General features: G+C 60.8%; 51 protein-coding genes and 3 tRNA genes (2 of these 54 cut by a window edge). 19 read left to right on the top strand and 35 right to left on the bottom strand.

Features of this window, described 5'->3' with window-relative positions:
* The 3 genes from BSF79_RS09585 to BSF79_RS09575 all read left to right on the top strand — a co-directional run.
* Window positions 1-61, top strand: a tRNA-Gly gene (locus BSF79_RS09585); it begins 14 nt to the left of the window's first position.
* Window positions 62-273: 212 nt separating this feature from the next.
* Window positions 274-1,233, top strand: a complete 960-nt coding sequence (locus tag BSF79_RS09580; protein ID WP_090269714.1) for a DNA cytosine methyltransferase — start codon at window positions 274-276, stop codon at window positions 1,231-1,233.
* Window positions 1,234-1,299: 66 nt separating this feature from the next.
* Window positions 1,300-2,211: a NaeI family type II restriction endonuclease gene (locus tag BSF79_RS09575; RefSeq protein WP_090269665.1), complete on the top strand. Its 912-nt coding sequence runs from the start codon at window positions 1,300-1,302 to the stop codon at window positions 2,209-2,211.
* A 119-nt stretch (window positions 2,212-2,330) separates the two neighbouring features.
* Here the strand turns inward: BSF79_RS09575 and BSF79_RS09570 are convergent, their stop codons facing one another.
* The 3 genes from BSF79_RS09570 to BSF79_RS09560 form a co-directional block, all read right to left on the bottom strand.
* Entirely contained in the window at window positions 2,331-4,298 is a 1,968-nt protein-coding gene (locus tag BSF79_RS09570; protein WP_090269664.1) for an acetoacetate--CoA ligase, read from the bottom strand.
* Between the two features lie 115 nt (window positions 4,299-4,413).
* A complete protein-coding gene (locus BSF79_RS09565; RefSeq protein WP_090269663.1) occupies window positions 4,414-7,527 on the bottom strand; it encodes an efflux RND transporter permease subunit in 3,114 nt (1,037 codons plus the stop codon).
* A 42-nt stretch (window positions 7,528-7,569) separates the two neighbouring features.
* Window positions 7,570-8,712: an efflux RND transporter periplasmic adaptor subunit gene (locus BSF79_RS09560; protein WP_090269713.1), complete on the bottom strand. Its 1,143-nt coding sequence runs from the start codon at window positions 8,710-8,712 to the stop codon at window positions 7,570-7,572.
* A gap of 134 nt (window positions 8,713-8,846) precedes the next feature.
* Here BSF79_RS09560 and BSF79_RS09555 point away from each other — a divergent pair, with 134 nt between their 5' ends.
* Complete coding sequence (locus BSF79_RS09555) at window positions 8,847-9,542, top strand: TetR/AcrR family transcriptional regulator (RefSeq protein ID WP_090269662.1); 696 nt, start codon at window positions 8,847-8,849, stop codon at window positions 9,540-9,542.
* Window positions 9,543-9,706: 164 nt separating this feature from the next.
* On the opposite strand, the gene BSF79_RS09550 is transcribed toward BSF79_RS09555, so the two are convergent.
* A tRNA-His gene (locus tag BSF79_RS09550) sits at window positions 9,707-9,783 on the bottom strand.
* A 44-nt stretch (window positions 9,784-9,827) separates the two neighbouring features.
* Window positions 9,828-10,310 carry a GNAT family N-acetyltransferase gene (locus BSF79_RS09545; protein ID WP_090269661.1) on the bottom strand — a complete coding sequence of 161 codons (483 nt, stop codon included), beginning with the start codon at window positions 10,308-10,310 and terminating at the stop codon, window positions 9,828-9,830.
* 76 nt (window positions 10,311-10,386) lie between these two features.
* Between BSF79_RS09545 and BSF79_RS09540 the strand changes: the two genes are divergently transcribed.
* Window positions 10,387-10,575, top strand: a complete 189-nt coding sequence (locus BSF79_RS09540) for a DUF6324 family protein (protein WP_090269660.1) — start codon at window positions 10,387-10,389, stop codon at window positions 10,573-10,575.
* Here BSF79_RS09540 and BSF79_RS09535 read toward each other — a convergent pair.
* The 3 genes from BSF79_RS09535 to BSF79_RS09525 all read right to left on the bottom strand — a co-directional run bounded on the left by BSF79_RS09535 (window position 10,572) and on the right by BSF79_RS09525 (window position 13,523).
* Complete coding sequence (locus BSF79_RS09535; RefSeq protein ID WP_090269659.1) at window positions 10,572-11,003, bottom strand: MmcB family DNA repair protein; 432 nt, start codon at window positions 11,001-11,003, stop codon at window positions 10,572-10,574. The genes BSF79_RS09540 and BSF79_RS09535 overlap by 4 nt on opposite strands.
* A gap of 718 nt (window positions 11,004-11,721) precedes the next feature.
* Complete coding sequence (locus tag BSF79_RS09530) at window positions 11,722-12,189, bottom strand: hypothetical protein (protein ID WP_090269658.1); 468 nt, start codon at window positions 12,187-12,189, stop codon at window positions 11,722-11,724.
* Between the two features lie 668 nt (window positions 12,190-12,857).
* Entirely contained in the window at window positions 12,858-13,523 is a 666-nt protein-coding gene (locus tag BSF79_RS09525; protein WP_090269657.1) for a recombinase family protein, read from the bottom strand.
* 575 nt (window positions 13,524-14,098) lie between these two features.
* Here BSF79_RS09525 and BSF79_RS09520 point away from each other — a divergent pair.
* Entirely contained in the window at window positions 14,099-15,208 is a 1,110-nt protein-coding gene (locus BSF79_RS09520) for a hypothetical protein (protein ID WP_090269656.1), read from the top strand.
* 10 nt (window positions 15,209-15,218) lie between these two features.
* On the opposite strand, the gene BSF79_RS09515 is transcribed toward BSF79_RS09520, so the two are convergent.
* The 11 genes from BSF79_RS09515 to BSF79_RS09470 all read right to left on the bottom strand — a co-directional run bounded on the left by BSF79_RS09515 (window position 15,219) and on the right by BSF79_RS09470 (window position 26,190).
* Window positions 15,219-15,716: a hypothetical protein gene (locus BSF79_RS09515; RefSeq protein WP_090269655.1), complete on the bottom strand. Its 498-nt coding sequence runs from the start codon at window positions 15,714-15,716 to the stop codon at window positions 15,219-15,221.
* Window positions 15,717-16,146: 430 nt separating this feature from the next.
* A complete protein-coding gene (locus BSF79_RS09510) occupies window positions 16,147-19,374 on the bottom strand; it encodes a hypothetical protein (RefSeq protein WP_139246415.1) in 3,228 nt (1,075 codons plus the stop codon).
* Between the two features lie 231 nt (window positions 19,375-19,605).
* The gene (locus BSF79_RS09505) at window positions 19,606-19,914 is read right to left on the bottom strand and encodes a hypothetical protein (RefSeq protein WP_090269653.1); all 309 of its coding nucleotides are present in this window, start codon (window positions 19,912-19,914) and stop codon (window positions 19,606-19,608) included.
* Window positions 19,911-20,330 (bottom strand): hypothetical protein, encoded by a 420-nt coding sequence (locus tag BSF79_RS09500; protein WP_139246414.1) that lies wholly within the window; start codon window positions 20,328-20,330, stop codon window positions 19,911-19,913. Before BSF79_RS09500 ends, BSF79_RS09505 begins: the two co-directional genes overlap by 4 nt.
* A gap of 240 nt (window positions 20,331-20,570) precedes the next feature.
* A complete protein-coding gene (locus BSF79_RS09495; protein ID WP_090269651.1) occupies window positions 20,571-20,906 on the bottom strand; it encodes a DUF2793 domain-containing protein in 336 nt (111 codons plus the stop codon).
* A gap of 294 nt (window positions 20,907-21,200) precedes the next feature.
* The gene (locus BSF79_RS09490) at window positions 21,201-21,593 is read right to left on the bottom strand and encodes a hypothetical protein (RefSeq protein ID WP_175545296.1); all 393 of its coding nucleotides are present in this window, start codon (window positions 21,591-21,593) and stop codon (window positions 21,201-21,203) included.
* 119 nt (window positions 21,594-21,712) lie between these two features.
* Window positions 21,713-22,207: a hypothetical protein gene (locus BSF79_RS09485; RefSeq protein ID WP_139246413.1), complete on the bottom strand. Its 495-nt coding sequence runs from the start codon at window positions 22,205-22,207 to the stop codon at window positions 21,713-21,715.
* Window positions 22,197-22,463 (bottom strand): hypothetical protein, encoded by a 267-nt coding sequence (locus BSF79_RS19455; RefSeq protein WP_139246412.1) that lies wholly within the window; start codon window positions 22,461-22,463, stop codon window positions 22,197-22,199. Before BSF79_RS19455 ends, BSF79_RS09485 begins: the two co-directional genes overlap by 11 nt.
* 161 nt (window positions 22,464-22,624) lie before the next feature.
* Window positions 22,625-24,205, bottom strand: a complete 1,581-nt coding sequence (locus tag BSF79_RS09480) for a DUF6538 domain-containing protein (RefSeq protein WP_139246411.1) — start codon at window positions 24,203-24,205, stop codon at window positions 22,625-22,627.
* A gap of 117 nt (window positions 24,206-24,322) precedes the next feature.
* Window positions 24,323-24,408, bottom strand: a tRNA-Leu gene (locus BSF79_RS09475).
* Between the two features lie 156 nt (window positions 24,409-24,564).
* Window positions 24,565-26,190, bottom strand: coding sequence for a peptidoglycan-binding domain-containing protein (locus BSF79_RS09470; RefSeq protein WP_090269647.1), 1,626 nt, complete (start codon window positions 26,188-26,190; stop codon window positions 24,565-24,567).
* A 121-nt stretch (window positions 26,191-26,311) separates the two neighbouring features.
* On the opposite strand from BSF79_RS09470, the gene lipB reads away from it, so the two are divergent.
* From lipB to BSF79_RS09450, 4 genes are all read left to right on the top strand, one after another.
* Window positions 26,312-26,968, top strand: a complete 657-nt coding sequence (gene lipB, locus BSF79_RS09465) for a lipoyl(octanoyl) transferase LipB (protein ID WP_090269646.1) — start codon at window positions 26,312-26,314, stop codon at window positions 26,966-26,968.
* A 100-nt stretch (window positions 26,969-27,068) separates the two neighbouring features.
* The gene (locus tag BSF79_RS09460) at window positions 27,069-27,485 is read left to right on the top strand and encodes a c-type cytochrome (RefSeq protein WP_090269645.1); all 417 of its coding nucleotides are present in this window, start codon (window positions 27,069-27,071) and stop codon (window positions 27,483-27,485) included.
* A gap of 175 nt (window positions 27,486-27,660) precedes the next feature.
* Window positions 27,661-29,334 carry a cytochrome c oxidase subunit I gene (ctaD, locus tag BSF79_RS09455; protein ID WP_090269644.1) on the top strand — a complete coding sequence of 558 codons (1,674 nt, stop codon included), beginning with the start codon at window positions 27,661-27,663 and terminating at the stop codon, window positions 29,332-29,334.
* Window positions 29,335-29,478: 144 nt separating this feature from the next.
* On the top strand, window positions 29,479-29,991 hold the full coding sequence (locus BSF79_RS09450; protein WP_090269643.1) for a DUF2244 domain-containing protein: 513 nt from the start codon (window positions 29,479-29,481) through the stop codon (window positions 29,989-29,991).
* 76 nt (window positions 29,992-30,067) lie between these two features.
* Here BSF79_RS09450 and BSF79_RS09445 read toward each other — a convergent pair whose 3' ends face one another.
* Window positions 30,068-30,526 (bottom strand): GatB/YqeY domain-containing protein, encoded by a 459-nt coding sequence (locus BSF79_RS09445; RefSeq protein WP_090269642.1) that lies wholly within the window; start codon window positions 30,524-30,526, stop codon window positions 30,068-30,070.
* A 196-nt stretch (window positions 30,527-30,722) separates the two neighbouring features.
* On the opposite strand from BSF79_RS09445, the gene carA reads away from it, so the two are divergent.
* Together carA and BSF79_RS09435 are read left to right on the top strand one after the other, a co-directional pair.
* Window positions 30,723-31,886: a glutamine-hydrolyzing carbamoyl-phosphate synthase small subunit gene (gene carA / locus BSF79_RS09440; RefSeq protein ID WP_090269641.1), complete on the top strand. Its 1,164-nt coding sequence runs from the start codon at window positions 30,723-30,725 to the stop codon at window positions 31,884-31,886.
* 81 nt (window positions 31,887-31,967) lie between these two features.
* Window positions 31,968-33,884, top strand: a complete 1,917-nt coding sequence (locus tag BSF79_RS09435) for a glycosyltransferase (RefSeq protein WP_245776365.1) — start codon at window positions 31,968-31,970, stop codon at window positions 33,882-33,884.
* Here BSF79_RS09435 and BSF79_RS09430 read toward each other — a convergent pair.
* Window positions 33,825-34,478 (bottom strand): GntR family transcriptional regulator, encoded by a 654-nt coding sequence (locus BSF79_RS09430; RefSeq protein WP_090269640.1) that lies wholly within the window; start codon window positions 34,476-34,478, stop codon window positions 33,825-33,827. The two genes, BSF79_RS09435 and BSF79_RS09430, sit on opposite strands and share 60 nt — an antisense overlap.
* 105 nt (window positions 34,479-34,583) lie before the next feature.
* Here BSF79_RS09430 and BSF79_RS09425 point away from each other — a divergent pair, with 105 nt between their 5' ends.
* The 3 genes from BSF79_RS09425 to BSF79_RS09415 all read left to right on the top strand — a co-directional run bounded on the left by BSF79_RS09425 (window position 34,584) and on the right by BSF79_RS09415 (window position 36,806).
* Window positions 34,584-35,228, top strand: a complete 645-nt coding sequence (locus BSF79_RS09425; protein ID WP_090269639.1) for a pyrimidine 5'-nucleotidase — start codon at window positions 34,584-34,586, stop codon at window positions 35,226-35,228.
* 91 nt (window positions 35,229-35,319) lie between these two features.
* Entirely contained in the window at window positions 35,320-35,538 is a 219-nt protein-coding gene (locus tag BSF79_RS09420; protein WP_090269638.1) for a hypothetical protein, read from the top strand.
* A gap of 62 nt (window positions 35,539-35,600) precedes the next feature.
* A complete protein-coding gene (locus BSF79_RS09415; protein ID WP_090269637.1) occupies window positions 35,601-36,806 on the top strand; it encodes a UbiH/UbiF family hydroxylase in 1,206 nt (401 codons plus the stop codon).
* Between the two features lie 72 nt (window positions 36,807-36,878).
* On the opposite strand, the gene BSF79_RS09410 is transcribed toward BSF79_RS09415, so the two are convergent.
* Window positions 36,879-38,006 carry an aminotransferase class V-fold PLP-dependent enzyme gene (locus BSF79_RS09410; protein WP_090269711.1) on the bottom strand — a complete coding sequence of 376 codons (1,128 nt, stop codon included), beginning with the start codon at window positions 38,004-38,006 and terminating at the stop codon, window positions 36,879-36,881.
* Between the two features lie 212 nt (window positions 38,007-38,218).
* Between BSF79_RS09410 and BSF79_RS09405 the strand changes: the two genes are divergently transcribed.
* Window positions 38,219-39,322: a Hint domain-containing protein gene (locus tag BSF79_RS09405; protein WP_090269636.1), complete on the top strand. Its 1,104-nt coding sequence runs from the start codon at window positions 38,219-38,221 to the stop codon at window positions 39,320-39,322.
* Between the two features lie 27 nt (window positions 39,323-39,349).
* Here the strand turns inward: BSF79_RS09405 and BSF79_RS09400 are convergent, their stop codons facing one another.
* Both BSF79_RS09400 and BSF79_RS09395 read right to left on the bottom strand, forming a co-directional pair.
* On the bottom strand, window positions 39,350-39,805 hold the full coding sequence (locus BSF79_RS09400; protein ID WP_090269635.1) for an Lrp/AsnC family transcriptional regulator: 456 nt from the start codon (window positions 39,803-39,805) through the stop codon (window positions 39,350-39,352).
* Window positions 39,802-40,257 (bottom strand): Lrp/AsnC family transcriptional regulator, encoded by a 456-nt coding sequence (locus BSF79_RS09395; RefSeq protein ID WP_090269634.1) that lies wholly within the window; start codon window positions 40,255-40,257, stop codon window positions 39,802-39,804. Before BSF79_RS09395 ends, BSF79_RS09400 begins: the two co-directional genes overlap by 4 nt.
* Before the next feature lie 132 nt (window positions 40,258-40,389).
* Here BSF79_RS09395 and ilvC point away from each other — a divergent pair, with 132 nt between their 5' ends.
* Both ilvC and BSF79_RS09385 read left to right on the top strand, forming a co-directional pair.
* Window positions 40,390-41,412: a ketol-acid reductoisomerase gene (gene ilvC / locus BSF79_RS09390; RefSeq protein ID WP_090269633.1), complete on the top strand. Its 1,023-nt coding sequence runs from the start codon at window positions 40,390-40,392 to the stop codon at window positions 41,410-41,412.
* Between the two features lie 125 nt (window positions 41,413-41,537).
* Window positions 41,538-42,413, top strand: a complete 876-nt coding sequence (locus tag BSF79_RS09385; RefSeq protein WP_090269710.1) for a DMT family transporter — start codon at window positions 41,538-41,540, stop codon at window positions 42,411-42,413.
* On the opposite strand, the gene folP is transcribed toward BSF79_RS09385, so the two are convergent.
* From folP to BSF79_RS09350, 7 genes are all read right to left on the bottom strand, one after another.
* Window positions 42,403-43,419: a dihydropteroate synthase gene (gene folP / locus BSF79_RS09380; protein ID WP_090269632.1), complete on the bottom strand. Its 1,017-nt coding sequence runs from the start codon at window positions 43,417-43,419 to the stop codon at window positions 42,403-42,405. The two genes, BSF79_RS09385 and folP, sit on opposite strands and share 11 nt — an antisense overlap.
* A gap of 38 nt (window positions 43,420-43,457) precedes the next feature.
* Window positions 43,458-44,378 carry a dihydroneopterin aldolase gene (locus BSF79_RS09375; RefSeq protein WP_090269631.1) on the bottom strand — a complete coding sequence of 307 codons (921 nt, stop codon included), beginning with the start codon at window positions 44,376-44,378 and terminating at the stop codon, window positions 43,458-43,460.
* 103 nt (window positions 44,379-44,481) lie between these two features.
* Complete coding sequence (locus tag BSF79_RS09370; protein WP_425443235.1) at window positions 44,482-45,102, bottom strand: cell wall hydrolase; 621 nt, start codon at window positions 45,100-45,102, stop codon at window positions 44,482-44,484.
* 172 nt (window positions 45,103-45,274) lie between these two features.
* The gene (locus tag BSF79_RS09365; RefSeq protein ID WP_090269630.1) at window positions 45,275-47,830 is read right to left on the bottom strand and encodes a putative PEP-binding protein; all 2,556 of its coding nucleotides are present in this window, start codon (window positions 47,828-47,830) and stop codon (window positions 45,275-45,277) included.
* Window positions 47,831-47,938: 108 nt separating this feature from the next.
* Entirely contained in the window at window positions 47,939-50,191 is a 2,253-nt protein-coding gene (gene glyS / locus BSF79_RS09360) for a glycine--tRNA ligase subunit beta (RefSeq protein ID WP_090269629.1), read from the bottom strand.
* A 1-nt stretch (window position 50,192) separates the two neighbouring features.
* Window positions 50,193-50,717 carry a DUF6446 family protein gene (locus tag BSF79_RS09355; RefSeq protein ID WP_090269628.1) on the bottom strand — a complete coding sequence of 175 codons (525 nt, stop codon included), beginning with the start codon at window positions 50,715-50,717 and terminating at the stop codon, window positions 50,193-50,195.
* Window positions 50,717-51,649 carry a glycine--tRNA ligase subunit alpha gene (locus BSF79_RS09350; RefSeq protein WP_090269627.1) on the bottom strand — a complete coding sequence of 311 codons (933 nt, stop codon included), beginning with the start codon at window positions 51,647-51,649 and terminating at the stop codon, window positions 50,717-50,719. Before BSF79_RS09350 ends, BSF79_RS09355 begins: the two co-directional genes overlap by 1 nt.
* A 164-nt stretch (window positions 51,650-51,813) precedes the next feature.
* On the opposite strand from BSF79_RS09350, the gene BSF79_RS09345 reads away from it, so the two are divergent.
* Complete coding sequence (locus BSF79_RS09345; RefSeq protein ID WP_090269626.1) at window positions 51,814-53,562, top strand: trypsin-like peptidase domain-containing protein; 1,749 nt, start codon at window positions 51,814-51,816, stop codon at window positions 53,560-53,562.
* A gap of 13 nt (window positions 53,563-53,575) precedes the next feature.
* Here the strand turns inward: BSF79_RS09345 and BSF79_RS09340 are convergent, their stop codons facing one another.
* The 4 genes from BSF79_RS09340 to folE2 all read right to left on the bottom strand — a co-directional run.
* The gene (locus BSF79_RS09340; RefSeq protein ID WP_090269625.1) at window positions 53,576-55,024 is read right to left on the bottom strand and encodes a TrkH family potassium uptake protein; all 1,449 of its coding nucleotides are present in this window, start codon (window positions 55,022-55,024) and stop codon (window positions 53,576-53,578) included.
* Window positions 55,025-55,204: 180 nt separating this feature from the next.
* Window positions 55,205-55,432: a hypothetical protein gene (locus BSF79_RS09335; RefSeq protein WP_090269624.1), complete on the bottom strand. Its 228-nt coding sequence runs from the start codon at window positions 55,430-55,432 to the stop codon at window positions 55,205-55,207.
* Window positions 55,433-55,569: 137 nt separating this feature from the next.
* On the bottom strand, window positions 55,570-56,067 hold the full coding sequence (locus BSF79_RS20220; protein WP_090269623.1) for a hypothetical protein: 498 nt from the start codon (window positions 56,065-56,067) through the stop codon (window positions 55,570-55,572).
* A 240-nt stretch (window positions 56,068-56,307) separates the two neighbouring features.
* A protein-coding gene (folE2, locus tag BSF79_RS09325; RefSeq protein WP_090269622.1) for a GTP cyclohydrolase FolE2 crosses the window boundary here: on the bottom strand, window positions 56,308-56,527 show its 3' portion. It continues 881 nt past the right edge of the window; only the last 220 of its 1,101 coding nucleotides appear in the window; its start codon lies off the right edge, out of view — the gene reads right to left on this strand; it ends in the stop codon at window positions 56,308-56,310.

Genomic DNA, 56,527 nt, shown 5'->3' with positions numbered 1-56,527 from the left:
GGGGTAGAGCATAACCTTGCCAAGGTTAGGGTCGGGCGTTCGAATCGCCTCGCCCGCTCCAATTGGTTCCTGCATACCCAGCAGGTTAGACAAGGCCGCCTTCGGGCGGCCTTTGTGTTTTTGGGGTTTCGCACAGCAGATTGGCGCGTGGGCAGCCTTGCTCGAAATCGCCTTTGCGAGTAAGAACAAATTAAGAACACTCGTGCAATATCGAGTCGGCGGTTGATCTGGACCACCGCAACGGGTTGTATGTGCAAAAATGGGGCGGGCAACATGCTGACATCTGTAGAACTTTGCGCTGGTGCGGGCGGCCAAGCCCTTGGCTTGGAAAAAGCCGGATTCGCCCATACCGCGCTGGTCGAGATTGACAAGCATTGCTGCAACACGCTGCGCCACAACCGCCCGGAGTGGAATGTTCTTGAGGAAGATGTGCGGCTTTTTAAAGAGCGGGCTGCGGAGTACAAAGGGATGGACCTTTTGGCAGGCGGCCTGCCCTGCCCGCCGTTTTCCGTGGCCGGAAAGCAGCTTGGGGAACAGGACGAACGCAACCTGTTCGATGACGCCATTCACATCGTCGATGCGGCCCGCCCACGCGCCGTGATGATCGAAAACGTGCGTGGGTTTCTGGATGCGGTGTTCCACGACTATCGCGAGCGGCTGAAGACACAGCTGGACAAACTGGGATACAAGACCGATTGGCGGCTGTTGAACGCCTCGGATTTCGGGGTGCCGCAGCTCAGACCGCGTGTTGTGATCGTGGCGGTGCAAAAAGAGCGGGCGGATTTCTTCGATTGGCCAGAGCCAAACCCGCACAATCCCCCGACCGTTGGCGAAACCCTGCGCGATCTTATGAGCGCAGGCGGTTGGCATGGCGCGGACGAGTGGGCCGCGAAGGCCGATGAGATTGCGCCGACGATTGTGGGCGGATCGAAGAAGCACGGCGGCCCCGACCTTGGCCCCACCCGCGCCCGTGCGGCCTGGGCCACGCTGGGCGTCGAAGGGCGGACCATTGCGCCTGAGGCGCCTGATGCCTTCCACAGTGGCATGCCGCGCCTGACGGTGCCGATGGTGGCCCGCATACAGGGGTTCCCGGACGACTGGCACTTTACCGGGGCAAAGACCAACGCCTATCGTCAGGTTGGCAATGCGTTCCCGCCCCCGGTGGCGCAGGCGGTTTCGACGCAGATTTCAAAGGCGTTGCGCAAACGCGTGCTGCGGGCCGTCAGCGCCTGAACTTTCCAAACCTGCCTTGGCATGACAGGGTGCTGAGACATATGGAGTGCGTGGAGCCGTCCGCCTTTGAAAAAGACCATTCCAGAGAGCATCGTTGTCACCGGGCACCGCGACCACGATTTGCTGACAGCAATTGCAGACGAGATTAAGCAGCGCGCAGGCGGTGACGCGGCGCTGGCCGCCAAATTTTCAACGATGCTGCGCCAGTGCGTTGACGATGTGATCATGACGCCCAAAACCGGGCGCCGATCATATGACGAGCTGGAAAAGACCGAAAAGACCTATATCGGGACGCGGGTCGAGATCGAGCTGCGCGCCATGCTGCGCCTGCCCAAGGGCAAGCTGGACACCGTCATTCTTGAACACGACGTCGATATCAAGAACACGATGGGCAGCAACTGGATGATCCCGACCGAGGCCATTGACCACCCCTGTATTCTGGTGGCCGCCGACGAGGTGCGGGCCAGCTGTTTTCTTGGCCTGTTCGTCGCGCGCCCGGAATATCTGACGCATGGTCAGAACAAGGACGCGAAGAAAAGCGTTTCGGCGCTTGGATTTGCGCACATACTTTGGCTTCTGAACGACCACCCCTATCCGCCGAATTTCTGGCGCACCGTGTCGCCCGATGTGATTGAGCGGATATTCGCGGGGGCCTCGGGCAATCAGCGCATGGCCAACCTGTTTCGTGACGTGCAGCAGGAGCCGATCACGCGCGACGTGGTGGAGGCCGTGGCGCAGCAGCAAGACTTCATGCGGCGCATCCGGTCAGATAACGGCAGGGGCACGCGCGACCTTCTGGCCCGCGAGGGTATTCTGCTTCTGTCGGGTCACTACGACGCGCCGCTGATTGCCGCACTGGGTCTGCCGCCGTGTTCAGGCAGCGAGTTTGTATCCTTTCGGCCCGCGTCGGAGGCAGAGGTGGAAATCGCCGCGCAGCACGGCATCGCGCTGGACTGGACGCCGTCATCTGCCGATTAGGCGCCGATGCGGGTGGCGTATCGCCGACCAACGGCAGGGAACGGGCCATCGGAACAGCCGTGGGTGCGCCCCCCGCCGGGGAGGGGGCGAGAGGACCCCCCTCGCCCGCTTTGTCAGCGTCAGTCGGTGCCCAGATAGCGCCGGGCGAATGCGTCGTACCAGTCCAGACAACCGGGGTTTGACATGGCGTCAGCCGTGGCAACCTTGGCCATCGGCTGCCCCAGCAGGCGCTTTTTGATCGGCACTTCCAGCTTTTTACCGGTGAGCGTGTAGGGGATGTCGGGCGCGGTTTCGATCATATCGGGCACATGGCGCGGCGAAACCCGTGCTTTGAGCCCCGAAATGATGCTTTGGCGCAGCGTGTCGTCCAACACTTCGCCCTCGGCCAGTTTGAGGAAAAGGATCATGCAGGACGGTTTGCCCAGATATTCCAGATCCACCACCAGACTGTCTGCGACCTGGGGGAAATCCTCGACCACGCGGTAGATATCGGCCGTGCCCATCCGCACGCCGTGGCGGTTGATCGTGGCATCCGAGCGGCCATAGATGATCGCGCCGCCGTGCGGGGTGATCTTGACCCAATCGCCGTGACGCCAGACGCCGGGATAGGTGTCGAAATAGCTGGAATGCAGACGCTCGCCGTCATCATCACCCCACAGGTAAAGCGGCATCGAGGGCATGGGCACGGTGCACACCAGCTCTCCGACTTCATCCTCGACGGGGTTTCCCGCCTCGTCAAAGGCCAGAACGCTGGCGCCCAGAGCGCGGCACTGCATTTCGCCGACATGGACCGGCAGCATCGGGTTGCCTGCCAGAAAGGCGCCGGCAAAATCGGTGCCGCCCGCGATGGGCGCCAGCCACAGATCGTCGCGCACATTGGTATGCACCCACGCGTAGGCCTCAGGCGGGAGGGGGGACCCGGTTGCGCCCAACATCCGCAGGCGGCTTAGGTCAGCCTCGTCGCGCGGCACGACACCTGCCTTCATGCAGCCGGTGAACCACGCCGCGCCCGAGCCAAAGGAGGTCACCTCGGCCGCCTCGATGAAGCGCCACAGGCGGCCCGCGTCGGGGTAGCTTGGGTTGCCTTCGGCCAGCGCGATGGTCGAGCCCAGAAGCAGGCCCGCGACCTGAGCGTTCCACATGATCCAGCCGGTCGAGGTGAACCAGCTGAACACATCCTCGGAGGTGAGGTTGCAATGCAGCCCCTGAAGCTTGAGGTGCTCGACAATGATACCGCCGTGACCGTGCACGATCGGTTTGGGGCTGCCGGTGGTGCCAGAGGAATAGACCACCCAGAGCGGGTGTTCGAACGGCACATCGACCGGCGCAAACGCCGCATCGCCGGTCAGCAGCGGTGCCCAGTCGTGGCGGAGGATCTGCCCCGGATCAACGCCATCCGCGGCGTCCATGGTGATCCAGTGTTCCAGCGTGTCCATCCCTTGCAACAGCGCCTGCACCTCGGCGCTGCGGTCGCGCCAGACACCGCCGAAATCACTGCCAGAGGCCGTGAAGACCGCTTTGGGGGCGATCTGTCGGAAGCGTTCGAGCACGGTTGGGGCGCCCATGTCAGGGGCGCAGAGCGACCAGATCGCGCCGACGCTGGCCACGGCGAGAAAGGCCACGATCGTCTGCGGCGTGTTGGGCAGATAGCCAACCACACGGTCGCCCTGCCCGATCCCCATTCCGCGCAGGGCCTGCGCCAGATTGGCGACCTGTTGCTGCATCTCGTCCCAGGTCAGGTCGGTCAGCGTGCCGTCTTCGGCCTGATGCCGGATGGCGCAGCGATCCGGGCGAACGTGGCGCATCACCTGCGCGGCATAGTTCACCTGCGCGCCGGGAAACCAGACAGCGCCCGGCATCTGTGCGTGTTCCAGAACTGCGGTGTGCGGCGTGGGCGAGCGGACGTCGTAGAAGTCCCAGATCGCCTGCCAGAAATCCGAAGGTGACTGGACCGACCACGTCCAAAGCGCATCATAATCGGAAAACGCCAGCCCCCGCGCCGTTTGCAGCCAGCGTATGAAAGCGGCCATATTGCTGGTCTCGGACAGCGTGGCGGGCGGGGTCCAGACCCCGGTTTGCGTATTCATGATGTTCCTCCCTCGTGGCAACTGCCGCGCAATGGATCGCGCCAGAGGCCAGACATGTCAAGCAGACGCGGGTCTGCCCGGCACGCCAGAGGGTTGGGGGGGCGCGAACGCCGCCCTATTTTTTCGCCTTGCCGACCTTTTTCTGAAACAGCCGCGCGACGACCACGAAGAACAGCGGGACAAACAGGATGCCCAGAATACTCGACGAAATCGTGCCGCCCAGAACGCCCGCGCCAATCGCATTGCGCCCGCCGGAACCGGCGCCGGTGCTGATTGCCAAGGGCAGAACCCCAAGCGAGAACGCCATCGACGTCATGATGATCGGGCGGAACCGCTGGACTGCCGCGTTGCGTGCGGCCTCAAGAACGGGTTCGCCGCTTTCGTACCGGTCACGGGCAAATTCAACGATCAGGATCGCGTTTTTGCCGGTCAGGCCGATCACGGCCAGCAGGCCGACCTGAAAGAACACGCCGTTTTCATACGATCCATACCACGCGGCGCCAAGCGCCCCCAGAACCCCGATCGGCATGGCCAGCATCACCGCGAACGGCACCGCCCAGCTTTCGTAAAGCGCGGCCAGCGACAGGAAAACTGCCGCCAGAGACAGCGCATAAAGCAATGGGGCCTGATTGCCGGATTCGCGCTCTTCGAGCGACAGGCCGGTCCACGCCACATTGTATCCGGTGGGCAAATCTTTGGCCAAACGCTCGATCTCGGCCATCGCCTCGCCAGAGCTGACGCCGGGTGCGGGCGAGCCTTGAATCTGCATCGAGGGCACGCCGTTATAGCGGTAAAGCCCCTGCGGCCCATAGCTCCATGCGCCTTCGGCAAAGTTGGAGAAGGGAACCAGTCCGCCAGTAACGTTGCGCACCCGCCATTTTTCCAAATCGGTTGGGGTGGCGCGGGCCTCGGCCTCGCCTTGCACGTAGACTTTCTTGATCCGACCGCCGTCAATGAAGTCGTTCACATAGCGCCCGGCCCAAGCCACCGTCAGCAGGTTGCCGACATCGGTCGCCGACAGCCCCATCCCCCCGGCTTTGCGCCAGTCGATGTTCAGTTTGAATTGTGCCGCATCCTCGAGCCCGTTGGGCCGCGCCGACGCAATCAGCGGGCTTTGCGCCGCCATCCCCAGAAGTTGGTTGCGGGCCTGAAGCAGTTCCTCGTTGCTTTGACCGCCCCGCGCCTGAAGATAGAAGTCAAAGCCCGACACGTTGCCCAGTTCGATCACCGAAGGCGGGACGATGGGGAACACCATCGCGTCCTGGATCTGACTGAAAGCGCCGAAGGCACGCCCGGCCACGGCCTGAACGCTTTGCCCCGGTTCTGTGCGCTCGTCCCAGTCCTTGAGCTGAACAAAGGCCAGACCCATGTTCTGTCCCTGCCCGGCAAAGCCGAACCCGACGACGCCGAACATCGAGTTGATCGTTTCGGTTTCCTGCGTCAGGTAATAATCCTCGACCTGTTTCACCACGTCGAGTGTGCGTTCGGCCGTGGCGCCGGTCGGTGTCTGAATCATGGTGAACAGGATGCCCTGATCCTCGTCCGGCAGGAACCCGGTCGGGGTGCGCATGAACAGGACCACCATCATCGCGCCCAGTCCAAGATAGATCAATCCCACGCGGAACGGGCGCCGGATGATCCAGCCCACGCTGCCGCCATAGCCGCGCAGCACCATGTCGAAGCCACGGTTGAACCAACCGAAGGGACCGCGGCGGCTTCCGTGGGCATCAGAGCGTTTCAGCAAGGTGGCGCACAGCGCCGGCGTCAGCGTCAGAGCCACAACCACGGACAGACCCATGGCCGACACGATGGTCACCGCGAACTGTTGGTAAATCACACCGGTTGAGCCGCCGAAGAATGCCATCGGGATGAACACCGCCGACAACACCATGGCAATCCCGATCAGCGCGCCGGTAATCTGGCCCATGGATTTGCGCGTCGCCTCGCGCGGGTCCAGCCCTTCTTCTTCCATGATACGCTCGACGTTTTCGACGACCACGATGGCGTCATCGACCAGCAGACCAATGGACAGAACCATGGCCAGCATGGTCAATGTGTTGATGGTGAACCCGGCCGCCGCCAGAATACCGAAGGTGCCCAGCAGAACCACCGGCACCGCCAAGGTCGGGATCAGCGTCGCCCGGATGTTCTGCAAGAACAGATACATCACGAGGAACACCAGAATGATCGCCTCGATCAGGGTTTTGACCACCTCGTCGATCGAGATCTCAACGAAGGGCGTGGTGTCATAGGGCACCACGTATTCCACGCCTTCGGGGAAGTACTCGGCGAATTCATCCAGCTTGGCCTTGACCGCTTCGGCGGTGTTCAGCGCGTTGGCGCCCGGCGCCAGGCTGATCGCCATACCGGCGGAGGGGCTGCGGTTGAAGCGCGCGATGGTGCTGTAGCGTTCTGCGCCGATCTCGACCCGCGCGACATCATCCAGCAGCACCAGCCCGCCGTTGGTTTCCGCACGCAGCACGATCTGCCGGAAGTCCTGTGGGGTGCGCAGCAAGGATTGCGCGGTGATCGTGGCATTCAACTGCTGCCCCGCAACCGAGGGAAGGCTGCCGAACGCCCCGGCCGAGATCTGGGCGTTTTCCGCAGAGACGGCGTTTACCACATCTTGCGGTGTCAATTCGAACGCGGCCAGACGCGACGGGTCTAGCCAGATGCGCATGGCATATTGCGCGCCAAACACCCGTGCACTGCCCACGCCTTCGATCCGGCTCAGCTCATCGACCAGCGTGGTGATCATATAGTCGGCAAGGTCGACCTCTTCATATGTCCCGTCTTTGGAAATCAGAGAAATGACCATCAGGAACCCCGAGGTCGCTTTCTGCACCTGCACGCCCTGACGCTGCACCGGTTCGGGCAACAGCGGCGTGGCGCCCGACAGTTTGTTCTGCACCTGCACCTGCGCGATATCGACATCGGTACCAGTTTCGAACGTCAGTTCGATCGTGGCAGTGCCCGCCGAGGTAGAGCTGGACGAAATGTAGCGCAGCCCATCAAGCCCGGTCATCTGCTGTTCGATCACCTGGGTCACGGTATTGGCCACGGTTTCCGCCGAAGCACCGGGGTAGCTTGCGTTCACGCTGACCGCAGGCGGCGCGATCTGTGGGTATTGCGAAATGGGAAGGCTGCGGATGGCCAGCACCCCCACCCCCATAATCAGGATCGAGATGACCCAGGCAAACACGGGGCGATCAATGAAGAAACGGGCCATATAGGGGGCTCCTGTCGGATGAGGTCAATTGGCAGTCAAAGATCAGTCGGTTGCTTTGACGGCATTTTCTGCGGCACGCTCTTGCGGCGCGACAGTCGCGCCCGGTCCGGTTTTTTGCAGACCTTCGACGATAACGCGGTCGCCGGGGTTCAGCCCCTCGCTGACCACCCATTCGGCGCCGCGATCCTGAAGCACGGTCAGTTGCCGCTCTTCGACCACGTTGTCGGCGTTGACGACCCAGGCAACCGGTCGGCCGCGGCGATCGCGCGTCACGCCCTGTTGCGGGGTCAGGAACACGTTTTCCATCACCTGCGTCGGCATTTCGACCTGCACATACATGCCGGGCAGCAGAAACTGGTCTGGATTGGCGAATTGCATCCGCAGCACGACAACGCCGGTTTGCGGATCCACATGCGGCTCTGCCGCTGTCAGCGTGCCGGTCTGATCAAAAACCGAGCCATCCGCCAGCGTCAGCTTGACCGTCTGGTTGGCATTGCGCAGTTCGTTTTCAGTATGGCCGCGGCGCCAGCGCAGAAGGTTGGCCGCCGATTGGGTCACATCGACGTTGACCGGGTCGAGGTTGCTGATCACCGCCATCGGGGCGGCCTGACTTGCGGTCACAAGCGCACCGGGGCTGATGCGGGACAGGCCGATTTCGCCCGACAACCGTGCGCGAATCGTTGTGCGTTCCAGCTCGATCTCTGCGGCTTTGCGCATGGCCTGTGCCACTTGAAGCGCTGCTGCTGCGGCATCGCGGGCCGACAGTGCGTCGTCCAGCGCCTGTTGGCTGGTCACGTTGCGCGACTGCAATTCGCGGCGCCGCTCGGCATCGGTTTCGGCCAGATCAAGCTGCACCTGCGCCTGCCGGACAGCAGCATCCGCCTGCGCCAGACCGGCCTCGTAAGAGGCGCGGTCGATCAGGAACAAGACATCGCCCTCCTCGACCCGGCCGCCTTCGGTGAACAACCGTTCGGTGATGATCCCGTTGACCTGCGGTCGCACTTCGGCCTCGGCCGAGGCATGCACCCGCCCCGGCAATGTCGAGGTCAGCGTGACCGTCTGCGGCTGCACCGTCACGACGGTCACTGCGGCTGGAGGGCGCTGCGCCTGCGCCATCGCGGCGCTTGCACCAAAGAGCGCCAGCATGGTGAAAACCAACCCGAACCGGCCTTTTGACTTTATCATGCTATTCAGCTCCTGTGCGTCGGCCCCTTGCACAGAGACCCGTAATCAAGTTATAAAACCATTCGGTTTCTTAAGTCAGCTTCCGGCCCTGCGCAACCAGATAATTTTCACTCACACTGACATAGAGACATTGTATGACAACAGATAACACGGGATCTGGAAACGCCAAGGCGGGACGGCCAATTGCCCTGTCCCAAGACGCGCGACGCGAGATCATTCTGGATGCACTTGATGATGTTTTCACCGAAGCTGGCCTGAAAGGGGTCAGTATGGCGGCAATTGCCCGACAAGCGGGCATGTCCAAACGTACACTATATGAAATTTTCAGTGACCGCGCGGCATTGTTTCTGGCCTATCTCGACCGGGTAAGCTGTGAATTCGTGCGCCCGCTGGACGACGAGGCCAAGACCAAACCGCTGGCGGTACGGCTGCGCCTTTTGATTGCGCCGGGACCATCGGCGCAGGCCCGGTTCGAGTTGCCGCTGGCCATCATACGCTCGTTGATTGTCGAGGCGCCCGAGCGCCCGGATGTGGCACGAGCGCTGGCGCAGAGCGGGTACGCCGACACCCAGAATGCCGTAAAGGCCGAGCTGGATCGCGGCGTGCAGCGGGGTGAGATTCGCATTTCCGACACCGAGACCGCAGCGGCCATGCTGTTGGATATGATCCGGCCCTGCGCCGTACCGGCGCTTCTTGGCGAAACGAAAACCTTGGACAGCGCAATATTGACCGCACGATTCGATCTGGCGCTGAAGGTGTTTTTCGGCGGCATTGAGGACGGAGACGACGGGGCGCTTCCCCTTGGTCATTCGGATTCGGACATCGGATAGCCCTGCCCCGCCCTGCTGGCGCCTTTGGCGCGGCGGATCAACCGGGTGGTGCCGTGATCGTGCTTTGCCTGCAACCATCGCGCTGTGAATGCACAGGCCCACGTGCGCATATTCGCCTTTAAGATCAGGCGATTACGTCACACTATATTCATGAAGATGTGAAATGGTACCACCTCCTGGTCTCGAACCAGGGACCTCTTGATCCACAATCAAGCGCTCTAACCAACTGAGCTAAGGCGGCACTGGCGCTGGATTTAACGCCGGTGTCTGATGATTGCAAGCCCGTTAAAGGTCAATTTCCCAGCTTTGTTCAACCAGATCGACACCGAAATTATGGACCGGAACCGAAGAGGTCAGCCGCCAGCCGGTTGCGGCGTAAAGCGCGCAGGCGGCGGTGTGGCTTTCGTGGGTCCACAGCACCATGCGTTGATACCCGCTGTTGCGGGCATAGGTCATGCAGGTGGTCAGCAGGCGCAGGCCCAGCCCTTTGCCACGCGCGGCGGGGGTCAGCAGGAACAGGCGCAGCTTGGCGGTTCGGGCATCGTCGCGGACGCAAAAGATGCTGCCAAGGCGCTGACCGTTCTGTTCGGCGATCCAGGCGCGTTCGCCGCTGGGGTCGTGGTCGCGGATATAGGCGGCAAGGATTTCAGCCACCAGCGCCTCGAATGTTTCATCAAAGCCTTCGGCATCGGCATAAAGCCGGGCGTGCTGTTCAATCAGCCAGCCCGCATCTCCAATCCTGAGGTCGCGTAATGTTATCGTATCCATTGGGTCAGCAAACCCCGACCCGGCTTGCCAATCAAGTGCAAAAGCGCTAGCTGAGGCCGGATTCAAGGAGACGAAAATGGGTATCGACACGGAACGCGACATCGAGGCAAACCTGCAAATCGGCCCGACGGACCTGGGCATGGTGCGGATTTTCATCGAGGCCCAAGGCATTGAAATCCCCATGGATTTCGACCCTGAAGAGGCCGAGGACATTGCAGAGGAAATCCGCGCGGCAGCGCAAGCGGCACGGGCGTTGAAACGCTAAAGACGCGGATCGCGCAGCGCATGCAGGCGGCGCGCGGCGTGGGTGGCGAATTTATGCGTCAGCACCTTGCGCCGCGCCGGGGCCAATTTTGAACAGGGCCCCATACGAATGATTTCGGCCCCATATGCATCGGCGATGAACAGGCCGGTTTCGTCGGGCAGAATCTCGGTCGGGAAATCTGCGCCCACCGCCCAGAAATAGCGATCACACCAGTCCAGATAGGCCTGCCATTTCGAATCCGACTGGTAATCGGCGCGGCTGGATTTACACTCGATCACCCAGATTTCACCCTTCGGCCCCAGCCCCATCACATCAACGCGCAAGCCGCGAGCGGGCACGAATTCCTCTATGGAAACAAAGCCATAGTCGGAAAGGTGGCGGCAAACGCCACGCGCAATCATCTGTCCGGGTTGAAGAATTTCGGCCATGCGCAAAGTATGAACAAAAGAAGAACGAACGCAAGCCCTTGTCGAAGCCCACCCGGAGGACTAGATGTGAGGGCGGCGGGTTCTGCTCTTCGCGTCATACGGTAGCATTCCAGTGGCCTTAAGCAATTCCGAGGGAGCTGGCTCTGTTCTGGTCCTGGCCTGATTACCTGGCGCCCACCTGTACAACAGGTCCTCGGGAATGAGATTACCAGACGGTCGCTGCGGGCCCGCCACTTTCCCGCTTTTGTGTCCATTCGGCTGTGCACGGGACATGCACACCGCATACACATCCGATGCATATGGGGTCGCGCGGCAACACAGCGCGCGGACGAGCCTTTGCAGAGCAGTTTTCGTGCGGCGGGATTTGGGAAAAGCACCAACGGCCATTTCATTGCGCAGCTTGATTGCGCGAGGCGTCAAAGAGCTTGAAATCTGGAAAGTGTATTTTGGTGCGGTCGAGAAGACTCGATTTTGGAAAAACTTGGCGAAAGTCCATTTAAGTATATGATTTTTATCGCTTTTGTGAATAGCGCACGTCAGCACTGTGACACAGTGTGTAGCACTTTCTGTAACACAAAACCGGACTAGTTTACGGTCATGCATCAGGCCCGATTCGGGTTAGCTGTAGTCCAGAGACTCCCGATTCACCCTTTCCCATGGTCGGATGCGAGGAAGGGCGGCGTCTAGCCGCCCTCTACCATTTTGCGGATCGTATGGCCTACAGATTCAGCTTATCCAGCATCTTCTGAATGCGCATCGCGGGCATATCGTCCAACATCTTCTGAATGCGTACATGCGGAAGATCGTCATACAGCTTCTGCAACCTGACGTGTGGCATGTCTTCATACATCTTCGCGAGCTTCATCGTCGGGGACTCTTCGATGGTGCGCAGCACATCCAGCGTAGACAGATTCCGTTTGACGACTCGCTGCGGCGGACGGTTGCGCTCTGCATGGCGCTCACGCGCCTCCGCCATTCGATCTTCCTTTTGCACGCTCCACTTTTCATGCAAGCGCCTGCGGAAAGCCTCTTGCTGTCGGTAGTCAGAGATTCCCAACTCGCCCGCGATTGCCATGATGACGGAGTTTGCGGATTTTTCAGGAGTGCGCGTCAGCGCCTCCGCGATGCGATCTAGATACGGCCCATCCGGGTAGGTGCTGCCCTTCGGGCGTCCACGCTTTGCCATGTCGTTTCCTTTGCTCGACTGTTTCGATGGGGCTAACTTCGGGGCTGGTGGGCCGTCTGTCAGCGAAGATAATAGTGCCCAGCCAAGAAATCTGTGAGATTAATTTGGCGTTTTGTGAGGAAAAAGGAAGGCCGCGCGGGTTTTCTGTGAGAATAATTCTCCGCGCGCTATTCGCTAACTTCTGTCGCGCCAGAGACGATATTGACGGCGGGTCTGTCTTGTTAACCGTCGCTTACAATGCTGGTCATTTAGGGAAATATTGCTGACCTATTTTTGTAGAATTGCTAACTTTTGCGCAAACAGTGTTTATTAACAGTTGATTGAAATTTCGCTCAACCTTGTTTTTGTAGTTTCGCACGGCTCAAGCGCATCTGGCGGCACAGTATACGATAACAAATATTGCTCTATCCTCTACATGTGGCAGCCGAGCCGCTTTTGGGGGGCTACCGTACCCCAGCCGTTGGGTCCCCAGAGTTCGATTCTAAGGCCCCCTTACGGGGGCAGCGCTCACACTACACAGCCTGACAGCGCGAAGGCTCTGAGCAAGCCTCTCCGAGCCTCTGGCAGGCGGGCCGCCGTGGGTCTGGCAGGCTAAAATGCGCCAAGCAAAATGTATGCCGAGCCGAGCAAGACGATTGCGACGATGGATGTGGCGAGTTGCACGGCTGTCATCTGCCCCACTTAGACAAAGCCGCGTCAGCGGCGTTCGGGTCAGCCTTGATACGCAAGATTGCTTGTCTCGAAACTCCACACTCACGCGCCAGTGCCGCGACATTTGCCCCCTCTGGCGCGTCCAGTGCAGACACGATCTTGTCGAAGGTAGCACGGTCATAGGAAGGCGCACGGCCTTTGTAGCGGCGGGTTGGGTCATCGGATGTTAGAGCCGCGTCAGCGGTCCTCTGGTGGTCGATACCGGCGCGCTGAGCGGCCTTGGTAGCTTCCGCCTGCGCCTGAGCCGTTGCCGCCATGAAGGATATCAGGCTGTCTCTCACTGCCTTCTGAATTGGGTCTGTGGTGGCCCCGTCGAAGGTGAATTTGTTGATGACGGTCTTGATGACCACGCCCGCGTCCATGAAGGTTTGGATGGTCTTTTTCACATCGTCATAGTCGCGGCCCAGCCGGTCTACCCAGCGCACCACAAGCGTATCGCCCCGGCGCAGTAGATCGAACAAGCGCCGCGCTTCCGGGCGTTCCGCAAAGGGGACAGAGACGCCGGAGACGCCTTCATCCGCGACAACGCGGTCAATCTTGAAGCCTTCGTTCTCGGCTTGGCTTCTTTGGTGTTTCGACGTTTGGTCCGCTGTCGAGACGCGGGCGTAAAGGATGGTTTGCATGGCTGAAACTCCGTATGTGTCCGTAAGGGTGTTGATCGTTAGATGCCATGTCCGTTGGTGATTCGATACCCTTACGGACACATATTTCGGGCATTTCTTGGAGTCTTTTGAGGTATAGCCTAGCGGACGGGTGCTCAGAGCACGTGCGGGAACGGTATCGCGGCGCGTCACACTGACGTGCCACCCGCTGACGCGGGCCGTATTGCCCTATCCAATCGACAGAATGCCCAATATCGCCAATGGCTTGGAAGGTACGGCGCGTGGCGCGCGTCAGATAGCGGGTTGACTGGCCATAGGGGCGGTGCTGCGCTCAGAGCGCGGGGCGGGGAGCGCCATAGAGAAAATGGGCGATCACCAGAAAAAATTGGGCGTGGGTGTGTGCTCTGAGCACGCCCGCGTTAGGACACCTGTCGGTGTCAGCCGACCGGGTGCTCTACAAAAAATGAAGGATCACCAAAAACGGAGTCCCGTTGAATAAAAACGCTCGCCTGTCGAAGCAACGGACGCACTGGTATCGCAACACGTCCATCACTATATTGTGTGTAAAGCGGTGCGGCGAAGGCAAGGTTTAGCAGATGAGCGATGAATCCGACGACAAGCCCGACGATCAAAATGGCGGCGTGAGCCGCCCCAAGGGATTCGACATTTCCAAGCTAGAAGTGGAAATGAGCGATGAAGAACGCGCGGCGGCAGATGAACGCTTGCGGGAACAGTTCAAGGAATTGTCGGAAGGCAGCGCGATCATGAAAGATGCCTTGCGTGGCATCGGCGGAGTCGGCGCTTTGCAGGACGCGATGGCATCTATGAACAGCTTTCAGGACGCAATCAAGGCCAGCGGTATCAACAGTATTCAGGATCAAGTCCGGGACGCCATGAGCGGATTAGCGGCAAGCGGTATCCAAGACCATATGTCCGCCCTGACGGGCGCAGGCATGGATCATCTGAGAGCCGAACGGGAAGCGATGGAGGAAGCCCGGAAAGCGGCACTGGGGGGCTTGCCAGAGGGCTATATGGACAGTCTGACGGGGGCTTCTGGCGCAGCCGCGTTAGCGGCGTCCGGTCTGCAAGATCGGATGCGTGGTCTTGGCTTGGGTGAAGACTCCTCGTTCTCGCGCATAGCCGCCGGGATTGCGGAGCAACAGAGTGTCTTGGATCAGATGCATCAGGACAGGCTGGAAGTGGCCCCGGCCTTCCGTGATATTCACATTCCTGAGAACCCGCTTATCGAGACAAACAAGCGGCTCGAAAGGATTGAGCGGCGGTTTGACCAAATCTCGCAAGTTGCCGAAACTTCTGCGCAGACAGCGACAGAGCTACAGCTTGCGGCGGCGGAATTTCTGAAAGACTTCAAGGAAGCTGCATCGAAGAACGATGAAGCGGCGGCAGATGCGATCCAGCTAGGCAAGCGCGCCATGTGGGCCGCGATAGTCATTCCATTCCTTGTGTTCGGTGCCCAATTTGCGGCCAATGCCTTCATGCCGAACCCGCAAGCTGAGGCCCTTCAACAGACCATTACCGGCCTACAGGCGGAGATTGACGCGATGCAGGCCGCTGACGCGGCGCAGACAGAACGCTTGATAGATGCTATCGCGGCGTCAGATGAGGCCACGGCGGCGGCGATCTTGGAAGGTCTGAGGGCATTGCAAGCGGCTGCCGCGTCAGCGGCGGAGCTTCCATCGGAGTGATGGTCGCGTGTCACAACCCGGATAGTTGGCAGACCCGTTCCCATGCCGGACCAGCATTGACGATTGAAGCGTCTGATTCATTGAGGGCTGGGTGAGCAAAGGCCGCGAAGAATGGCGTGAAGCCCACATAGGCCCCCATCCTGTTTTTTGCGTTCACAAGCCCGCAAGCGAAGATGATAGATTGGTCGCCGTTCGACCCGTAGCGTACACGACGAAAATCGGCTGAATAAGGGTCGATTAGATATTCTAGAAATTGGTTGCGAAGTGTTTCTTCCAAATATCCAGTACCCTCCACTCGGCTCATGCCTGACGGCTCCCGGATACTTCTTGGGCCAGAAGACGATATTTCGAGCACGCGTATGCTCATGAACGCGAACGCCGTCCTCACGTGGGTAGTGACGTAGTCATCAGGGAAATCTTGCCGCAATGGGGGTAGATCATCAGCTAGGACTGACGACGCAGTCATTGATACCAAAAAAGCGGCGCGGGCGATCATCATGCGGTTCATGAAGTGATGCTTAACCGAATAATCTGGATAACCCAGAAAAAATTGTAGCTTGGATGCAGACAGTCACTGGAAGGCGCGTTTTTTCGGCAAGGTGGTAGGTGGTAGGTTGTAGGTGGTAGGTCCGCCGGGGCGGCGTCGCGTGGGGAAACATATGTTTTCTGCCCATTTCGAGCGAAGGGCAGCCGTAGTGCCCCAAAATGGCATGAAAACATATACTTCCTGCTGTCAGTCTGACACCCCTAGAATCGAGGAACCTACCACCTTAAATCGAAAATTTCCTTGTAACATACTGTAAAACAACAATAATTCAAGGTGGTAGGTTGGTGGTAGGTCCCTGACGGGACAGACCCTACCACCTTGCGCGCGCCTTCCAAGGTGGTAGGTCCCTCTTCACCAAGGGACCTACCACCTACCTACCACCAAGCCCCCATCATGATTTTTCGGTGTCGGTCGTCACACGGTCCAGCGCTTTGAGCGCGTACAGAGCACCGTTACGCTCATAGACCTTTTCCAGAACATACCGTTTCCGTAGGTGTTCCTTCTCTGTCTCCGCTTCGCCCCACTCGCGCACGGTCCCCGTGATGTCCGCCAGCTTCTGGGCCACCGTCTTCTTGGCGCTGCTTGGGTACGTGGCATCCCCGTCTTCGAGCACATAGCCCCAGTGCTTTATTGCGATAGCCCCAGTATTCAAAAGTTCCATGATCGACACCACACGCGCGCCAGCGTGCTTGAACGGTTTCCGGTCCCCTTTCGGCCCTACCTCTTTCGGCGGGGCTTCGTTACCGCTGACGCGGAACACAGTTGGCTGCTTGTTGTGCGCCTCAATCATCGCGTCCAGCAACGCATGCTCCGGGTTCGTGCTCGCCACGGTCGCACGCATCTTCGCCGCGTTGCCCATGAAGCCATGAACGCCCGCCGCTTCCAGAATTCCGCCTATGACGGCGGCGTGTCGTTCAAAACCGCCAAGGCAGTCGCCCTGCCACTCAGGACAGCCCTTGGCTATCCAGTTCTGCACAAGGGTCAGAAGGCAGTGATAGTAGTGGCCCGCGTTAGCGGGGGCATGGCTGGAAAGATCGTACTTGAACAGAGCCTTGTCGCGTTTCCCCGGCTTTTCCATCTGCGGGTCGATTTCGACCAGCAACGCCCTTTCCGCCAGTTCCTCGGACAGTGCCGTGCGGTTGCCCGTACCGATCCACGCCGCAGTGATCTTGAGCCGCACCATGACCGAAACACCCAAGCGCCGCCCCTGATACTCGGGCCATGCCGTGATCGCCGCCGCCAGTTCGCCTGACTCAATCTTCCCATCGTCGGGCAGGTTGTCGAAGAATACGTAACCCGGTCCCGCGTCTAGAGTTGCGACGATTGTCTTGGACACTTCCTCTTTGGAGGCCGGGAAGGTCTGAGGGATGGCATAGTCCAGCGTCCCTATCTTCGTTGCCACGCTGGTAGCCAAGGTCGCGCCGCTACGCGGCTTGTCCTTCCGAAACATGTGCAATGGCGTCGGTCCTTCGATCATGGCACGACACATGGGCGTCAACGCAACCGACAGTAGGTGACAAAGGGACGGTACATCATCGCCATTCTCAATCGCCGCCTCTAGTTCGTCGCGCGTCATCGCGTCTAAAGGGAAGTCTGCGAACAGGTCCACAAGATCATCAACGCAGGTGAAAACTTCGTCCTCTGTAGGCTGGGCTGACGGTGGCGCGATCCTCACGCCGCTCTTGGGCTGGTAGTATAGCCCCGTATTCGGATGGTATCCCGGCGTTGTCACCAGCGTCTTGTCCGCGCCGAATACGGGCGCATGCGTCACGCGATGCAGCGCCGGGTACCCCGTCAAAGGTTGCTGGTAGACGTAGTTGACCAGTCCATTCGGCGCGTCCTTCACTGCACCTTCGCTCATGAAATCCATCCGGGCTTCCATCCGCGCCTTGAACACGTCCTTCCCTACATCTTTCATGCTCAGGTTTTCGTGTTCGTCCTCTGCGATTTCGACCATGCGTCCGCCGTTGTGGAACAGGCTGGGCGGGTCTTGTTCCACCATGACCGCGAGCGCTTCCTCGCGCGCCGCGCGGTAGTCATCGTCCACGGCGATGAGCGGAAAGTCACCGTTCTGCGTCTTTGGCGTGCGCAGATGCTTGAGCATCTTGCGCACCTCGGCAATGGGCAGGCCGGAGGCCGTCTTTAGCCGCTGCGCCAGTTCTTCGAGGATGACAGGCGACAGAGGCCCGCTGACGCGGGCTATCAGATCATCAATCGCTTCTTGCTCTGGCGCGTCGCCAAGCTGCGCAACCGCCTCGGTAACGTGTTCACGCTTCTCAAGCGTGATTAGCCCCGCATCTTCTTTTTCTTCTGGCGTCAGACGGTTGTACTTCTCGCCTGCATCGTCGTCGGGTGGCAGAAGGTAGCCACTGTCCAGAATGTCGTCCACCGATAGATCGCCGTTGTCGATGTATCCGGCGAGGAAGTCAGCGGTCTTACGTTGCGCGCATGAAGCGTGCATGCACTTGATGATGGCGTAGCCGTGCTCTGACTGGTCTGCATCCACGGCGAAGGTTGCCGTATCGTCGGCACTGTCTGTATGCTCATGATTGAACGGGCAAACGGTGTGAAACTTCCCGCCCCCGTTCTGTGCGTTGGCGGACGTACCCAGACCATGACCTTCGCAGAGTTCCGCTAGTAGCATGCGCTTGCCGTAGTCCTGATAGAGGCGGGTCGCGTTGGTGCCGTCTTCACAGATCGCGTCGGGACGCCGCTCTGCGGCGTAGCTTCCACCTTCGCTGCCATTGATCGCGAATGGGTCGGCGTCGATCTTTACTTCACCCCACGTCAGCGGCGGCGCTTGAAAAATCACCGTCTGGTGCGGCGCATCTTTCTTGTGGGCGGGGCGGTAGAAGAACCGGGACGGGTCTGTGCAAGCTTCATCTATGATGACACCCAGCATTTCGCCAAGGGCAAGCACCGTCGCCTTGTAAGCGTCCAATGCCGCCTTCTGTGTCGCGCCAAGGTCGCTGATTTTCTTTGCTTCTTTGAGAGGGAAAATCACGCGCATCTTGGGGATGGGCGGCGTCTTGACGATGATCTCCCAGCCGTCCTTGGCCTCTTTGTCGATCTCCAAGACTTCTGATCCGTCGCAGATGTGAGGCGCGGTGTTCTTCTTTTCACGCATGTAGCGCTGCACGTCTGCGGTGGTCGGATCGCCGTCGCACTTTGTGTGCTTCACCACTTCGTCAAATTTCAGGGTCGCGCGTTCTGTAAGGTGACTGTGCGTCGTGTAGATGATCGCGGCGCGGTCAAGTTTCTCGACCAGTTCTGTAACTTGGTCAAATGTGTGGTGGCCGGTATCGAGGTCCAGCGCCAGCGCCGCAACAGACGTGACCGCGTTCTTCCGGCGGTAGGTGTTGCAAGCGCCAAAAACGGTGCCGGGGCCATCTTTTCGCGGCGTCTGTGCGTGGATGGATAGGCCCCACTTATCATTGTCTCCGACGATCCAGTCTACCCAAGGTCGCGTCTCTGGGTCCCATTTGTCGTCGCGGGTGCCCCTGCGTTTTCCGGTGTACACTTCCCCTGCGGTCAGCGTGGCAGGGGTTCGCATGAGTTCTTCAAATTCGGGGCAATCGTTGCCCAGCAAGATTGCGTCGTTTATCTCTTGAATTTTCACAGAGGCGCTACGCGCCCCGTGTTCAATTTTGTCAAATTTTGTCACTATTTAGTCCTTATCGTGCTTGAATGCACATAAATATTGTGCTATCAAGCCAGTGAAGAGATTGAAGGCACCCGCCGACTGTTTAGTCCGCAGTCGGGTCACCGGGTGCCTTTTCTTGTTACTAGATCACGGTTGCGAAAACGTTAACGCGCCGGATAAAACATTGAAGGTAAAGAAAAATTACTTTCAATAGGCGGTGTGCCCGTACATTGTAGCAATGCATGACTCCGGTCGATTATCCTGCCGGGTGAATGCTTTGCCAAACGGCTGGCACCAATTGGCGACATACCACCGGCATTCCTTTTTGGACGTGAAAACCCGCGCGGCGTCGGGTTCGGCCCATAGCAGGCTGGCCAGTTCTTCGACGCTGTTGCAGAGCACAGTCCCGGTGCTGCATAGCACCGCGACCGGAAACGTTTGCGGTTCGAGCGTGTTGCCGCTGCCACTCTTAGTGTCGTGGATAAGCTCGCAGCCCCGAATTCGGATGGCCTTCATCCTTTGGCCTTCTTGTTCGCAGCTTCGATTGCAGCGGCGTCCAGCATAAAGCTGGCGTGCTCATCATCGGCATGGATCGTGCGCCCGCTCTCGTGGAAGGGCATCCCACCGCAAAGGCGGATCGCGGATCGTGTGGTATCGAGGTCGGCACCGTAGAAATCCGCCAGCGACTCTACAGCGAAAATCACACCGGGGTGCGTTCCGCCAAAGGTAAAATCGCGGTCGGCAAGAATCTTTGTGCTCAGGCACACGGCATCGGCAAGCATGGCGGGCTGAAAGGCGATGAGCCGGATCAGTTCGGCCTTCGCGGCATCCTCTGGCGTCTCTGGATCAGCGGGGCATTCCAGCGCTGTGTGGAGGGCTAGAAGATGGGCGCATGACTGCGCTAGGAGCGGGTTGGTCGGTTCTGTGAGCATGTCTATTTCGCATTGCATTGGTCTCCTAGTGGTCGGGATAGGATGGTTGAAAAGGCGCGCGGAGAGGTGTCGGATTCCTCTCCGCGCAGTTTTTCGCAGCGCTTGGAGTCGCTGCGAATGGCTGGCGTCCGCATGGTCGGACCACAGGCGGGGTTAGCGCCGGACGCCTCCCTGTCCCGGCCTCGCATCGGTCATGAGCACCCGATGCACGCACCATTGCGCACGAGGACGGAAGGAAGATCAGAGAAGGGTACTGAGCAGCACCCAAGTGCCGTCATAGGCGCGAAACTTCGATTCATCTTGGACGTAGGCAATCCATCCCTGACGGGGTGTGTAGAACGTCCATTCACCGTTGTAGTATGTGGCAAGGTCATCTGGCGCAGCACTGGCAAAGGAACCGGCAGGCGCCCCACCGACGATGTAGCAATCGCCGTCAGAAGCAGTCGCAGGCGTGTTCGCAATGCCGATAACCGCTAGCTGTGCCAGCGCATCGAGTCCAAGAGTAGCCTCATTCGCCGTTATATGCTTCTGCGCCTGCGATGCTGCAATCAATGGCAAGGAAAGATTAGGAGTCATTTTCAATTACCCCGCCGCAGTCAGAGCAAATATTGTCTTGCTCCACTGCTGTGAAGAATCTGGACAGGGCGGCAATATTGATTTCCGTTTCGACTTGTTTCGCCTCTACCCGCGCCTGCGGCGTCTCAAGGAATGGCTATAGGCGTTTCAGCAAGGTGCTGAGAAGGTCACTCTCGCGAATGACACGCTCAATACTGCTATCATCGCCAGTCATTTTCTCGGCGTGGTAGCGCAACTGTTTCAAAGACTCGCGGACCAAGAATATGGAATTCGTCGCAACACGATTGGGGATGCTTACTTCTGACACGTGCAGACCTTCCCAGCTACCATATTCAGCCGCTCCGCCAGCCCGTCCGGGGCGTCGGGCGCGATATCGTGTTCCTCCTCATACTTGGCCAATCGCCCGGTGTGGTCGCTCCACACACGGCGCAGTTGCTCCAATCGTAGCGGGCTAATAGCGCTATTTTGTCCGATGACGTAGGCGGCATGAAGGGTGTCGGAAACTTCACCGAATAGCTTGAGCACATCGGCCCTTGAGTAGGACGCGGCATCGTCTGCAAGTTGATCCGCAATGCGGTTCTGGCGCTCGCGTTCGGTGCGTCGGAGGTGTTCCACGCGGGCCATGATCGCAGGTTTTTTTGACAGCTTGTGCCCGCTAATTTTGGCACCTTCCTTTGAGGTGGGCACGGTCTTTCCGGGCGGCGTACTTTTTAGGTAACTATCTGCCAGAGTCAGGCCCTTTGCCCAGTGCTGCGCAAAGGACTCCCACCTTGGATTGGGGAGAGGCGCGGACGATTGGACCGCAGTCATGACAGCCCGTGCTTCCGGCAAAAAGCCAGCCGCATCCCCGCTGGCAGCGCCTCAGCCTGCCGGATCAACGCCGCCGTTTCCTCTGGTGTCCGGTCTTTGCCTGTCGCCGCGTTCTGAGCCTTCGCAGCGCCCGTCAGACCGTGCTGGCGCGCGAAAGAAAGCTTCTGAGCGGGTGTCATTTCCGCCAGTCGTTTGGCCATGGCGCGCGCCTCTGGGCTGTCCCCGTCGCGCTCAAGAGCGTCCTGCAACCGCTCGCGCTCCTTGGCCTTGGCGATTGCTGGGATGAGCGCGGACTCGTCACGCCATGCGGTCCAATCGTCCGTGCCCGCGAAAACTGCTGTGCGTACGCAGGACATTGGATAGATATCCTCTGGTGCTGGACGCACCCCCGTGTCGGCCTCTACATCATCCGCGATTGCCTCGTAAATCGGATTGAACCTTGCTTTCAGAACGTCCGACGCCTCCAACTGTGATCCGAAACTATGTGACATCAATAAATTCTCCATCTTTCATAATCTGATAAAGTCGCTCATCGTTTTTCGCATTCCAGCGATGCGGCATTACCCGGCGCATGTACTCAACAACTTCCGGGTATGGGTAGGCGTCCATCCCTCGCCCTCGACGCGGTTCGCCAATGCGAATGTTGGACTTTTGAATCTGGGGGCGCGCGACGTTCCAGAATCCGCGCAGATTGTGGCGCGAGATTCCGAGTGCTGCGGCGATCTGGGGTAGTGTGACGACGTTCATGGTAATTCCGTTCTAATTCAAATGGATATTGGTCCATTTGAAACGCACATTACCACAAATTCTCGGCTGAGTCGATATGTTGACTCAGAACGGTTCAAAATTGTCAAGCTATAAATCGTGCTCCCGGCATGATCTTGAGGCGCGTATGAGCGAATTTCCGCCTATCTGTCCCCTTTGATCCCCACACCCGACACCAGCGTCAGCGGATCAACCTTTGCCAAAGCCTCGCGCCCCTGCCGAATTGCGGGACCATCGCCATAGCCTTCCTGATTGTCCCCGCGAAGCGCGGCGCGGCCTGCCAAGGCGCGGCGATGCGCATTGGGAATGTCCGCCTGTCCGGCGGCATCTTCCCACGAGTGGCGGAAGCTATGAAACACCAATTCGGGGCGCTTGATGCCCAGCACCTTCAAGTCTCCGGCGAAGCGCTTGCCATACTTCCCCGACACACGCTCATCCGCATCAAGTGTCAGGTCACGCAACCGCCCCGTGCCCTTCCGTTTTTCTTCCCGGAACAGGTAGTCATCGGGTGCGCATTGGCGTGCTGAGGCACGTGACTGGACGAATTTCAGGAAGCCCGCTTCGACAACGGCAGGGTGAATGGGCAGGTTGCGAAGGGAAGACCGATTTTTCACCTTCCCGTCTTCCCCTTCATCGGTGATGCGCATGACCCACTCGCCATCTAGCTCGATAACGTCGCACAGGCGCATCTGTGCGATTTCTTCGCGCCGCGCGCCCTGATATGCGGCCAACAACGGTGCCCAATGGTCGATAGTCTCAGGATGGCGGTTAGCCTTCACATAAGCCAATATCTCTTGAATGTGTTCCCCTGAGAATGGCGAGCGGACGCGCTTACGCACGCTGAATTTTTCCTTAGTCTTGCCGATCTTGAACCCCGCAAATGGGTCATCCTCCAAGTAACCTTGCGACGGTGCCCAAGAGGTCAGGTATTTCAGGTGATTTACGGCTTTCGCGCGCGCGTCGCCTGTCATAAGGGGCAGACCCTTCGCAGCGGCAACCTTTATGTTCTCGGCAAAGGTCAACTTGTGAAGGCCGTCCTTGCGGGAAGGCGTCAGCTTCTTGAGGGCAGTCGCAAACTCACGCAAATGGGCCTTGGTAAGATCATGCAGCGGCACATCGCCGTGCAGTTCAATGAACCGTCTGACGGCGTGTTCATACGTGCGTTTGGATAGCTCTGGCGTCTGCTTTTCCTCGAAGTACGCGTTCACTAGTTCGCGAAGGCCGGTCACATCCCCGCCGGGTATTTCAACCGGCTCGCCAAGGTTGCGCAGGGCCTTACCTTCGCGAACCGCGTCAGCGGTCAGCACGTCAAGCGCCGCTTGGTCCTGTGCGCGCTCAAGGGCGACTTCCAACCGCTCACGCGGCCTGTCGTCTTCATAGTCGTCGCCAACCGATGCGAACGCCAAGGCTACGCGACTGCGCTCATAGGCGCTCAGAAGCCCTTCCAGCGTCCCGCCCGCCCCTTGGAAGGCTAGACGCTGGTCATCGGGAAGTTCTTCAATAAGCGCGTTCACATCGGCGCGGCGGGCTTGCTCTTTCTCCAACTGATGAAACTCAGCCTTGCGCAGCATCACTTCGCGCTCTGCCACCCTCGGGTCAGCCGTCTTGAGTGCGCCACGTAGGTGCGTCTTGCCGAAGTGGGCCTGTAGTGCGGGCGGGATACGAAGATTCAGGAAATATCTGTCACCACGAGTCTGTGTGCCCGCTACCTTCGCCAGTCCCATCGAAAACCACCTTTGTGTTACAGCGCTGTAGCACAGTCTGTAGCACAAAATGTGTCACAAAGGGGTTAATAGCCCCCTGATTTCTTTGAGTATTATTGAAAATCAAGGGGTTATAGTTGGTGCGGTCGAGAAGACTCGAACTTCCACGGGAGTTACCCCACAGCGACCTCAACGCTGCGCGTCTACCATTCCGCCACGACCGCACAAGATCAGGGAGGTGAGGGGCGTATAGACGAGGAAAATACGGATGTGAAGGGGCAAAATTCGCGCGATTGCGGTCTTTTCAAGTTGCGTAGCCGCCGCGTGAAAAGGGCGGCACACGCGCCGCCCCCTTACGGTCCGATAAGTGGCGCACCTTATTATTCCATCGAAAAGCTCGGAAGCGCCGAGACAGGCTGCGGCACGGGAATCGCCGTGCCTCTGCCCAAAGATGCCGACGCCGCCTTGATCAGCCCCACGCGCTCGGGCTGGCCGGGGGCGAAAACCGGCTCTGCGCCGTTTTCGAGCGCCGACACGGCCATGCCGTACCAATCCCTTGCCCGCTCATCTGACGCGGCCACACCGAAGCCTTGCGACAGGTGATGCCCCACCAGCTCAGCGTAGGGTGCCTTGCCAATGCCAACCATCAGCAGCGCCGATCCCAAAGCCACCTCCATCTTGTCGCGACGGTAACCTGAGAACAGGCAAATGCGGGCCGTATTGGCCAGCTGATCCAGCGACATGTTGGACTGCAGGACAAACTTCTGTACCTCGCCTGTCACCTGGCGACTGTCAGCCGTTGGCAAGTCTTGCACAAACGGCGACAGTGCCGGGCCAAAGGCGTCGCATTGCGCATCGACCTGCGCGGCGCTGAGCCCCTGAACCTTGGCCACCAGATCTTCGCCGGCGCTGATCGCATAGCTGCGGGTCAGGCAGAGCTGTTCGCTCAGCGCCATGTCCGGGTCGGTCATGGAGGCAACCGTTGTCACCCCGTTGGAATTGGTCAGCAGGCTGATCTTGCCGCAATGGCTGGCCAATGACGCCTGTGGCCTGTCGGTTCCCGCCATCGAGAAGGGTTGAATGCCACCAAGCGGCTGCGCCGGGGCGGAGGCCATCGTGGTTTGCGGTGCCTGAGGCTGCGGCGCCGCAGGGGCCGGGGGCTGCGCGGCGGCCATGGTTGTCGCCCCCGCATCATTGATACGGCACACGCCCTGATGGCACGAGAACATCGCGGGCGTGGCGTTATAGGCCATGAAATCATTGCGCTGATACCCCTGCGGGGTCGAGGCAAAGACCATCACCGAACAATGCGAGGCCCCACACCAGAACGAACTGCCGGCCACAGAGGTATCGAGCACATAGTCATTCTTGCCGTCGCCATTCAGATCCGCCAGTTGCATAAAGCCCGACCGCTGCAAGAGTTGCTCGGCGCTCGGGTCCGAGCTGGCGGCGATTTCGTCCACGGCCTGCGAGACCTCTAGCGGCATCCCGCCATACCCGATCGAGGAAGAGGCGCTGCGCACACCGGCGGCTTCGTCGCGCCACGTATGCAGCAGGCCACGCACACCTTGCGCCCCCTGCATGGCCTTGATCACCTGCGGCCCGCCGATCTGCGCGCGGCTGTGGGACGAGACCAGAAAATCGCGTTCATATTGGGTCAGCTGCCCGGTGCCCGGGAAGCCCATGAAAACCTGATACTGTGCCACGGCGTTGCGCGACCGGCTGCCCATGACGCCATCTGGCGTTCCGGCTGGAAAGCCGAAATAGTTCAGAGAGGTCTGGGTTTCACGATTCTGCTGCCGGGCAACCGAGTTCCGGCTGCTGCTTTGGCTGCTGTAGGTTTTCTTATAGGTCTTGCGCTTATTCTTATTCGCCTCGTTCATAATCGCCCCGCCGATGAGGCCGCCAACGATTGCGGCGCCCAGATTGTCGGCGAATGCGGGGGCTGTGGCCGAGGTCGTAATCAATGCTGCTGCCAGAGCAGTCTTGAGCCACGTGGAAAACATGTCTTCGCTCCTTATACATATAATAATATGGACTCAGGGTACCTCATTCCGGCTTTTCTAGCGAGGAAAAAGCCCCTAAAACGCCGCTAGCCCGGCCAAACTGACGCGATAGGAGCACCTGATGGTAGACTGGATCACGTCCGACGGGCTGACCGCATATGAGACCGCCGTCACGTTCATGGAAGAGCGCGCCACCGCCATTGCCGCCGGTGAGGCCGACGAGGCGATCTGGTTGCTGGAGCATCCGCCGCTTTATACGGCTGGCACCTCGGCCAAGCCTGCGGACCTGACCGACCCTGATCGCTTCCCGGTGCACACTTCGAAACGGGGCGGGCAGTACACCTATCACGGGCCGGGGCAGCGCGTGGCCTATGTCATGCTGGATGTCGGCAAGCGCGGCCATGATGTGCGCCAGTTTGTGCAGCAGTTGGAGCACTGGGTGATCGCCACATTGGCCGACTTCAACGTGCAGGGCGAGATTCGCGAAGGCCGCGTCGGGGTGTGGGTGCAACGCCCCGACAAGCCGCTGACCGCCAGCGGCGCCGTGGCCGAAGACAAGATCGCAGCGATCGGCATTCGCCTGCGCAAATGGGTCAGCTTTCACGGCATTTCGATCAACGTCGAACCGGACCTGAGCCATTTTTCCGGCATTGTCCCTTGCGGCATCACCGAACATGGGGTCACCAGCCTTGTCGATCTGGGGCTGCCGGTTACGATGGATGACCTTGATCTGGCTCTGCGCCGGAATTTTTCCCGGATATTCACCGATAAGTCTTAAGATGCGACAATTCTGCCATGGTAAGCTCTGTTCTCGGGGCTACTTTGTGGGATATTCATGTTCACGCAACGTGCGATCAAACCAACAAAAGAGGCAAGCAATGAAATCTCTGCTGACCCCAATCGTTCTTCTCGCCCTCGCCGCCCCTGCTTTTGCAGAGGGCGATGCCGAGGCTGGTGAAAAAGGCTTCAAGAAGTGCAAATCCTGCCACACGATCACAGCCGATGACGGCGCGGTGATCGTCAAGGGCGGCAAAACCGGCCCCAACCTTTATGGCGTGATCGGTCGCGCCGCTGGCTCTGCCGATTTCAAATTCGGGAGCAGCATCAAAGCCGCAGGCGAGGCCGGCGTTGTCTGGGATCAGGAAAATATCGTGGCCTATATCGCTGATCCCAAAGCCTTCCTGAAAGAGGCAACCGGTGATTCCGCGGCCAAATCGAAAATGAGCTTCAAGCTGAAAAAAGGCGGCGAAGATATCGCGGCCTATCTGGCGTCTGTCAGTCCCGCAGCCGAATAAAGCACCCAAATACCCCCGTGGCGCGGCAAAATCCCAGCAGGGTGCGACAATATTATTTGATCTGCATCAAATTCGGGAATTGCCGCGCCCGCTCTGGCATTCTAAAACGTGAGTGAACGTGGGCGCGGGAGGAACACCTTTTTGCGCCCTTCAACACACCAACAGGAGGCAGAGCATGGCAGACGCAGCCATCCATGGCCACGAGCATGAGGATAACCGCGGTTTCTTCACCCGCTGGTTCATGTCGACCAACCACAAGGATATCGGTATCCTCTACCTGATCGTATCGGCATTTGTCGGTCTGATCTCGGTAAGCTTCACCGTTTTCATGCGACTCGAGCTTATGGAGCCGGGCGTGCAATACATGTGCCTTGAAGGTGCACGGTTCTTTGCTGACGCTGGCACCGAATGTACCCCCAACGGCCACCTGTGGAACGTTCTGGTCACCTATCACGGCGTCCTGATGATGTTCTTCGTGGTCATTCCGGCGCTGTTTGGCGGTTTTGGCAACTATTTCATGCCGCTGCAGATCGGCGCGCCGGACATGGCGTTCCCGCGGATGAACAACCTGTCCTTCTGGCTGTATATCGCAGGGACCGCGCTTGGTATTGCCTCGCTGTTTTCGCCTGGCGGCAATGATCAGCTCGGCTCGGGTGTGGGCTGGGTGCTTTATCCGCCGCTGTCCGTGAACGAAGGCGGCATGTCGATGGATCTGGCGATCTTCGCCGTGCACGTTTCGGGTGCCTCGTCGATCCTTGGCGCGATCAACATGATCACCACCTTCCTGAACATGCGTGCCCCCGGCATGACCCTGTTCAAGGTGCCGCTGTTTGCCTGGTCGATCTTTGTCACGTCGTGGCTGATCCTGCTGTCGCTGCCAGTTCTGGCCGGTGCCATCACGATGCTGCTGACGGACCGTAACTTTGGCACGACGTTCTTCGATCCTGCCGGTGGCGGTGACCCGATCCTGTACCAGCATATCCTGTGGTTCTTCGGTCACCCCGAGGTGTATATCATCATTCTGCCCGGCTTCGGCATCATCAGCCACGTGATCTCGACCTTCTCGCGCAAGCCGATCTTCGGCTACCTGCCGATGGTCTGGGCGATCATCGCGATCGGCGTGCTGGGCTTTGTTGTCTGGGCACACCACATGTACACAGTCGGCCTGTCGCTGTCGCAACAGTCCTACTTCATGGTGGCCACAATGGTGATCGCGGTGCCAACAGGCGTCAAGGTCTTCAGCTGGATCGCAACCATGTGGCGCGGCTCGATCGAGTTCAAAACGCCGATGCTGTGGGCCTTCGGCTTCCTGTTCCTGTTCACCGTCGGTGGTGTGACCGGCGTTGTGCTCAGCCAGGCGGGCCTCGATCGTGCCTATCACGACACCTACTATGTCGTGGCGCACTTCCACTATGTGATGAGCTTGGGTGCCGTGTTCTGCATCTTCGCGGGCATCTACTTCTACTTCGGCAAGATGACTGGCCGTCAGTACCCCGAATGGGCAGGCAAACTGCACTTCTGGATGATGTTTGTCGGCGCCAACCTGACCTTCTTCCCCCAGCACTTCCTGGGCCGTCAGGGCATGCCCCGCCGCTACATCGACTACCCAGAGGCGTTTGCAACCTGGAACTACTGGTCCTCGATCGGTGCCTTCATCAGCTTCGCATCCTTCGTTCTGTTCTTCGGGATCATGATCTACTCGCTGCTGCGCGGCGCCAAAGTGACCGAGAACAACTATTGGAACGAATACGCCGATACGCTGGAATGGACCCTGCCCAGCCCGCCGCCCGAGCACACGTTCGAGCAGCTTCCGAAGCAGGAAGACTGGGACAAAGGCCACGCCCACTAGGGTCATCAGCCTGATCACACTCAACAGCGGGCCCCGGATCACCACCGGGGCCCGTTTTCATTTCACCCCAGCGTTTCACATTTCCCAAATATCCCCGCCGGAGGCCCCTGCCCTCCGACAGCGTGCCCTTCAAGGGATCAGATCATGCCCTATCAATGGACCTCGCCACAGGCACTGCCGCGCAGCCGTCAGCTGACGCTCTGGCCGCACCGCTCCCTGCCCCGCAAAGGCTTTGCGGTCGTCATTCTGGCCACCTTCACCCTGATCACCATTCCGCTCTATCCGCTGCTGGGCACGGTCTTTCTGTGGGGGTTGCTGCCGTTTTTGATGCTTGTGGTCGCGGGGCTGTGGTGGGGGCTGGAGCGAAGCTATCGCGATGGTCGGGTGTTGGAGGTGCTGACCCTGACGCCCGAAACCGCGCATCTGATCCGCACCAACCCCAAGGGCGACACGCAGGATTGGACCTGCAACACCTATTGGGCGCGCAGTGAGATGCACATGAGCGGCGGGCCGGTGCCCTATTATGTGACGCTGACCGGCAATGGCCGCACCGTCGAAATCGGGGCCTTCCTGTCCGAGGACGAACGCCGCCAGCTTTATGGCGAACTGGCCGAGGAGCTGAAATCCATCGCCGACCCTGAGACGCCGCGCCCCTGACGGTGGGCGCCCCTGCCCCGGGCAAACAAAAAGGCGGCCCGAAGGCCGCCTTCCTAAACCTGCACTGGCGAATTGCTCAGCTCAGCTTGCCTTTGACCATCGGGCCAACCGTGCCGAAATCCATCTGCCCGGTATATTTGCCCTTCAGCTCGGCCATGACCTTGCCCATATCGCGGATCGAGCTGGCCCCGACGGCGGTAATTGCGGCCTCGACGGCCTTGGTCACCTCGTCGCCCTGCAACTGACGCGGCAGGAATTCCTCGATCACGATGATCTCGGCCCGCTCACGCTCGGCCAGATCCAGCCGCCCGCCTTCTTCATAGGCGCGTGCGCTTTCCTGACGTTGCTTGGCCATCTTGCCCAGAATGGCAAGGATATCACCATCGGCAACACCCTCGTCATTCCCTTCACCGCGCGCGGCGATGTCGCGGTCCTTAATTGCAGCATTGATCAGGCGTAACGTGGAAAGGCGATCGACTGCCTTGTCCCGCATTGCCTGTTTCAGGGCCGAACTGACCCGTTCGCGCATATCCATGTGGTCCCATCCCCAAGGGTTTCCGTTAGCCGTTGACCCTATCCAATTCAGCCTCGGCTGACAACCTGCCCCAACGCGGCGTCACGGCCTTGTTTTCAAGGCCACCAACAATCCCGGCATTGTCTGAACCGCCCCTTGACCCCACCCGGCGCGGACCGTAGGTTCCGGCAAATTTGCCGCCCCGGAGACTCGCAAAATGGCCCATCAGCCCGACCCTCGCCCAACCGCCTGCCTTGCCCTGGCTGACGGCACGATCTTTTACGGCAATGGATTTGGCGCCACAGGCGAGACACAGGCCGAACTGTGCTTCAACACCGCCATGACCGGGTACCAAGAGATCATGACCGATCCGTCCTATGCCGGGCAGATCGTCACCTTCACCTTCCCCCACATCGGCAACACCGGCGTCACCCCCGAGGATGACGAAACCGCCGACCCTGTCGCCGCAGGCATGGTGGTAAAATGGGACCCGACCGAGCCGTCGAACTGGCGCGCCACCGAAACGCTCAGCGCCTGGCTTGAGCGGCGTGGCCGGATCGCCATTGGCGGCGTCGATACCCGCCGCCTGACCCGTGCGATCCGCCAGCAGGGCGCGCCGCATGCGGCATTGGCCCACAACCCCGATGGCGTTTTCGATCTTGAGGCGCTGGTTGCCCGCGCCCGCGCCTTTGCCGGGCTGACCGGCATGGATCTGGCCAAAGACGTGACATGTGCGCAATCCTATCGCTGGGATGAAATGCGGTGGGCCTGGCCGCAGGGCTATGCCCGGCAGGAAGCGCCGCAGTTCAAGGTTGTCGCCATTGATTACGGTGCCAAGCGCAATATCCTGCGGTGTCTGGCCTCGGCCGGGTGCGACGTGACCGTCCTGCCCGCCAGCGCCACCACAGAAGAGGTTCTGGCCCACACTCCCGACGGTGTATTCCTGTCCAACGGCCCCGGCGACCCCTCGGCGACCGGCCAATATGCCGTGCCGATGATCCGCGGCGTGCTGGATCAAACCGATCTGCCGGTCTTTGGCATCTGCCTTGGCCACCAGATGCTGGCGCTGGCGCTGGGTGCGCGTACCGTCAAGATGAACCACGGTCATCACGGCGCCAACCACCCGGTCAAGGATCTGGACACCGGCAAGGTGGAAATCACCAGCATGAACCACGGGTTCGCCGTCGACAGTCAGACCCTTCCCAAGGGCGTGCTGGAAACGCATGTCTCGTTGTTTGACGGATCGAACTGCGGGATCCGCATGGCCGATCGCCCGGTGTTTTCGGTGCAATATCACCCCGAAGCCAGCCCCGGCCCGCAGGACAGCTTCTATCTGTTCGAGCGTTTCACGGCCTCGATGGCCGAAAGACAAGCGCGTTAAGCCTTTGTTAACCCATCCTTAACTGCACATTAACCTGTGCGTGACAGTCTCGCCCTAACCATTGGTTAAGGGCGGGATATTGTGGCTATTGCCGAACGCATATTTCTGCGGGAAACGCATCGGTCTTTTGGCCAACACCTGATTGATCGCGGGTGCCTTGTACCGGCGCAGTTACTGCAGGCCAATGCCGGGCTGTGCAATGCTGACAGCACGCTGGCCGATGGTCTGGTGGCTGATGGCGTGCTGAGCCCGCAGGACGCGCAGGCGGCGCTGGCGGATTGGCTGGGCCTGCAATATCTTGCCGCTGACGCGCTGCAGCCCGACCCTGATCTGTTGCGCGATATCGACCCGAGGCTTTGCCTCAAACATGCCATTGTGCCGCTGTGGCGCGAAGGGGGCGTGATCTATGTCGCCACCTGTCGCCCCCACAGTTTTGACACCGACGCGACCGTGCTGCCGCAGGACTGGCAGATGTTGCAGCCGGTGCTGGCGACCGAACAGGCGATCCAGACCTGCATCGCGCAGCAGTTTCGCGATGAGTTGACCACTGCGGCCTCGGCCCGCGTGCCGGATCACGAAAGTTGCCGTGGCTGGGGGAGGAACCCACGGGCGCGGCAGTATAAAACGCTGGCCTTGATCGCGGTTGCTGCGTCTGCGGCGGCCTATGCGCCGAAATATGCGTTCCTTGCGCTCGTTTTGTGGACCTGCATGACGCTGATTGTGGCGACGGTGATGAAATCCGCCTCGATGATTGCGCACTTCGTGCCGGCGCTTTTTCGTCGGGCGACACCCGAGGATGTGCCGATGTCCGGGCCGCGGGGCAAGCGCCCGCGCGTGTCGATATTGGTGCCGTTGTTCCGCGAACGCGAGGTCGCGCGCGCGTTGGTGCAGCGGCTGTCACGCCTGACCTATCCCAATGCCCTGCTGGATGTGGTTCTGGTGCTGGAGGAGAAAGACACCCTGACCCAAGACGCGCTGCAAGGCGCGGTTCTGCCCAGTTGGATGCGGATCGTGGTGGTGCCGGATGGTGCGCCGAAAACCAAACCGCGCGCGATGAATTATGCGCTGGATTTCTGCCGGGGCGACATCATCGGGATCTATGATGCCGAAGACGCCCCCGACCCCGACCAGATTGATCGCGTCGCCGCGCGGTTCCTTGATGCGCCGCCGGATATGGTCTGCCTGCAGGGGGTTCTGGATTACTACAACCCGCGCCACAACTGGCTGGCGCGCTGCTTTACCGTTGAATACGCGACATGGTTTCGGGTGATGATGCCGGGCATGGCGCGGCTGGGGTTTGCCATTCCACTGGGCGGCACGACGCTGTTTTTCCGCCGCGATGCCTTGGAAAAGCTGGGCGGTTGGGACGCGCATAACGTGACCGAGGATGCGGATCTGGGCTTTCGTCTGGCGCGCCACGGGTACCGCACGGAAATGCTTGCCACCACCACCGGAGAGGAGGCGAATTGCCGAACGGTGCCGTGGATCAAGCAGCGCTCGCGCTGGCTCAAGGGCTATATGGTGACCTATCTGGTGCATATGCGGGCACCGATGCAACTGCTGCGGCAGCTTGGCGTCTGGCGGTTTCTGGGGTTTCAGGCCCATTTCATCACCGCCCTGTCGCAGTTCCTGCTGGCGCCGCTGCTGTGGTCGTTCTGGCTGATCTTTCTGGGGCTGCCGCATCCGCTGAACGGCGTGGTCACGCCAGAACTGCTTCGCGCGGCGGGATGGCTGTTTCTGACGGTTGAAGGGTTTACCATGATCGCGGGGCTAAGTGCGGTTGCGGGCCCGAAGCACCGGCACTTGATGAAATGGGTGCCGACGCTGCATTTCTATTTCCCGCTGGGGGTCTTTGCCGCCTACAAGGCGCTGTACGAACTGGTGTTTCAGCCGTTTTACTGGGACAAGACCCAGCACGGCCATTCCCTGCCCGAAAGCTCAGCCCAGAAGGGGCGCGCGGGCGGAATCGAGCTTCAACCGGGTCATGAAGGCCTTTGAAATATGCTCTTTCAGCGCCGCATAGGCCTGCGCCTCGTCACGTTTTTCGATTGCGTCCACGATTGCGGCATGTTCGGCCAGCGCCACCTCGCCACGGCCTTCGGCGGCCAGCGACGTTGTGGCCATCAACGCCATTGAGCGGTGCACAAGGTCCAACTGCTGCACAAGATAGCGGTTGTGCGAGGCCAGATGAATCTGCTTGTGAAACCGCCGGTTGGCCCGCGCCAGCGCGGCGGGGTTATCGAGCAGGGCCTGATCCTCGGCCACCATATCCTTGAGCACGCGGACCTCCTCGGCGGTGGCGTGCCGCGCGGCCAGCCGTGCGGCCAGCCCCTCCAGCTCCGAGCGCACGACGTAAAGCTCGCTCAGCTGGTTGTGATCCAGCGAGGCCACAATCAGGCTGCGCCCGTCGCGGGCCAGCAACGACTGCGTTTCCAGCCGCTGCAACGCCTCACGGATCGGGGTGCGCGACACGCCGAACCGATCCGCCAGTTCGCTTTCCACCAGACGGTCGCCGGGACGGTAAATGCCGGTGTCGATGGCTTCCAGAATGAGCGTATACGCATCCTTGTGCACCGGTTTGAATTCTTTCATCGCTCGCCTCCCAAACGCGTAATCGCAGCAGAATATCCGCCGCCGCGTTCCGCAATCAACCCCATGTGGCTTGCGCCAATCGTCGCGCCACACTAGCGTGCCACCATGCCAAAAGCCGATTTCACACATGTTACGCACTGGGTCTTTGATCTGGATAACACGCTTTATCCACCCCAAGCGCGTCTGTTTGATCAAATCGAGGTCAAGATGACACAATATGTGATGGAGGCGCTGGGGGTCGACCGGGCCAAGGCCGACCATCTGCGCAAGCATTACTGGCACAGCTATGGCACCACGCTGGCGGGGCTGATGCGCGAACATGATGTCGATCCGGCGCCCTATCTGACGCATGTGCATGATATTTCACTGGATCATCTGGAAGCGGACGCCGCGCTGGCCAGCCATATCAGGGCCCTGCCCGGCCGCAAGATTGTCTATACCAACGGCACTGGCCCCTATGCCGAGCGGGTGATTGCCGCGCGCGGCCTGTCAGGGCTGTTCGATGCGGTGTACGGCGTGGAGCATGCCGGGTTTCTGCCCAAACCCGAGCGCGAGGCCTTCGTCGCAGTATTCGCGCAAGACGGGTTGCCGACCGACAAGGCCGCGATGTTCGAGGATGACCCGCGCAACCTGTCCGCGCCCCACGCGATGGGAATGCGGACCGTGCACGTCGCGCCCGAACCACAAGCGGCGGAGCACATCCATCATCACACCGATGACCTGAGCGCCTTCCTGTCTCGGCTGATTTAGGGTCATTGGCGGGGCTGCGGCAATCTGCATCTTTCATTCATCTTTGCGAATGTTATCTGAACCTCATCAAGTCTCTTAACAGGATAATGAAATGACCCTCGCAGATCCGACTCTTTCCCACGATGCCGCCCCCAAAGACAAGGCGACTTCCTCCAAATCCCCGGACGGGCTGATCCTGCTCGTGGTTCTGGTGCTTCTCGTGCTGTGGGGGCTGTCGATATTCGCCTTTGGCGTGCCGGGACTGTATATGCCGGCTGTCGCCGCCGTGCCTGTCATATGGGTCGTACTGCTGATGATTTCCCGAACGTGACAGGATGCCGCTTGGATCAGCCTTCGCATGGGTCTAGGTAAAGGACCCAGGAGGGCCGAACCATGCCGCAATCCAATGTCGATATTCTGGTGTCCGGCGGCGGTGTCGCCGGGTTGACCGCAGCCGCGGTTTTTGGCGCGGCCGGGTTCAGCGTGTTGTGCGTGGACCCAACCCCCCCCATCACCGAGCGCGACGCCGAAGGATCGGACCTGCGCACAACCGCCTTTCTGCAACCGGCGCAGGCGCTTCTGGCGCGCGCGGGCCTGTGGGACCGGCTGGCGCCGCATGCGGCGCCGTTGCAGGTCATGCGGATCGTCGATGCGGGCGGCCCACTGCCAGAACCGAGAATCGTCAAGGATTTCAACGCCTCAGACATATCTTCGGATCTGCCGTTTGGCTGGAACCTGCCCAACTGGCTGCTGCGGCGTGAAATGGTGGCGCGGCTGGCCGAACTGCCCACGGTGGAATTTCGCCCCGGCACCGGAACGCGGTCGGTCTTTACCCGCGAGGCCGAAGCCCGTGTCGGGCTGAGCGATGGCAGCAGGGTCCGGTGTCGGCTGGTGATCGCCGCCGATGGCCGCGCCTCGCCGGTGCGCGAGGCCGTGGGCGTGAAGGTCAAAACCATCCGTTACGGCCAGAAGGCACTGGCCTTTGCCGTCACCCATCCGATTCCACATGGCAATGTCTCGACCGAGATCCACCGTTCGGGTGGGCCGTTCACGCTGGTGCCGCTGCCGGATTTCAATGGCCTGCCGTCCTCGGCCGTGGTCTGGATGGAAAGCGGGCCCGAAGTTTTGCGCCTTGCCGCGCTGCCGGTGGCCGAGTTCGAGGCGGCGATGACCGAACGCTCGTGCAGCCTGTTCGGCCCGCTGACGCTGGCGTCGCGGCGCACCGCGTGGCCGATCATCAGCCAGGTGGCGGAACGCATGTCCGCCGAGCGTGTGGCGCTGATCGCCGAGGCCGCGCATGTGGTGCCGCCGATCGGGGCGCAGGGGCTGAACATGAGCCTTGGAGATATGCGCGTTCTGCTGGAACTGGCCGAGGCCGCGCCCGAGCGGTTGGGTGACCGGCAGATGCTGGACGCGTTCCACCGCCGTCGCCATACCGAAGTGCAGGCGCGCGTGGCCGGGATTGACCTGCTGAACCGCGCCTCGATGCTGTCGGCGCAACCGCTGCGCGATATGCGGGCGATGGGGTTGAATGCAATCTATGCGCTGGCCCCGGTGCGCCGGACGATGATGCAGATGGGGTTGGGCGCGCGCGCGTGATCAACGTGGCGCGCGTGGCCCCGCCGGACGCCTCCGGCGGGAGTATTTTTGTCAGAAAGAAACTGGGGTGGGTTATAAAACCTTGTCGAGCACGGTCTGAAGGCGGCCCAACGTGGCGGGCACGTCATAGAGTTTGTCCAGCCCGAACAGGCCGAGGCGGAAGGTCATGAAGCCTTCAGGCTCGTCACAGGCCAGTGGCACACCAGCGGCGATCTGCATGCCTTCGGCCGCGAATTTCTTGCCGTTCTGGATATCGGGGTCGCTGGTATAGCTGACCACCACGCCCGGCGCGCCGAAGCCTTCGGCGGCGACCGATGTGACGCCCTTGTCCGCCAGAAGCGCGCGCACGCCATTGCCCAGATCCCACTGCGCCTGTCGCAGTTTTTCAAAGCCATAGTCGCGGGTTTCAAGCATCGTGTCGCGGAAGGCGCGCAGCGCGTCGGTGGGCATCGTGGCGTGATAGGCATGGCGGCCGTTTTCGTAGGCCACCATGATCGCCCGCCATTTTTTCAGGTCCAGCGCGAAGCTGTCAGAGGTCGTTTGCTCCAACCGTTCCAGCGCGCGGGCCGACATCATCACCAACCCGGCCGAGGGCGAGGCCGACCAGCCCTTTTGCGGTGCCGAGATCAGCACATCAACGCCGGTTGCGGCCATATCGACCCAGATGCAGCCGCTGGCGATGCAATCCAGCACCATTAGCGCGCCGACCTGATGCGCGGCATCGGCCAGCGCGGTGATATAGTCGTCGGGCAGGATCAGCCCTGCCGAGGTTTCCACATGCGGCGCAAAGACCACGTCGGGCTTGGCCTCAAGGATCGCGGCGACCACGTCTTCGATGGGGGCGGGCGCGAAGGGGGCCTGCACGCCGTTGCCGGTCTGGCGAGCCTTGAACACGGTGGTTTGCGCGGCAAATCCGCCTGCTTCGAAAATCTGGCTCCAGCGATAGGAGAACCAGCCGTTGCGCACAATCAGCGCGTGGGCGTCGTGCCCGAACTGCCGCGCCACGGCCTCCATCCCGTAGGTGCCGCCACCGGGCACCAAGGCCACGCCGTCGGCGCTATAGACGTCTTTCAACAGTCCCGACACATCGCGCATCACCTGCTGGAAAGCTGCCGACATGTGGTTCAGCGAGCGGTCGGTGAAGACCACCGAAAACTCCTGAAGACCGTCGGGATCGATATCGCTGTGCAACGCCGCCATGTTCTTTGACCTTTGCTTCATTCCGTTCCTCAAGGATGTAGCATAGCCCGATTTATGTGCAAGCGCGCGGCGCGCTATGTCACAGTTTGCCGGTGGCTAAATAATGACCCAAGGTAAATCTGCCCTCCCATGGCGCAAAGCACCAAACTGAGGTATGGGACAGTAACAGCCAAGACCACAGAAGACAGGTAAACCTGTCGGACAGAGCGGATATGCCAGATACAACACTGATTATCAACGGATTTTCAATTCTCGACAACCCCAGTGTCAACACCAACTCGGCCGATGGTGGTTATATCGAGATCATGAGCGGGAATGCTCCGTTCGAGGATGACGATATCGTCGTGTTCAGCGTGGTCAATGCTGACGCGAATGGCGAGGTCACTGGATCGTCGGCAATCACTGGTATCGTGGTCTATGACAACGCGGCTGACTATTTCAACGACATCCCGAAATACACCTATGGCCCGATGAACCCCGGCCAGACGGCGAGCATTCAGGGCGATGTATCGGGTCTGGGCGACACCTATCTGCGGTTCAACGCCAACGTTCTTGTCTCTAGCGATCCGGGCGCGCCGCGGTTCAATCAGCTGCTGCTTGCACCGGAATATGACCTTGCCAACGATCTGGCCTCGGGTCCGATCCGGATTGAGCGCTATACCGATGTCGATTTCGACCACGATGGCATGATCGATGCCGGAACGACCGAGGTCGCAAACGCGTATTTCGCCTCGGATAACAATGGCTTTGCCGCGATCTGCGTGACGCGCGGCACCTGGATCGAGACCGATCGTGGCCCGAAGGCCGTCGAGACGTTGCGTGTGGGCGATCTGGTTTCAACGCTGGACAACGGATTGCAGCCGATCCGCTGGATCGGGTCGCGCCCGGTGCCGGGCGTTGACAAGCTTGCGCCGGTCCATATCCGCGCCGGTGCCTTGGGTAATATGCGCGACCTATGGGTATCGCAAAATCACCGGATGCTGGTCCGCGGCCCCAAAGCCGAGCTGCTGTTTGGCGAGCGCGACGTTCTGGTCGCGGCCAAACATCTGGTTGATGACCATGCGATCCGCATCGTCCCCTGTGCCGAGGTGGATTATTTCCACTTCATGTTTGACGATCATCAGATCGTCTTTGCCGAGGCTTGCCCGACCGAAAGCCTTTATCCCGGCAAGCAAAGCCTGCGGGCGGTCACCGCAAAGGCGCGCGGCGAAATCCTGAGCCTTTTCCCCGAGCTTGAGCATGATCAGACCAATGCCGTCCTGTCGCGCTATGAGTTGAGCCGGGACGAGGCCACGGTCTGGCGGCGGTCTGCCTAAGCCGCCGACCACGCGACCTGATCTGCCTTATATCGGCCCCGGGCGCCGCTCTTCGGACAACAGCACGTTGGCCTCGACGTTGCCGACGCCCGGCAGGGTCATGACCCGGCGGCGCAGCACGCGCTCGAAATCGGGAATGTCGCGTGCGACAACGCGCAGGCGGTAATCATACAAGCCCAGAATATGTTCGACGGTCTGCACCTCGGGGATGGCGCTGACGGCGCGTTCGAAATCCTCAAGGCTGACGCGGCCCTTGGTCGCCAGCTTGACCCCAAGGAACACCGTCACCCCAAACCCCAGCTTTTCGCGGTCCAGCATCAGGCGGCGGCCTTTGATCGCCCCCTCCTCCTGCAACCGCTTGATGCGCCGCCAGGTTGCGGGCTGCGACAGGCCAATCCGGCGGCCAAGTGCCCCGGCGCTGAGCGTTGCATCCTCTTGCAGCGCCCGCAGTACCTTGCGATCCAGTTCGTCCAGCTCGATCATACCGGCAACACCTGATCTTCTTTGATCCGCGCCACATGCATCAGCGCATCCAGATCGGAAATATGCGGCAGGGTCAGGATTTGGCTGCGATAGACCTGCTGATAATGCGCCATATCGCGCGCGATGACCGACAGGCGCACGTCGACCTGCCCCAGAAAGGTCTGGATCTCCAGCACCTCTGGCACCTCGCGCGCGGCGGCCAGAAAGTCATCGAAGGCGCGCGGTTGGGTCTTGTCCAGCGTCACCCGCAGCGACACCTCGACCTCGTAACCTAACGCGCGCCAGTCGATCAGCGCCTGCTGCCCCCGCAAGACGCCGCGCGCCTGCAACCGTTCCAGCCTGCGCCAGCACGTCGCCTGCGTGATCCCCGCCTTTTCCGCCAGCTCGGCCGTGGACAGGTTCGGATCAGCCTGAAACTGTCTGAGCAACCGCCGGTCCGTATCGTCAAGCATGGATTTCACCTTACATCCCTGTATCACGAATGTTTTCTACATGATTGATGAAGATAGTTCAATTTTTGAAAACCATATACGGCATAGATCGCTATTTTACCCGACAGAACAACACCAAGGAAGGAGCGCCCGATGCGCGTTTACTACGATCGCGATTGCGACATTAACCTGATCAAAGACAAAAAGGTCGCCATTCTGGGCTATGGCAGCCAGGGCCACGCCCACGCGCTGAACCTGCGCGATTCCGGTGCCAAGAACCTTGTCGTCGCTCTGCGCGAAGGTTCGGCCAGCGCCGCCAAAGCCGAAGGCGAAGGCCTGAAGGTCATGGGCATCGCCGAGGCAGCCGCCTGGTGCGACCTGATCATGTTCACCATGCCCGATGAACTGCAGGCCGAAACCTATAAGAAATATGTGCATGACAACCTGAAGGACGGCGCAGCCATCGCGTTTGCCCACGGCCTGAACGTGCACTTCGGCCTGATCGAACCGAAGCCCGGCGTTGACGTCATCATGATGGCCCCCAAAGGCCCCGGCCACACCGTGCGCGGCGAATATACCAAAGGCGGCGGCGTGCCCTGCCTGGTGGCCGTGGATCAGGACGCATCCGGCAAGGCGCTGGAAATCGGCCTGTCCTATTGCTCGGCCATCGGTGGCGGGCGTTCGGGTATCATCGAGACCAACTTCCGCGAAGAGTGCGAAACCGACCTGTTCGGCGAGCAGGCCGTTCTGTGCGGCGGTATCGTTGAACTGATCCGCATGGGCTTTGAAACTCTGGTCGAAGCTGGCTACGAGCCCGAAATGGCCTATTTCGAGTGCCTGCACGAAACCAAGCTGATCGTTGACCTGATTTATGAAGGCGGCATCGCCAACATGAACTACTCGATCTCGAACACTGCCGAGTATGGCGAGTATGTTTCCGGCCCGCGCATTCTGCCGTATGAGCAGACCAAGAAAGCGATGAAAGACGTTCTGACCGACATTCAGACCGGCAAATTCGTGCGTGACTTCATGCTGGAAAACGCTGTTGGTCAGCCGTCGTTCAAAGCGACCCGTCGCATCAACGACGAGCACCAGATCGAACAGGTTGGCGAGAAACTGCGCGGCATGATGCCGTGGATTTCTGCCGGCAAAATGGTCGACAAAGCCAAGAACTGAGTGGGCGGCGGGCGGGTTGCCCGCCCCCTGACGGACCTGCGATTGACCCCGGCCCGGTGCCGGGGTCTTTTGCCCTTCAAGGATTGAAAACCGTGGAACCACAGATCACACGTGCCAGTTGGGCCATGGTTGCGGCGCTGGGGTTTGTCTGGGGCGGCACCTTTCTGGTGATCGAACTGGGCTTGCAGGGCATCACGCCCTTCTGGCTGGCTGCCGCACGCATCGGCTTTGCCGCCCTGCTGATGAGCGGCGTCTGGGCCCTGCGCGGCGGAAAACTGTGGCTGAGCGAGGCGCGCGGATGGGCACCGCTGATGGCCATCGGCCTGCTCAGCTCTGCTATCCCTTTCATGCTGCTCAGTTGGGGCCAGCAATATGTCACCTCCGGCTTTGCCGGGGTGTCGATGGCGGCTGTGGCGCTGATCGTTCTGCCGCTGGCGCATTTCCTTGTCCCCGGCGAGCGGCTGACCCTGCGCCGGATCTGCGGCTTTCTGATCGGCTTTGCGGGCGTTGTGGTGTTGCTTGGCACACAGGCGTTTGACAGCACCGGCCACGGGTTAGAGCTGGCTGGGCGTTTGACCTGCCTTGGCGCTGCCTGCTGCTATGCGCTCAGCTCGGTCCTGATGCGGCGGCTGCCGCCGGTGGACCCGGTCGGGCTGGCCACGATATTGATGCTGATTGGCACCGGCGTGGTGCTGCCAATGGCCCTGTCGGTCGAAGGCGCGCCGCCTGCGGTCTCGGCGCAAACCCTTGGAATACTGGCGTTTCTGGGGCTAGTCCCAACAGCCGCAGCCAACCTGATCCGGGTTCTGGTGATCCGCAGCGCCGGGCCGGTATTCATGAGCCTGACAAATTATCAGGTGCCGGTCTGGTCCGTGACGCTTGGTGCGATCTTGTTGGGTGAACCTCTGCCGCCCTCGCTGCTTTGGGCGCTGGTGCTGATCCTGTGCGGCGTGGCGCTCAGCCAATATGGCGCGTTGAAGCGGCTGTTCTTCAGGGCGTAACCTGCCCGCGCACCGCCGCCTGCCACAGGCTCAGCGCCGAGCGTGTTTCGAACACGTCGTGCACCCGCACCACCTGCACCCCCTGCGCCACCGCCGCCAGCGCGACGGCCACCGAACCCGCCGCACGATCGCGCGGCTCGGGCGCATTGCCCAGCGTTCCGATGAATTTCTTGCGCGATACCCCCAACAGAATCGGGCACCCTAGCGCGTGAAACAGCCCAATTCGCGCCAGAAGCGTCAGGTTGTGGTCCACCGACTTGCCAAATCCGATCCCCGGATCGGTCAGAATCCGGCTGCGCGGAATACCCGTCGCTTCCAACGCCGCAACCCGCGCCTCTAGAAAATCATAAACGTCCAGCAGCACATCATCATAGCGCGGGTCCATCTGCATGGTTTGCGGATCCCCCTGCGCATGCATCACACAGACCGGCAGGCCCTGCTTGGCACACAAAGGCGCCAGATCGGGGTCAAAGGTAAACCCCGCCACATCGTTCACCAGATCTGCCCCCGCCGCAACGGCGGCCCGCGCCACCCCGGCCTTGCGCGTATCAATCGAGATCGGCACCGGCAAAGCGGCCCGGATCGCGGCGATCACCGGGGCGGTGCGGGCAATTTCAACATCGACCGCAACTTCCGCCGCACCGGGCCGGGTGCTTTCGCCGCCCACGTCGATGATATCCGCCCCCGCAAGCACCATGTCGCGCGCATGCGCCAGCGCCAGATCCGGCGCATCATGCGCGCCACCATCCGAGAAGCTGTCGGGGGTGACATTCAAAATGCCCATCACCTGCGGCCGGGTCATCTGCAATCCGGCCACGTCCGCGCGCGGTTCGGTCAGGCGTGACAGCACCTGCGCGGGCACCTCGGCCGCCGGGATCACCTGCGCCTCGCCGCCGCGCGTGATCTGCTCGACCTGTGAAAACCACGCCCATCCACCGGCCAAAGTTACGGCATCAGCGGGGCGGCAGGGGTCGGTCTGAATCAGCGGGCGGTAATAATGTGTCATGCGGCAGGAATGGCCAATTGGCGCAGTCTTGGCAAGGCTCAGAGCACCCGCACATCCGATGCCACCGCGCGCAGCGGCAAATCCGCAGCATCCGGCAGGCTTTCACCGATCACCAGCATATCCGCCGCCTGCATTTCCCGCGCGAACCACAGCACCAGCGCCAGCGCATCGCCCGGCTGCGCCGACGGCCCGTCCACCGCATCCAGCACGATCTTCGAGGGCGCCCAAACGCTGATCTGATCGTTTTTCATCGACCAGTCCAGCTCGGTTCGGGAGTTGACCACGACACAGCGCTTGTCGCGCCCGGCCAGAACCCAGGCATTCTGTTCAATCGCCAACAGATCAATCCGGCGCTGCGCCAGCGCGGCTGAGCTGTGCGGCGCGGGGCAGTCGGGTGCCCCGACACACAGGATCGTGGGTCGGTGCTCGGCCTGCAACTGATCCAGCCACTGGGTCAGATGCGGCGAGGCAATGGCGACATTCGACAGGTAAACCACCTGCGGGTGCGGGCGATCTTCGGTCGCGGCACGCCCCGCTGTCGGCATGCGGGCGCGCACGATCTCGACCCCCAGCGCGCCGGGACCACGATCCAGCTTTTCGATCCGCACAAAGACCCGCTCGGCCTGCGGTTCGGCCAGAATACGCCCGGCGACCCGCTCGGCCAGAGTTTCCAACAGGTTCAGACGCTCGGCCGCCAGCTCATGCGCAATCGCCTCGGTCACGCGGTCATAGGACAGGATGCGGTCCACATCATCCTCGGCCGAGGCCGCCAGCGGGCGCACTTCAACCACGATGTTGAAACAGATCCGCTGTGTCGTGCCACGCTCGGCCTGAAAGGCGCCGATCTCGACCTCGACAATATGATCACGCAGCGAAATACGGTCCAGCGGCCTGTCGGGGGCTGTGCCCTCGGACCGTTCAGACGGGTGGGCGAATGCCCATTCGATTTCATTGCTCATCACGATCTCCGGCACAGAGGGGTGCGCGTCATTGCGTGGGGGCACCCTAGCGGCAGTTCCCCGCCCGGCAAGACCGTCAGCGGCAAAAGACCGGGCGAAACCGTCAGTTCTGCGACAGCTGGGTCGGGTGACGATAGAACTGATGCACGCCGATTGTTGTCGTACGGGCGAATTTACGCGACCATTTCGGGCGAACCGCGGTCGTGTGATAATACGTCGCGCCATCGGTCAGCACACGCGGCGCGCCATTCACCATCAGCTTGGCAACCTTCGCAACCCGCTGATAGGCGCGAGGTTCGGCGATCACCTCTTGCTTGCCATCGCAGGTATAGGTGAACTGACAGGCATATTTGCGCCCGGTGCCCTGATTGATCACAGCACACACCGTATCGGGAAAGCGCGGGCTGTCGACCCGGTTCATGATCACTTCGGCGACCGCGAACTGTCCCTTGACGCTTTCGCCGCGCGCTTCGAAATACAGCGCCTCGGCCAGACACCGCCAAGCGTCGCCGCCCTTGGCCTTCGGCAGGCTGGCCAGCCATTCGCGGCTATAGCTGATCTGCGTCGCGCCCTTCTGCGAGGGGTGCAGCAGGCTGTCGATCCGCTCGGCTGGCATCCCGAAAAGGCCACGCTTTTCCTGCTTCAACACCTGGTTCACAGGGGTATCCGCCACAGCGGGAAAGGCCATCATCAGGCCGACAACAAATGCAATTGCGATACGCATATCAAGGGTTCTCCTTGCCGTCGCGATCCCATTTGATCGTCCCAGCCACCGGGCACATAGCCAAAAACCGGGTTTCCGTCCAGACAGTGCCCGTTTTTTGAGCCAAACCGCGCCACTTTCCCCCTCGGAGCCTTCGCTAGGAATATGACAATTTTGTAAATATTGCAGTAATTTAAGTGGATTTTCCGTTCATTTTATCCAGCACAGCAAACTGCGCTGCCGCCAGCCGGGCAACGGGCACCCGGAACGGCGAACACGACACATAGTTGAACCCCGCCGCCCGACAGAAGGCGATTGATTCGGGGTTGCCGCCATGCTCGCCGCAAATCGACAGCACCAGATCGGGGCGCGCCTCGCGGCCACGCTCGGCGCCGATCTGCAACAATTCACCAACGCCTTCGATATCCAACTGGTGGAACGGGTCCTCGGGGAACACCCCCTGCTGCACATAGGTTGACATGAACCGCCCCGCATCGTCGCGCGACAAGCCATAGGTCATCTGCGTCAGATCATTGGTGCCGAAGGACAGGAACGATGAATGCTGTGCGATCTCGGCCGCGCGCAGGGCGGCGCGTGGCGTTTCCACCATCACCCCCAGCCGGAAGGTGAAATCACGCCCGGTTTCGTTGCGCACGGCGGCGGCGGCGGCATCGATCCGGGTCTTGACCAGCTCGACCTCGCGCTTGGCGCTGACCAGCGGGATCATGATTTCCGGCACAACCGGCGCGCCATCCTTGCTGGCCTCGATCGTCGCCTCGAAAATCGCACGCGCCTGCATGTCGTAAATCTCGGGCATGGTGATCCCCAGACGGACACCGCGCATCCCCAGCATCGGGTTATATTCGCTCAGCGCCTCGACCCGGCGGGTCACATCCGACAGCGGCAGATCCAGCGCCTCGGCCAGTTCCCGATGCCCGGCGCGATCCGAGGGCAGGAATTCGTGAAGCGGCGGATCGAACAGCCGGATGCACACGGGTTGCCCCTGCATGATACGGAACAGCTCAATGAAGTCAGCGCGTTGCATCGGAAGCAGGCGATCAAGCGCCGCCCGGCGGTCATCGCCGTCATCGGCAAAGATCATCTCGCGCATCACTGTCAGGCGGTCGGCTTCAAAGAACATATGCTCGGTCCGGCACAGCCCGATGCCCTGCGCGTTGAAATTGCGCGCGGTCTGGGCGTCGGCGGGCGTGTCGGCGTTGGCGCGCACCCCAATGTCGCGCACCTCGTCGGCCCAGCCCATCAGCGTCTGGAACGCATCGCCCTGCGCCGCCTCCAGCATCGCCGGTTCCCCGGCCAGAACCTCGCCGTTGGTGCCATCGACTGTGATGATGTCACCGGCGCGAAACTCGCGCCCGTCCGGCACCATCAACGTTTTGCGGCGCGGCTGAAAACTCAGCGAGGACGCCCCCACAACGCAAGGCAGCCCCATGCCGCGCCCGATCACGGCCGCGTGGCTGGTCATGCCGCCGCGTTCGGTCAGAACGGCAACGGCGGCGTGCATCCCGCGAATATCCTCGGGCGAGGTTTCGCGGCGCACCAGAATACAAGGCTCGCCGCGCGCGGCACTGGCCTGCGCCTCGGCGGCGGAAAACACGATCCGACCACTGGCCGCACCGGGGCTGGCCGCGATCCCACGCGCCAATCGGTCGCGCGGGGCATCCGGGTCGATCTGGCGGTGCAGCAATTCGTTCATTGATCGCGGTTCAATCCGCATCAACGCGTCATCCCGAGAGATAATCCCGTCTTCGGCCAACGACACAGCGATCCGCACCGCAGCACGCGCATTGCGCGCCACCCGCACCCCGTCCAGCACGTGCACCTGACCGTTTTCGATGGTGAATTCGGCCTGCATTTCCTCGCGCAGGCGTTGCCGCATCAACCGCGTATGGGCAATCAACTGATCAAACCCCTCCGGCTCCAGCTCTTGCAGGGATGGCCCACGCGGATCGCGCTCCAGAAACAACGACGCGTCGCCTTCCAGCGCATCACGGCCCTGCGATTGCGACAAGTACCGCCCGGTGATTTGCGGCAGACCGGTCTTTGAATCCACCAGCTGGATCACGCCAGAGCCACATTCGCCCTGCCCCTGCCCCAGACCCAGCGCCATTTCCTGCACCACCAAGCCCAGCCCGGCATCGGCCGGCGCGCCCTTGGCCTGACGCAACAGCCGTGCGGTCGTGCCCTCCCAGGCGCGCGCCATCGAGCGCAGAACCTCGGCCAGCTGCACCGCCGGATCCTGCGGAAACGGCTCTTCGGTTTCGTCCTCATAGACGCGCAACACCTCGGCCAGCCCCTCAGGACCATCCAGCGCCACGTCCTCGAACATGTCCGGGTCAAGCCGTGCAACATGGATCGCAAAAGACTGCACAAACCGCAGATAAATCGATGCCGCCGCCCGCAACCCCAAGGTCTGCGACAGCTTCAGATACCGCGCATCGTTGATCCCGACGTTCAGCACCGCCCCCGGCCCGCCCCAATCAGGGTCTTCCGACGACGGGCGCACGCACAACAGCGGCGCAGGTCCGAACGGCTCAAGCAGCACCTGCATGTCCGGCATTTCCCCGCCCGCAATCCGGTGCACCGCATCAAAGCTGAGCGCGACCGTCTTGGGCACCGGCAAATTCAGCCGGACCAGACGTTGCAGGCATTTGGCCCGCCCGCCGTGGGTTGTGGCCGCGACGGGGGCCGTTTGGGTGATCAGGGTGATGTCGGGGTTATCTTGCTGCACTGCGGCACCTTCTTCTGGTTGCCGCAGAATACGCCTGATCCGCCCCTTGGCAAGGAAAACAGCACGCAGGCCGCGACAAAGGCGGGCCTGCGGACTGTGCGGGCCTGCTCAGCCTTCGATCTGTGACAGATCAGCGACGGACAGACAGATATTGCGGATCCGGGCCAGCAAATTCAGACGGTTGCGCCGCACGATGGCGTTGTCGGCATTGACCTGCACCGCCTCGAAAAACGCATCAATCGGGGCACGCAAGGCCGCCATGCCCCGCATTGCCACCTCGAAATCCTCGTTCTGCATTGCTGGGGAAATCGCGGCCTCGGCGGTGTCCAGCGCCGCGAACAGCGCCTTTTCGGCGTCGGTTTCGGCGTATTTCACATCCGCGCCAAAGGAATATTCCACCCCGTCCTTTTCTTCGGCCTGAGTCAGAATGTTGTTGGCGCGCTTGTAGCCCTGCAACAGGTTTTCCCCGTCATCAGTCTTCAGCAGATCGCTTAGCGCGGTGGCACGTTTCACCAACAGGGTCAGGTCATCGCTGCCGGGCATCTCAAGGCAGGCATCAATCACGTCATGGCGCATGCCCTGATCGCGCAGGTAAACTTTCAACCGGTCATGGAAGAAGGCCAGCAAATCCGTGCTCAGATCCGGCATCGCATCGCCAACGGTGCGCAGCAGCGAGCCGTCTTCCATATCAGGCGCATCATCCTTGCCGGCAAGCCGATCCAGCACCGCATGAAAGGCCGCGCCGAACACGCCGTGATCGGCTATCTCGTCCAGCATCTCCTCCAGCGCTTCGGTTTCTCCGGCCTGAGCCGAGGAGCGGGTCAGACTGATTTTATGCTTCAGCAGCTGGCTGTCGATGAACCGGTCCAGATTGATGCGCAGATCACCGGTCAGGATGATGCGGATCACCCCCAGCGCGGCGCGGCGCAACGCGTAAGGGTCTTTCGACCCGGTGGGTTTTTCGTCAATCGCCCAGAACCCGGTCAGCGTATCCAGCTTGTCAGCCAGCGCCACGATGGTCGAAACCGCCTCAGAAGGCACATCGTCCGACGGGCCAAGCGGCGAATAATGCTGCTCGCAGGCATTGGCCACCGCTTGCGGCAAGCCTGCGGCCTCGGCGTAATACCGGCCCATAAGCCCTTGAAGCTCGGGGAATTCATAGACCATTTCCGACGACAGATCGGCCTTGGCAACACGCGCCGCCTGCTCGGCCAGATCGGGTTCGATCGCCATCACCGGCGCCAGTTCGCGCGCAAGCGCCGCAATCCGGTCGATCCGCGCGGCCTGCGTGCCCAGCTGATTGTGGAACGTCACATTCGACAACTGTTCGGTCCATGCGCCCATTCCGGCCTTGGCCACGCGCAGATCGTTTTCCCAAAAGAACTTTGCATCCGACAGCCGCGCCGCCAGCACTTTCTGATTGCCCGCAAGAATGGTTTTGCCGTGATCCGTGGTTTCACGGTTGGCCACGGTGATGAACCGCTCGATCCGCCCGGTTTTCGGGTTTTTCACGCTGAAAAACTTCTGATGCTCTTTCATCGAGGTCTGCAAAACCTCGGGCGGCAGACCCAGAAAATCCTCGCCAATCTCGCCCATCAGCACCACCGGCCATTCGACCAGCCCGGCCACCTCGGCCAGAAGACCGCGGTCTTCGACCACCTCCAACCCGTTGGCGAAGGCCTGATTGGTGGCGTCGTGCCAGATATGTTCGGCGCGCTCGGTCGCGTCCAGAATCACGTGGTCGCGCTTCAGCTTGGCGCGGTAGTCGTCGAACGAGCTGACCGCGAAGCGGCCAGCGGCCATAAAACGGTGCCCCTCGGTGGAATTACCCGCTTTGATACCGTCGATATCCATCGGCACCACTTCGGCCCCGGCCTCGGTCGTCAGGATGCACAGGATCGAATGCAGCGGGCGCACCCAGCGCAGGCTGCCCGCGCCCCAGCGCATCGACTTGGGCCATGGGAAATTGCGGATTGTCGCCTCAAGCACCTCGGCCACGATCTCTGCGGCGGGGCGACCCGGCTTTTCGATCACGGCAAAGAACACCGCGCCTTTTTTCTCGTCCCGCTCTTGCAGCTGATCCCGGGTCAGACCGGCACCGCGCAGAAAGCCTTCGATGGCTTTCGTCGGCGCATCGACGCGCGGGCCCTTGCGTTCTTCGCGCAGGGTCGGGCTTTGGTCCAGCAGGCCATCCAGTGTCAGCACCAACCGGCGCGGTGTCGAAAACGCGGCAGCACCGGAATAGGTCAGCCCAGCCTCGACAAGGCCGTCGGTGACCCGCTTTTTCAGGTCTTCAGCGGCCTTCGCCTGCATCCGCGCGGGGATTTCTTCCGAGAAGAGTTCGATCAGCAAATCGGGCATATCAGTAGCCTTCCGGGGCAGGTGGGCAATCGGCGGGCGCGGGCTGACCGTCAAAGACAACCTTGCCGCAGCGGTTGATCTGGTGCCAGACAAAGCCGCGCCCATCGGGCAGCACGGCAACGATCCGGTCAATACCATAGTGAATGTCGGGCGTGCCCATAAAGGCCAGTGCCTGCCCACTTTCCAGCGCGGCACCAATCGCCTTGGCGTCGAAACAGTCGAACCAACCCGGCGCGATCAACGGTTCCGCCTGGTCATAGCTCTGGAAGGTTTCGCTCAGCATCGCCTGACTGTGCGGCGTGGTGAAACAGGCGCGATAGCGGATCGGCGAGCTTTCGGAATCGATTGCCTTGAAGTCTTCGTACACAATCGGTTCAGGCAGGCCCGACGACAGCGCGGTCATCTGCACGTCATCGACGCCCGTGGCCACGATCTCGTCATAATACGCGTAAACCTGCAGGTAGTACATCGACACCCCTGCCACCAAAGCCGCAATCACGATCACCCCCGCGAGTATCTTGCCCATCATTCTGCCACCCAGCCGCCGGCCTCGGTCTGCACAAAGGCATCCGCGCACTGTTTCGCCAATGCCCGCACCCGCCCGATATAGGCCTGCCGTTCGGTCACCGAAATCACGCCGCGCGCGTCCAGCAGGTTGAACAGATGGCTGGCCTTGATGCATTGGTCATAGGCAGGATGCACCATGATGATACGGTGTCCGGTCTTGGGATCGATGTGGTCGTGCGTCAGGATCGCCTCGCATTCGGCCTCCGCCTCCTCGAAATGCTTCAGCAGCATATCGGTATTGGCCACGTCAAAGTTCCAGCGGCTGTATTCCTGCTCGGTCTGGCGGAACACATTGCCATAGCTCAGCGGGATCGGGCTTTGCGGATCGTTGTAGGGCATGTCCATCACGTGATCGATGCCCAGCACATACATCGCCAGACGCTCCAACCCATAGGTCAGCTCGCCCGAGACCGGATGGCAGTCATGCCCGCCGACCTGCTGAAAATAGGTGAACTGCGACACTTCCATACCATCGCACCAGACCTCCCAGCCCAGCCCCCATGCACCCAGCGTCGGGGATTCCCAATCATCCTCGACAAAGCGGATGTCGTGCAGGTTCATGTCGATGCCGATCGCCTCAAGGCTGCCCAGATACAACGCCTGAAGATCAGGCGGGCTGGGTTTGATCAGCACCTGATACTGATAATAATGCTGCATCCGGTTCGGGTTCTCGCCATAGCGCCCGTCCGTGGGGCGGCGCGACGGCTGCACATAGGCCGCAGCCCAAGGATTGGTGCCCAAGGACCGAAGTGTTGTCGCCGGGTGAAACGTACCCGCGCCCACTTCCATGTCATAGGGCTGCATGATCGCACAGCCCCGCTCGGCCCAATAGCCCTGAAGCCGCAGGATGATTTCCTGAAAACTACGCGGTTTGCTGATGGTTTCTGCCATGATCCCTGCCCTGTTCGGCCCCGTTGAAATCGCGTGCTCTACCTACGGCGGGGCGCGGTCGGGGTCAATTGCGGGGAACTGCATTATTTGGGTGCACATGCAGCATGATTTGATAAAACACGCTGCAAGCACACAAACGCCGACGGGCAAGGACATTTAACGATATGATGCGATTTCTGGTTTCGGTTTTCTTCGTTGTGGTCCTGTCAACGCGCAGTCTGATGGCGCAGGAAGACCCGGTTTGGGTTCAGGTCGAGGCGCAGCCCAGCCTGACCGCCGCACAGGAAAGAATCCGCGACTACGCCACGCAGTTGCAGGATGTGAACGGCTTTGCCCTTGGCGGCGGCTGGTACGCGGTGGCACTTGGCCCCTATCAGCGCGGCGATGCCGAACAGGTGCTGCGTGTGCTGCGCGCCGAAGGCAAGATCCCGCGCGACAGCTATATCGCCTTCTCCTCCAACTTTCGTCGGCAATTCTGGCCCATCGGCGTCGATACCCTGGCCAGCCCCGCCCTTGCACGCCCCAGCGCCCCCGATAACAGCCCCGCCATCACTGACACTGCATCGCCTGCCCCCGTCATCGTGGCCGAATCCGATGAAACCCCGCGCGAAGCCCGCCAAAGCGAGGCGCTACTGAGCCGCGAAGAGCGGATGGAGCTGCAATCCATGCTCAAATGGGCAGGCTTCTATAACTCCGCCATTGATGGCGCCTTCGGCCGTGGCACCCGCAGCTCGATGGCCGCGTGGCAACAGGCCAATGGCTATGACGCCACCGGCATCCTGACCACCCGCCAACGCGCCGCCCTGTACAAACAGTACACCGCCGTGTTGGACGGGCTGGACCTGCGTCTGGTGCAGGATCATGACGCCGGGATCGAAATGAAGCTACCCACCGGGGTTGTTGCCTTCGATAAATACGAAGCCCCCTTTGCGCATTACGCCGCCACCGGCGACATTCCAGCCAAGGTGCTGCTGATCTCGCAGACTGGCAATCAGGCCACGCTGTTCGGCCTCTACGACATTATGCAGACGCTGGCGATCGTGCCCGCCGCAGGCCCGCGCGAGCGTGGCCGCAATGACTTCATGCTGATCGGTCAGGGCGCGGATTTCGTCTCGCACACGCAGGCCACCCTGCAAGATGGGCAGATCAAGGGCTTCACCCTCGTCTGGCCCGCCGGGGACGAAGAACGCCGCACCCGCCTGCTCAGCGAGATGCAGGCCAGTTTTGCCCGCACGGGCGGTGTGCTTAGCGCCGCTGCCGGCAATAACGAAGACCAAAGCATCGACTTGGTTGCCGGGCTGGAAATCCGCAAGCCGCGCCTGACGCGCTCGGGCTTTTACAGCGATGCCAACGGCACGGTCGTGACCACAACGCAGGCCGTGACCGGGTGCAGCCGCATCACGCTGGACACCGACATCGAGGCGCAGGTGCTCAGCACCGACGAGGCGCTTGGAATTGCCATCCTGCGCCCCACGGCCACGCTTGCGCCGATCTCGGTTGCCACGCTGCAACTGTCGGCCCCGCGCCTGCAATCGGATGTGGCGGTGGCCGGTTATTCCTATGGCGGCGTTCTGGGTGCACCGACCCTGACCTTTGGCACATTGGCCGATCTGCGCGGATTGGGCGGCGAGGAACAGCTGAAACGCCTGACACTGAACGCCCTGCCCGGCGATGCAGGCGGCCCGGTCTTTGATGCGGGCGGCAATGTTCTGGGCATGTTGCTGCCGCGCCCCGACGGCACACAGAAACTGCCCGATGACGTCAGCTTTGCGCTGGATTCAGGTTCGATCGGTCAGGTTCTGACCCGCCTCGGGCTCAGCGCCAACGCCACCGATCAGCTGGGTCAGATGGACCCCGAAGATGTCAGCACAATGGCCGGTGGCATGACGGTTCTGGTCGGCTGCTGGGACTAAACCCCGCTCCAGCTCAGGCGCGCCAGAACGCCACCGTCAGCATGGCGTAAACCACCATCAGCTCCAACCGACCGATCAGCATTGCGATTGATAACAGCCACTTGGCGGTGTCGTTCAGCCCGGCAAAATTGCCCGCAGGCCCGATCTGATCCCCCAACCCCGGCCCGATATTCGCCAAAGCCGATGCCGCCCCGGTGACCGAGGTGGTGAAATCCAACCCCGTCATCCCAAGAGCAACCGACAGCACCCCCAGCGACGCGATGAAAAACACGAAGAACGACATGACCGAATTCAACACGTCATCGTCGATCTTGCGCCCCTCATAACGCGGGGTGAACACACCATGCGGCGACTGCGTCTTCTTCAACTGCGCCCGGATCGAGGCGAACAAAATCTGATAGCGGAAAATCTTGACCGAACACGCGGTTGATCCGGCGCACCCTCCGATCAGGCCAATGAAAAAGAACATCGCAATCAACAGGCTGCCCCAGTTCATATAGTCCACACTGGCATAGCCCGTGCCCGATATGATCGAGGTAATGTTGAACAGTGCCTCGCGGAACGACTGCTCCCAATGGTGCGGGAAAATCGTCGTCAGAACGATTGTGGTCACGATCACAAGCACGCCAATGGTCAGCAAGAACCCATGCACCTGCTTGTCACGCCAAACAGCGGTGCGGTGACCGTTGATCATCTGCACATAGCGCACGAACGGCAGCGCCGCGAGAATCATGAAGATCGAGGCGACGTATTCCAGCGGGCCGGAAAATGCCCCGAACGAGGCGTCATAGGTTGAAAACCCGCCGGTCGACACCGTTGTCAGCGCATGCACCGTCGCGTCAAACGCACCCATGCCCAATACCATATAGCTAAACAGACAGGCCAGCGTCAGCGCCAGATAGATCACCGAGATTTGCGAGGCAATCGCCGTGGCACGCGGCAGGATCTTCCCCATCGTGTCAAAGCTTTCCGACCGGAAAATCTGCATCCCGCCGACTCGCAACTCGGGCAGGAACACCATGGCCACAACGATAATCCCGATCCCGCCCAGCCATTGCAGGATTCCGCGCCAAAGCAACAATCCCTTGGGCAGAGTGTCCAGCCCGGTGAAAACCGTGGCCCCGGTTGTGGTCAGACCCGACATCGCCTCAAAAAACGCATCCACCGGTCGTGCCTGCGTTTCGCCCAGGATAAACGGCAGCGCGCCAAACATCGGCAGCGCCAGCCACACGCCGGTTGTCAGGAAGAATGTCTGCTGAATACTCAGCCCCTCGCGGGTGCCGTTCTGACAGGCCAGCGCGATCAGCCCACCGGTCACAAAGGTCAGCATAGCGCTTTCGGCAAAGACGCGCCAATGCGCGCGGCCCTCGGCCACATCCACCATCATCGGCGGAAGCATGGTCAGCCCAAGCGCCGCCACCAACAGGCCAATTACATATCCGACAGGTCGCAGATCAAACATGGCGCAGCGTTGGCGTGCGCTGCTCAAACTGTCAAGATGACAGCAGCGCTGCGGCGCGAATAGACACCCGCCTGTGACGGCACGTCTATCAAAAGATCAGGCTCCGCGCTGGATTGGTACAGCGTGGAGCCAGTCAAGAACCGGGACAATGCGCCCCAGTTCGATGCGATCAGATTACGATCAGATATAGAACAGATCGCGGAACACATAACGCGGAATGTCATCGCGCTTTACGCCCATCTCGGCCAGTTCTGCATCGGACTTGGCGTTCATCTTCTGGATCTGGTCATACCGCGACCGGTGATGCAGATACGCGTTGAAACCCTGCCCCATGCTGGCAAAGAATGCATCCACACGCTCGCGGATACCACCTTTTGAAAAAATGACGTCAGCTGCTTGCGTTGCCATCGGAAACCTCAATTCGTTTGTTTGGTTTCCTCCCTGCCTCTAAATTAGGTCAGCAGCTGTGACTTTACCACTGCCATTTCCTCATAGCGGCCCTGCAAATGCTGCAATGCAGCACAGATTCGCGCAACGCAGCATTATCACTGGATCGTGGGTTTCGGCGCGACCTTGCGGGCTCTACGCGGTCGGGGCGTCGCTTTCGCCTCGGGCATGGTTGGTGGCGTCGACGGCGCGCGGGGGCGTTTTTCCTCGGGCGCCTTGGTGGGCTCTGGCGCAGCAACGGTTTTCACCGCGGCAGGTTTCGCGGCGGCTTTCGGCGTCGCAGCAGCAGGTTCTGTTTTCGTGGCAACTGGCTCTGGCTTCGTGGCAACAGGCGCGGGCTTCGTGGCAACCGGCTCTGGCTCTGGCTCTGGCTTCGCGGCAACCGGCTCTGGCGCTGGCTTCGCGGCAACCGGCTCTGGCGTCGCGGCAACCGGCTCTGGCGTCGTGACCTCGGCCTGAGGATGCATGAAATACATAACGGTTTCTGCTGTCATCGTCGTCATCGCACGGGCCATGCGCAGCTGCGTTTCCCACGTGTAACTTGTCAGCCGAAACATCGCGGTCGACAACTGATAGGGATTCAATACATGGATCATGGCGTGTCCTTTCCATTCGGAGTCAATGACACCAGCCTAGGCCCGTCTGGTAAAGGCAATGCGACACAGAAATGCGTCGCAATCCGGACAGATGCCGACTCCAGTGTTGGCGCCCGACCCGGCTCCCGCGCAAATGTTCCGCACGGGCCACGCGCTCACATTCAGCGGCGCGCCCGATAACCCGGCACAATTCGGCCAAGCGCCAAAAATACAGGCGCAATACCGACGTAATACCGACGTTTAACCGACGTGATACAGCGTGTTGAACAACCGTGGGTCGATGCTGTCGCAGGTGAACGTGTCGCCTTCGGTCAGGATGCTGACCGCATCGTGGCTGTGCAGGCTTTCCTGATGGCTGGCGACGATTCGAAAATCGCCGACCCGCGGATCGGCCTCAAGCTGGGCACAAAACAGCCGCGCGGCATCCTCGACAAATATCGGGTTGGCTGCGTTCAGCTCG

Origin of the sequence: Thalassovita taeanensis (assembly GCF_900110775.1) — a bacterium.
Taxonomy (GTDB): domain Bacteria; phylum Pseudomonadota; class Alphaproteobacteria; order Rhodobacterales; family Rhodobacteraceae; genus Litorimicrobium; species Litorimicrobium taeanense.
Note: the sequence above shows the minus strand (reverse complement) of the source record. Positions and strands in the feature narration are given on the sequence as shown.

Excerpts from the sequence above, each read along its gene's own strand:
- BSF79_RS09580 (WP_090269714.1), top strand. The coding sequence starts at position 274 with ATGCTGACATCTGTAGAACTTTGCGCTGGTGCGGGCGGCCAAGCCCTT.
- BSF79_RS09570 (WP_090269664.1), bottom strand. The coding sequence starts at position 4,298 with ATGAATACGCAAACCGGGGTCTGGACCCCGCCCGCCACGCTGTCCGAG.
- BSF79_RS09565 (WP_090269663.1), bottom strand. The coding sequence starts at position 7,527 with ATGGCCCGTTTCTTCATTGATCGCCCCGTGTTTGCCTGGGTCATCTCG.
- BSF79_RS09560 (WP_090269713.1), bottom strand. The coding sequence starts at position 8,712 with ATGATAAAGTCAAAAGGCCGGTTCGGGTTGGTTTTCACCATGCTGGCG.
- BSF79_RS09555 (WP_090269662.1), top strand. The coding sequence starts at position 8,847 with ATGACAACAGATAACACGGGATCTGGAAACGCCAAGGCGGGACGGCCA.
- BSF79_RS09545 (WP_090269661.1), bottom strand. The coding sequence starts at position 10,310 with ATGGATACGATAACATTACGCGACCTCAGGATTGGAGATGCGGGCTGG.
- BSF79_RS09540 (WP_090269660.1), top strand. The coding sequence starts at position 10,387 with ATGGGTATCGACACGGAACGCGACATCGAGGCAAACCTGCAAATCGGC.
- BSF79_RS09535 (WP_090269659.1), bottom strand. The coding sequence starts at position 11,003 with ATGGCCGAAATTCTTCAACCCGGACAGATGATTGCGCGTGGCGTTTGC.
- BSF79_RS09530 (WP_090269658.1), bottom strand. The coding sequence starts at position 12,189 with ATGGCAAAGCGTGGACGCCCGAAGGGCAGCACCTACCCGGATGGGCCG.
- BSF79_RS09525 (WP_090269657.1), bottom strand. The coding sequence starts at position 13,523 with ATGCAAACCATCCTTTACGCCCGCGTCTCGACAGCGGACCAAACGTCG.
- BSF79_RS09520 (WP_090269656.1), top strand. The coding sequence starts at position 14,099 with ATGAGCGATGAATCCGACGACAAGCCCGACGATCAAAATGGCGGCGTG.
- BSF79_RS09515 (WP_090269655.1), bottom strand. The coding sequence starts at position 15,716 with ATGAACCGCATGATGATCGCCCGCGCCGCTTTTTTGGTATCAATGACT.
- BSF79_RS09505 (WP_090269653.1), bottom strand. The coding sequence starts at position 19,914 with ATGAAGGCCATCCGAATTCGGGGCTGCGAGCTTATCCACGACACTAAG.
- BSF79_RS09500 (WP_139246414.1), bottom strand. The coding sequence starts at position 20,330 with ATGCTCACAGAACCGACCAACCCGCTCCTAGCGCAGTCATGCGCCCAT.
- BSF79_RS09495 (WP_090269651.1), bottom strand. The coding sequence starts at position 20,906 with ATGACTCCTAATCTTTCCTTGCCATTGATTGCAGCATCGCAGGCGCAG.
- BSF79_RS09485 (WP_139246413.1), bottom strand. The coding sequence starts at position 22,207 with ATGTCACATAGTTTCGGATCACAGTTGGAGGCGTCGGACGTTCTGAAA.
- BSF79_RS19455 (WP_139246412.1), bottom strand. The coding sequence starts at position 22,463 with ATGAACGTCGTCACACTACCCCAGATCGCCGCAGCACTCGGAATCTCG.
- BSF79_RS09480 (WP_139246411.1), bottom strand. The coding sequence starts at position 24,205 with ATGGGACTGGCGAAGGTAGCGGGCACACAGACTCGTGGTGACAGATAT.
- BSF79_RS09470 (WP_090269647.1), bottom strand. The coding sequence starts at position 26,190 with ATGTTTTCCACGTGGCTCAAGACTGCTCTGGCAGCAGCATTGATTACG.
- lipB (WP_090269646.1), top strand. The coding sequence starts at position 26,312 with ATGGTAGACTGGATCACGTCCGACGGGCTGACCGCATATGAGACCGCC.
- BSF79_RS09460 (WP_090269645.1), top strand. The coding sequence starts at position 27,069 with ATGAAATCTCTGCTGACCCCAATCGTTCTTCTCGCCCTCGCCGCCCCT.
- ctaD (WP_090269644.1), top strand. The coding sequence starts at position 27,661 with ATGGCAGACGCAGCCATCCATGGCCACGAGCATGAGGATAACCGCGGT.
- BSF79_RS09450 (WP_090269643.1), top strand. The coding sequence starts at position 29,479 with ATGCCCTATCAATGGACCTCGCCACAGGCACTGCCGCGCAGCCGTCAG.
- BSF79_RS09445 (WP_090269642.1), bottom strand. The coding sequence starts at position 30,526 with ATGGATATGCGCGAACGGGTCAGTTCGGCCCTGAAACAGGCAATGCGG.
- carA (WP_090269641.1), top strand. The coding sequence starts at position 30,723 with ATGGCCCATCAGCCCGACCCTCGCCCAACCGCCTGCCTTGCCCTGGCT.
- BSF79_RS09430 (WP_090269640.1), bottom strand. The coding sequence starts at position 34,478 with ATGAAAGAATTCAAACCGGTGCACAAGGATGCGTATACGCTCATTCTG.
- BSF79_RS09425 (WP_090269639.1), top strand. The coding sequence starts at position 34,584 with ATGCCAAAAGCCGATTTCACACATGTTACGCACTGGGTCTTTGATCTG.
- BSF79_RS09420 (WP_090269638.1), top strand. The coding sequence starts at position 35,320 with ATGACCCTCGCAGATCCGACTCTTTCCCACGATGCCGCCCCCAAAGAC.
- BSF79_RS09415 (WP_090269637.1), top strand. The coding sequence starts at position 35,601 with ATGCCGCAATCCAATGTCGATATTCTGGTGTCCGGCGGCGGTGTCGCC.
- BSF79_RS09410 (WP_090269711.1), bottom strand. The coding sequence starts at position 38,006 with ATGGCGGCGTTGCACAGCGATATCGATCCCGACGGTCTTCAGGAGTTT.
- BSF79_RS09405 (WP_090269636.1), top strand. The coding sequence starts at position 38,219 with ATGCCAGATACAACACTGATTATCAACGGATTTTCAATTCTCGACAAC.
- BSF79_RS09400 (WP_090269635.1), bottom strand. The coding sequence starts at position 39,805 with ATGATCGAGCTGGACGAACTGGATCGCAAGGTACTGCGGGCGCTGCAA.
- BSF79_RS09395 (WP_090269634.1), bottom strand. The coding sequence starts at position 40,257 with ATGCTTGACGATACGGACCGGCGGTTGCTCAGACAGTTTCAGGCTGAT.
- ilvC (WP_090269633.1), top strand. The coding sequence starts at position 40,390 with ATGCGCGTTTACTACGATCGCGATTGCGACATTAACCTGATCAAAGAC.
- BSF79_RS09385 (WP_090269710.1), top strand. The coding sequence starts at position 41,538 with ATGGTTGCGGCGCTGGGGTTTGTCTGGGGCGGCACCTTTCTGGTGATC.
- folP (WP_090269632.1), bottom strand. The coding sequence starts at position 43,419 with ATGACACATTATTACCGCCCGCTGATTCAGACCGACCCCTGCCGCCCC.
- BSF79_RS09375 (WP_090269631.1), bottom strand. The coding sequence starts at position 44,378 with ATGAGCAATGAAATCGAATGGGCATTCGCCCACCCGTCTGAACGGTCC.
- BSF79_RS09370 (WP_425443235.1), bottom strand. The coding sequence starts at position 45,102 with ATGCGTATCGCAATTGCATTTGTTGTCGGCCTGATGATGGCCTTTCCC.
- glyS (WP_090269629.1), bottom strand. The coding sequence starts at position 50,191 with ATGCCCGATTTGCTGATCGAACTCTTCTCGGAAGAAATCCCCGCGCGG.
- BSF79_RS09355 (WP_090269628.1), bottom strand. The coding sequence starts at position 50,717 with ATGGGCAAGATACTCGCGGGGGTGATCGTGATTGCGGCTTTGGTGGCA.
- BSF79_RS09350 (WP_090269627.1), bottom strand. The coding sequence starts at position 51,649 with ATGGCAGAAACCATCAGCAAACCGCGTAGTTTTCAGGAAATCATCCTG.
- BSF79_RS09345 (WP_090269626.1), top strand. The coding sequence starts at position 51,814 with ATGATGCGATTTCTGGTTTCGGTTTTCTTCGTTGTGGTCCTGTCAACG.
- BSF79_RS09340 (WP_090269625.1), bottom strand. The coding sequence starts at position 55,024 with ATGTTTGATCTGCGACCTGTCGGATATGTAATTGGCCTGTTGGTGGCG.
- BSF79_RS09335 (WP_090269624.1), bottom strand. The coding sequence starts at position 55,432 with ATGGCAACGCAAGCAGCTGACGTCATTTTTTCAAAAGGTGGTATCCGC.
- BSF79_RS20220 (WP_090269623.1), bottom strand. The coding sequence starts at position 56,067 with ATGATCCATGTATTGAATCCCTATCAGTTGTCGACCGCGATGTTTCGG.